The sequence below is a fragment of the Acidaminobacter sp. JC074 genome (assembly GCF_022496765.1).
In the GTDB taxonomy this organism is placed as follows: Bacteria; Bacillota; Clostridia; order Peptostreptococcales; family Acidaminobacteraceae; genus JABXKX01.
This window is the reverse complement of sequence record NZ_VANV01000022.1, coordinates 57,672-105,163: the sequence shown is the minus strand read 5'-3', so window position 1 is coordinate 105,163 and position 47,492 is coordinate 57,672. Positions and strand designations below refer to the sequence as shown.

Genomic DNA, 47,492 nt, shown 5'->3' with positions numbered 1-47,492 from the left:
ATTTAATTTTGATAATAAAACTACTCACCAATGATTAATTGCTTGTCTTTAAACTTAAAATAAAGCTTTTGATAGTTAGTTTCAAACTCAGTCTCTGTAGGATCTAGTTTGTAACTGATAATCGCATCCACATAAGTCTTATTATCCATAAAACCATTACCATAAGTTGTTTCTAAAGCAGCAATTTGATCTTCCACATGGAAAGGTAACTCCATTTTTGCATAACTTGAACTAGCAAGGATTTGATCACTGAATCGATAATCCGTGATTAATCTTACTTCTAACTTACTGTCTTTATCTAGATAATCATCTTCATCATTAGGAAGCCTTACTACGAGTGTATAACCAGCTTCTCCATTCATTTGATCATTTATAACTTGACCTGTAAAAATTTCTGTCGAGTACTCAACAGATTTCTCTGTACCAGATGAATCAATAAGAACCACATCGTCAATCTTTGGATATACAAATGATGCAATAACAGTTCCATCAGAAGCTAATAAACTATCCAAACCAATTTCAACTCTAACATCATATAACTTATTAACATTCAGCTTGATATCAAAGTCCAATACAAAATCAAGTGGCGAACCATAAACTTTTTCTTGTAACGGCGTATCAGTAGAAATAACAACATCATTAGAATTATCTAATATCGTCTTTACATTAGACTTACCAGAATAATATCTCTTGTCATCTTCTTTCATAACTGCACGTACATAAACTGTATCGTTTAAGTTTACACCAGCTAACTTATAAGTGTTTGCTTGTACAAGATTTTCGTCAACATCAGGAATATCAACTAATGAATCATTAATATAGATTTCATAACCATCATTTCTGAATAAATGATTCCATCTTAATGTTGCTGATCCATCTTCAGAATTATATGTCGCAGCAAGATTCTCTACATAATCTTTTGTAAATGTAGGCACTACAAGCGGATTAGATAAAACATAATCCATGTCTTGGTTTAAACCTTGTATAGCGAAATACAATGTGTTAGTATCTTCAATCTTAATATTATATAAGTAACTCAAAGTTGGCACTGTGTCAATCTTTTTCATTGTAGTTGGACTATCACCTACATAAACACCATAATACGATGCACCTTCAAGCTCATCCCATGACAGTAACACTTGAGAACTGTTTGGCTTGTAAGTATATTTAAGCCCTTTTACCATATTGTTTCTGGAAAAATCTATTTCCATGATATCAGTTCTACCTGACTCAGCCTCACCTTTAGTTGCCATCACTTGAATAAACTTATTTTTTGTATCTGACTTAAGAAATTCAATTGACTTCTTCACTAAGTCCTCTTTATTTTCATCTAAAGTAACTGTAAATTTATGTTCAACTTCATCAGTCATATCAGAGTTTTCACTTACAAAAATGCTATAACCTGTTGCTTCGTCAATTGGATTCCAAAAGATATTGATATACCCTTTTTCTTCATCATCATGGCCAGAATCATCAAAATTGTAAATAACATCCTTAACTTTATTTTTTATTGTTAATACATTGGAATAAGTAGATTCGTATGAATCAATATGAGCTTTTACTTTATATTGGATCTCTAAGAACTGCGATGTCAACTCATCCGAATACTCAGCTTCTTTTAGGTCCCCTTTAAGTACTGGAAACAAATCATTACCAATATTTCTTACAACAGTATATGAATCAGCACCTTCAAAATCGTTCCATGTCAAATTGACAGAGTACTTATTCTCATCATCAATCACTTCTTTTACGACAGAGCCAAGCAAGTTTTCCACTGGATCTAACGGTCCATCTGTAGCGTACACTTTGTCTGATTGCGAAATGCTCTTACCATTAAACGAACTTCGCTTACCAAATAAGAATACTTCAGTAGGATCTTCAATTTCAACTCCATGAGCTGTGTATGAAAACTGCTCATCAACACTTATTGATCCATTTACCGACTTTGGATTACCATTAATCACTAGATAGTACGTTGATACAGCTGGATCCTTATCCCATTTAAACTTATATATTTTTTCTTCACCAGTAACATTGAATATAAAATTAGCAGGCTTATCAATATAAACAAACTCAGTCGTATCAATATTACCATATACCCCCTTATACTCACCTACGATACCAAACCAACACCCATTTTTCATGTCATCTCGAATAGATAACGTACTTTGGCCATCAGTTATAAGAATTTTTTCATCTTCTAAATTAACATTACTATCGTCAGAATATATAAGGTATAAGTTATCATAATCCTCATTCTTGATATCATACTCAAAATGAAGTACATCTTCAAAATGGTACATGTTATTAAACTCAACATCAGTAGCTGCATAAGGAGAATTAAAAGCTTCATATGAGTAAAACATATTTGAATTCCATGACATTCCCCACAAAACTGGTATTATGCTATCTAGTTTAACATCTTTATATAACTTTGAGCAAATTAACTTTCTGTCTGTATCAATCTTCCTTGCAGAAACAGTAATATCAAAATCATTATTTCCAATTCTGACCAAAGAATACTCTAAATAAAAATCTCTGACATCACCATTTACTCTTTCTTCAGTGATATCACCGTCTAATACAAACTTGAATAATGTTTTCCCATTCCACCATTCATATCTTTCTCTATACACCTGTAGTCTAGTATTCAAAGAGTTGTTAACAATATCACTTAAAATAAAACCTTCTTCATATGAACCGTCATGATACACTCGCGTCACAAATTTATATTCATCACTTTTAAGTGCATTTGAGTTATAATCATATGGCTGATACAAATATGAGTCCGAAGTAGAAAAACTTCTCCAAATATAATCATCATCAGAAGAATCTTTCCAATTCCAAGTCCCTCCTGTATTATTCCACAAACTCCAATCAATTCCTGATTCGAAGTCATCTGACGCTGCATCACCGTCTGGCAAGACAACCGGGATTAAACTATCAGAAAACACTATCATTGGAACTAGCATAATTGCAAACAAAACAATTACAGAAACTATTTTCCTCATCATTTCACCTCCTCCACATTATTAATAAACTCCATTAATTCTATTTCGTCCAAATTCTTACAAGTCAACTCTATACATTTGGTGCCTACTCTAAGATAGGTAATTGAATAGTCTTCAAATTCCTTATACATGTTAACATTTTTCGATGTTAACACAATAAAATCATCACCGCTCAAATTCAACTCTACCAGTTTTTTATCTATAAAATCATAGAAATCGATATTATGAACATTTATAACAATAGATTTGTGTGTTCTAGAACCTTCCATTTTTCTAAAAGCATAAAAGCTATCATTTGAACCCTCATTTTGAAACTCATTATAAATGAACTTCTTATTTACATTCCAAACTATTTTAATTCCTGAATTACCTAAGACGTACTCACTTGGTTTTAGAGTTACATTTCTGCTTTCTGAGTTCCATGTAACATCGACATCAAACAATGTCGATATTGCAGATAATGGAAGATATAAACGATTATCAATTATTTGAGGGGCAACATCAATCGTCAGCTTTTTTTCGTTTAAGTTTAACTTATTGTTTCCAACTTGTGCCATTATAGTATCATTAGAATTTGTTTTTAAATAAACCGTTTTTGATTCTGCTTCCCACTTTATTTGCTCATTTGATATTCCAAACGCATTCGAAATAGCTCTTAAAGGTATCAATGTTCTATTATTTAATATCAAAGGCTTAACTTCAATATCTTGCTCTTCATCATAAGTATCTAATCCTTGGTTATCAACTATCACATTAACATCATACGATATGATGTCTTCACCATATGTTACGGGTAACATTAATATCATTAGTAATACTACAAATATCGTCTTTCTCAATTTATCACCTCATGCTTAATACCTCCTTACATTAAAGGAGGTATTAACTTAAAATTCATCAGTCACATTTGATGGCGCTTTAAACTTGATATAGCTTGAAGATACACCAACCTTTACATCTCTTACTTCTGGATACTCAACAAGTTTTAAAGTTGTGTTATAAGTATAGTAAACTTTCACTTTAATCAACTCATCTATATTTGCATCATATTCTGCATCTAAAAGAGTCCTAAACTTCTCTGGAATCTGATACTCAGTCAAATCTGTAACATGTGCTTTTAACTCATCAAAAATTGATTGCTCCAAATTTCCATTCTTACCTTCATATGCAACTGCAAAGTCGAAATTCAACTTCAAATTAGTGTTTTCATTCATTATCGTATTCTTGTATTCATTAAGTTGAATGAACACCTTAACATCACCTGTACTTGTGGTCTTAGAAGTGACTGCCATAGAATCATATACTGATTTTGAATCAACAATTATTGGATTACCTTCATCATCTGTACGTTCCTTTTGAACACTGAGTGTTGGATAGGTAAACTCTAGTGGTGTATCTGATGACTCAACAGGTAATAATAATTCTACTACAAGTACAGGATCATATAAGAATACTCCATCTGGGAAGCCGTCTTTATCAGATTGGATATCAACTTCAACTTGCTTGTTTACAGCATACATAAAATCATCCATAGATGAAATAATTGCTGTGGTTACCACTTGCTTGATTGGTAATGGTTTACTAGTTTCAGAATAGACATGAATATCACTATCCGTTTTGTAATCTTTTTTCACTGCATCGACAGTAAACTTAATTACATCATCATAACTTGTATATTTTTCAGGATTATCTAAAGCAAATTCATATATCACTCTATTGTTTACTACCTTAAAAATGTCGTCGTTGTCTTCTAATTCCTCGACCTTCGAAGGTTTATCAACTGACTCAATTGATGGTCCCTCCAAGATTGGTAATAAACTATAGTATATTTCGGCCTTCTTATCTTCTTCACCAGTTATATCAGGATTTATAGTATCATCAATTTTATCCCAAGAAACAATAAAGCTATTATTCTCTCTTTCAACCAACAAGTTTAAAATGCTAGGTTTTCCATCTACTTTAGCATCTGCAAGACCAGTCTTTTTACCATTAGATAGTTTCGCCTCAACTCTGTAAGTAATTTCCTCACCATCTTGACCTTCAATAGAGTCCAAATATGAAGTGTTTTCACTCGACACTGTCTTAATTAATTTATTTTCACCATTAAATACTTTATAGATATTGTATTCACTTGCGCCTGGATATGGATCCCAAGATAATAAAACAGAGTTTTCTTTATTTTGACCTTCTTTTTGAGGTCTTTCTGCTGTGAAACCTTCGACCGGATCCAATAATATACTAAATTTTTGCTCAGCAAGACTAACAGAAGTTCTTTCGTCCCCCTCATCTTCGACATCTCTATAATCAAACTTATTTTTATCGGCAGCAAATACATATTCGCCTGGTTCATCAAATGTAATATAATAACCAAAAGTCTGAGGTTGAGCTACGTATTGATCACCTTCAAGCTTATATGCTATAGTCCCCATATCGAATGTTACTTTTTGTCCATCAGTATCAAATTTATCATGAAGTTCATCACTGGTTGGTAAATCAAATCTTAAACCATCAGGAAGAATTTCTTCAAAAAATGTATCTGCTAGTTTTAAATCTGCCTCAATTTCCTTTGATATTTCATCATAAGCAGTGTTTATATCATCTGCAGTAGATGCAAACCAGTGCTGTGCATCAGACGCAGAACCCGCTCTAGTTGTAACAGTAGGTAATACCCCTGAATTCAACGGTCCAAAAGTTAAGAAATAATTCTTCTTAAATCCTCCCAACCTGTCAGCCATTAAATAGGAATATTCATAAGCCTTGTCGGTATTCTCTTCTGTAGCTGTCCAGCTCAACTCACCATCATGATAGTTATAATACTTACTGGACTTTTTAATCTTTAAAGTTTCTTTGTCATAATTGGAATAGCCAGAAGTACTACTTGTAGGAGTATATTTCCAAGGCTGTCCATCTGTTAAGAAGACTAAATATTTATCTGTAGTATCCGCAGGACCAGATTTCGATGAGTTCGCTATCATTTTCGATGCCAATCTCAACGGATCTCCGATATTTGTATTACCACCATCTACCAAGCCATTAATCGAATTATAAATATAGTCATAACTAGATTGATTTTTGCCAGTTTTGATAAAATTCCCATTGTCATCAATTCTAATAGCTTTCGAAATATTTTTCATAGGATTATTAAAATCATATACATCTCCTACCGAAGCGTATTCTATTAACGATATTTTCATCTTATCATTTGCAGCTAACTTATTAAGAAACAATGTTGCTGCCTCTTTAACAATATATATTCTTGACTTAGGATCAGTCGGACTATAATTACCATGTCCTGCTAAGTTACTCCCCATTGAACCTGAAGTATCTATCACTAAGACAATTTCTTTATTTTTTTGTTCAACCGGGAATTCCACTTTTGGAATAGGTGCAAAATTCATAGTGTATTCTACATAAATCTTATTGTTGTTTGTATGCTCTAAATCTAATACAAAATTCTCGAGTTCTTTACGTCCTTCACCCTTTTTATCATAAAATTTTCTTTCAATTGAAACGCCAGCCTTATAATCCTCTTCAACAGCAAAAACTGGAGAAATAATATTAAAGAACATTAGAAACACCATTAATAAACTAATTGCTTTTTTCATACCTTCCTCCTTATTTCCACATTGTAATAATAAACATATCAGGTTCATCATCATAAAAACATTCAATATTCCCTTCAGCAAGAGAAGAGGTAAAAAATGCATAGTCCTCATCATTCCTATAACCATCTATTATTCCATCAATTTTGGGTAGCATTTTAAATGGATCTGACAATGAGCTTAAAGTTGCTTTGAAATCAGTTATCAATTGACTATTGTTTGGATCCTTCACATCAAGTGCAATTGAATAATTCGCACCATTGTTAAAAACATCAATTCTTGAACCATCTTTATAGTTAATAACATAACTCTTATCACTTACCGTTACAGTTTCAATATCCTCATTTTTAACAATATCTGAAAGACTCTTTACAGCAGGATCTCCTAAGCTGTTAGCCAATTTATTCATTTGACTCTTGTCAGCTATAACTTCATCATTGTGTTTTAAGGGTTCATAATCAAAATTAGCTAATAAAGCATCATCAACACTCACCTTATACAATAAAGTAATCGCTGCTTCTTTCGTTGTCTTACCTTTTGGATTGATTGTGTCTAGGTTATCTTTCTTGCCTGTACCTGACATAATCTTATTTTTGTAGTTAAACTCAACGAATGGCTTTGCCCAGTTACTGATTTCGTTTGTATCAGAAAACTGTGATTCTGTAGTCGGAAGTGATTGGTTCTCATTGATCTCATGTACTAAGTTATACACAAGAGCAGCAACCTCTTCACGTTTAATCTCATTATCTGGTCTAAAAGTCTTGTCTTCATAACCACCAACGATACCAGCATTAAATGCTTTTATAATCTCTGTTTCGTACATGTGACCAGATATATCTGTAAAAGGACTTTCATCCTTTATCACTACTTCTATATCATTTTGTTCTAGAACCTTGAGTGCTAACAAAACATATTCAAAACGCTTGATATTGTTTTGATAGTCACCTTTTAAGTTTTCTGGAATCAACTCATCCTTTGAAGCATTTTCAATGAACTCAGTTGCCCATCCACTCGGTTCAGCAAATACTACTAACTGTGTTAACAACAACATCACAACCAGTAGACTACTTATTATTCTCTTTACCATACTTATCTCCTTTATACATACCTATACATCCTTTATTATACACTTTTTTAATTTTATAATAAAGGTTATCAGGTAAATACTTGTTCATTATTAAAATACTATTTCTAATAATACCCATTCTGTATGATATGATGACAAAAATAAAAAAAACAGCGTATAAAACGCTGTTAATTTAATAATAATTAATCTACAGAGATAACTTCTTTACCATTGTAGAAACCACATGCTGCACATACTCTATGTGGAACATTTGGCTCGTGGCATTGAGGACATTCAATAATGTTTGGAGCCGTCATCTTGATGTTAGCTGCTCTTCTCTTGTCTCTTCTCGCCTTAGATATTTTTCGCTTTGGTACTGCCATTATTACACCTCCTTAATCATGAGTGAACAAATTTTTCAATTTTGCAAATCGTGGATCAATCTTCTCATCTTCACAAGTACATTCACTTGTGTTCAGGTTAGCTCCACAATCCGGACAAAGTCCTTTACAGTTTTCATCGCATAAAACTTGCGAAGGCAAATTTAATACGATATCATTGTAAATCACATCATAAAGGTCAATAACAGCCGATTCCACATAGACATTATCGTCTTCCGCGTCATTTCTTTCCTTCACAATAGATCTTACGATTTCCCCTTCAAGTTCATATTCCAGTTCGTCTAAACAACGATTACAGTAATATGTCCATTTTGATCTATAGTTCAACGTCAACGAGAAATTCTCCCCGTTCCTCTTTACCACCCCCGCTACCATTACGGGCGCTATCTTGAACGATTCACTTTTTGAAAGGTCATCATCTTTAGTAAACTCTAGTATAGAATCAATTTCTACCTCATTTACCTTTTGAGATATCAGTTGAGTCAAATCATATTTCATAAACTCACCTCACAAAATAACATTAATAGTATAATTATTTTGCGAGGCTTTGTCAATAGAAATTCCTATTAAATTGAGTTAATTTTTATTTTACTAGCTCTAAAGTATCTCTAGCAATCATTAATTCCTCATTTGTAGGAATAACCATTACTTTAACTCTAGAATCTGGCTTAGAAACAATTGTCTCTTTACCTCTTACCTTGTTAGCTTCTTCATCTAACTCAACACCCATGAACTCTAAGTTTTCACAGATAGATTTTCTGTTGTCGATTGAGTTTTCACCTAAACCAGCAGTAAAGATGATACCATCTACACCACCCATGATTGAAGCGTAAGCAGCGATGTACTTCTTAACTCTTAAATCAAATACGTCTAAAGCTAATTGAGCTCTTTCGTTACCTTCAGCAGCAGCATCTTCGATGTCTCTGAAGTCACTTGAAACGCCTGAGATACCAAATACACCAGACTTCTTATTTAATAAGTTGTTAGCGCCAGCAGTATCTAAGTTTTCTTTATCCATAATATAAGTAACAATTGCAGGGTCAATATCACCACAACGAGTACCCATTACTAAACCTTCAAGAGGTGTGAAACCCATTGATGTAGCAACAGCCTTACCACCATCGATAGCACATAAAGAAGCACCATTACCTAAGTGACAAGAAATTAACTTAAGATCTTTAGCATCTTTACCTAACATAGCAGCAGCTCTTTGGTATACATATCTGTGAGATGTACCGTGGAAACCGTATCTTCTTACGCCATACTTTTCATATAATTCATATGGAAGTGGGTAAATGTAAGAAGTTGCTGGCATAGTTTGGTGGAATGCTGTATCAAATACTGCAACATTATCAACACTTGGTAATAACTCTTGAATCGCTCTGATACCAGTTAAGTTTGGTGGGTTATGAAGTGGAGCAAGCTCGATACACTCTTCTAACGCCTTGATTACATCATCATTGATGATTACAGATTCAGAGTACTTTTCACCAGCGTGAACAACTCTATGACCAACAGCATTTACTTCTTCTAAAGACTTAATTGCACCATACTCTTCATTAGTTAATGCCTTTAATACATTCTCTAATGCAGCCTTGTGGTCTTTCATTTCTACTTCTACAACCTTCTTACCGAAAGCTGGAGTCTCTTGCTTTAATCTAGAACCTTCGATACCGATTCTCTCAACAAGACCTGAAGCCAATTGGCTCTCATCGTTCATATTTAATAATTGGTATTTTAAAGATGAACTACCGCAGTTAATAACTAAAATATTCATGTTTTCCCCCTAGCAATGTATATAGTATACAAACTTTTTTCATTCATACTCATTATAATAGATTAGATATTTTTTTCAAGTAAATATTCACGATATTACGAAAAAAAACAAGATAATACAAATTTATTCTAAGCCACATCCTACAAAGCTTAGACTGTACAAGCCAATCTATAAATGATACCATTATTGTGTACAAGGAGAACATATGAAAGTAGTAGGATTAGTTACAGAATACAACCCGTTTCACAACGGTCATTTATACCATTTAAATCAATCTAAAGAAGAAACTCAGTCTGATTATGCCATTGCCGTCATGAGCGGTCATTTTCTTCAAAGAGGCGAACCCGCCATCATTGACAAATGGTCTAGAGCAAAAGCTGCAGTAGAATCTGGTGTAGACCTTATCATAGAGATACCTACCCTTTATGCTTGCTCGAGTGCTGAATACTTTGCTTACGGCAGTGTTTATTTACTCAACGCTCTTGGCATTGTTGACCATATCTGTTTCGGCAGTGAAGATGGCAACCTAGAAACCATTGACGAGATTACAGATATGCTTTTAAATCCAACAGAAGACTTCCAAGAGGATTTGAAGAAACATCTAAGCGACGGCCATTCATTTCCTAAGGCAAGATCACTTGCACTAAACAAAGATTTTGAGTTTAAAGCCAACAACATACTAGGCATAGAGTACATCAAGGCACTTAAAACCATTGAATCGAATATTCAACCAGCTACCATAAAACGTGTCCAGGCCGACTATCTAGATGAAAACCTTAAAGGCACCATAGCCAGTGCAACGGCTATTAGAAAACATGCGTCAAATCTAGACCAGATAAGAGCTTTTGTACCTCAGCCAACCTTTGACATGATGAACCATCATCACGTCTATAAGGAGGATTTAACGACACTTTTGCTGTATAAAATCAGAACATCCAGTCTAGAAGAAATCAGAGATATCCATGATGTGTCTGAAGGCTTAGAATACAAGATAAAAAAAGTTGCTGAAAGAGTCTCAAGCTATGAGGACTTGTTATCCGGTATCGTTTCAAAACGCTTTACAAAGACCCGCGTTCAACGTATCTTAGTCAAACTGTTGTTGAATATAAAAAAAGATGATTTTATAGACAATCACCCTAAATACATTCGTATTCTGGCTTTTAACGACAAAGGCAAAGCATTACTGAAGAAAATAAAAAAGACATGTACCTTGCCCCTTATTACCAATATCAACAAAATTCAATTGGACCAAGATGCTAAAGACATGTTAGATTTAGATATTACTGCTACCAATATCTATAAGCTTTTAACACCTGATAAAATTGGTGGCGATGATTATCTAAAAAAACCTTTAAACATAAAATAATCACTGGCCTGAGCCAGTGATTTCTTTTGATATAGATTATTATTCATCTTCTTTTTTAACGAACTTAACAAGTTCTGTTCTATTGTGATTGATGGTTTCTAAGAAGTCTGATAGTTTATACTGTAGTTCTTCTAACATTTCATCTGCATAATGATAAGCACCATTTTTAATCTCTTCAGCAGTACGTTCAGCATCACCTACAAGATTTCTACAGTGGTTTTCTGCAAGAACAGTGATTTCATTTTCACTTACTAAGTTATCAGCTATGTTTCTAGCATCTTCAATAACTCGGTTCTCTTCAAATTTTGCATGATTAATCAAACGCGCCTCTTCCTCTTGAGCTGCACGGATGATCTCTTCCGCTTCTTTTTTAGCTTCAATAAGAATTTGATCTTTCTCTTCCTTTATCCACTTAGCTCTTCTAATTTCCTCAGGAATAGCTACATTAATTTTTCGTAAAACTTCTTCTATGTCATCTTTATCAAGCACAATTCTATTTGAAAAAGGAATCGTAGAAGCCGTATTTATCAGTTCTTCTATTTCTTCTAACAGATCTAGTATTTCCATTCAATCCTCCCTAAGCATTTATCATTATTATTATACATAAGAGTAGTTTGATTTGCTAGAAAAAATTTATTTTGTAATCAATTATTCATGAACAAATATCGAAACCATTGAAATACCATACTTCTTCTGCTTTAAAAGGACAAAGCCTTCATAAGAAACTGGCAGTTTATCATCCTTTGAATGCTCAATCACAATCTTGCCTTTTGCATCTAATAAGTTATGTTCAGATATTTTCTTTAGTACCGGCAAGATAAAATCTTGACTGTATGGTGGATCCATTAAAATTAAGTCCGCTTTTTCTAATCTAGAGAAAGAAGATAATACATCCGACTTAAGAAGTTTTACATTTTCTAAGCCTGTTCTGTCAATGTTGTATTCAATGGCTTCATGGCACTTTCTATAATTCTCTACAAGAGTTACCGCCTTGGCACCTCTCGAAGCGGCTTCTATACCTAAAGCACCTGAACCTGCAAACAAATCAATGACTTTTGCATCAATGACATCAAACTGAATCAAATTAAACAAAGATTCCTTAACCCTGTCTGTAGTTGGTCTTGTATTGTTGCCTTCTATTGTCGCTAGCTTGGTACCTCTAGCCTTCCCACTTATTACTCTCATAAATTCTCCTATATTGTAAATTGATCAAACATCTTATGAATACGCTTCATCAACAAACCCTCTTCTGTAATTTCATCGTTTTTCATCATGTCAATGGCCACTTGTTGAGCGACCTCTAAAATACTTTTATTCTTGATTAAGTCCGCAAGCTTAAACTCAGGAAGACCATGTTGTTTAAGGCCGAAGACTTCACCTGGTCCTCTAATTTCCAAGTCCTTATCTGCAATAACAAAACCATCATTGGTATCACACATGATGCCAAGGCGCTTTTGAGTCACATCAGACTTGCCTTCAGAAACCAAGAAACAGTAAGACTGGTCACCACCACGGCCTACACGACCTCTTAACTGGTGGAGTTGAGCAAGTCCAAATCTCTCAGCATGTTCAATGACCATAATGGTTGCATTAGGCACATTGATGCCGACTTCAATAACTGTAGTGGCAAAAAGAATCTGAATCTCATTTTTTTCAAACTGTTTCATAACAGTATCTTTTTCACTGGCCTTCATCTTGCCATGAATCATACCCGTCTTATAGCCAGAAAACACTTGCTTAGATAAAGTCTCATACATAGTCGTCACAGATTTCAGATCAAGAAGATCCGATTCCTCAACAAGCGGATAAACAAAGTAAGCTTGTTTGCCCTTGTCCACTTCGTCTTTTATGTAATCATACATGCGATGAATCTTATATTCAGGTACCCTACTCGTTTTTATAGGCAATCTATTGGCAGGCATCTCGTCCACTTTTGAAATATCTATATCACCATATAAGATCAACGATAAGGTTCTCGGTATAGGTGTCGCAGTCATAACCAAGACATCTGGCGACTCCCCCTTACTCGATAGGATGGTTCTTTGATTAACACCAAATCGATGTTGTTCATCTGTAACGACTAAACCTAAGTTGTTAAAAACAACATCCTCTTGAATGAGGGCATGGGTACCGATGATAATATTCACCTTGCCAGAGGCAATATCTTCTTTAATGCCTGATTTAGAAGTTGACCGAGTCAACAAACCTATGGAAACATCAATACCAGAAAAAGTTTCTTTAAAGGATTCAAAGTGCTGTTCTGCAAGAATCTCTGTTGGTGCCATCATGGCGCATTGATAACCATTAAGTACGGCAAAGTAAATGGCAAGCATGGAAAGAAGCGTCTTACCAGAACCAACATCACCTTGCACCAAACGATTCATAACTTTTTCATTAATCATGTCAGAATAAATTTCAGATAAAACTCTTTTTTGAGCACCTGTCATTTCATAGGGTAAGTCACCAATCAAACCATCTAAAGAGGATTTAATTTCTTTGGTCATATGATAAGCATGGCCGAGTTTCTCCTTAATATCAGATTTAATTAACATGAGTCCAAGCTGGAGGGTTAAAAACTCCTCAAATACCAATCTGTATTTAGCCGTCTTATATGAATCTCGGTTTTGTGGAAAGTGAATCAAGCCAACACTTTTTTCTCTTGGCATCAACTGGTGGTCATGAATTATTTTATCAGGCAAAGTTTCTTCTAAACTTATATCTGCAAAAACCTGCTGGGCTATCTTTACCATGTCCTTTTGAGACAAACCCTCTGTTAGTGGATAAACAGGCTGAATCTTTGTAAAAAGCTCAGAAGGTTTATCCGCAGGCGTAAAATCCGGATGTGTCATTGTAAAACCACCCGGCCCATAAGTTACCTTGCCATAAAATAGGTATTCCCTGTTAAACTTAAAATTAGACGAAACATATCTTGCATTAAAAAAGACAACATCCATAAAGAAAGAACCATCAGATGTCTTTATCTTAAGAAAATCCTTTTTGCCGTACCTCATAGACGATTGTATGTCTATTACAAAGGCTCTGACTGTACAGGTCATTTCAGCCTGAATTTCAGACAAACCGACGATATGCCTTCTGTCGATGTATCTTCTTGGGTAAAACTCAACAAAATCTTCGACTGTGTAGAGCCCTAGCTTATTTAGCAGTTCATATTTTTTAGGACCAATGCCCTTTATACTTGATAATTTGCTTTTTAAATACATAACACACCTCATCCCTATTATACAGAAAAGATGCATTCTTTTGAATGCATCTTTTATATAAGAATGTTATTCAGCTGAAATAATGTAATAATATAATGGTTGTTTACCATTGTACATTTCTATTTCTGCATCTGGATACTTTTCTTCTAGTCTAGCAACCAAGTCATTTACCATTGGATCATCTACTTCTTCACCATAGTATACCGTAAGAATCTCAGCATCTTCTGATATTTCTTCTACAGTCTCTAAGGCAATTTCGTTGATATCATTACCAACAGCAGAGATATCACCATTGGCAACACCTAAAATGTCACCTTCGCTGATTTCACGGTCATTAAAAACAGTGTCTCTAACCGAGTAAGTGATTTGAGCGGTCTGAACATCAGATAAAACTTCAGTCATAGCTTCTAAGTTGTCCTCAGCAGATGCAGCCTCAGAAAATTCAATCATAGCAGCAATTCCTTGAGGAACTGTTTTAGATGGTACTACATACACATCTTTATCACTTAATTCCTTAGCTTGGTTAGCAGCTAGGATAATATTTGAGTTATTTGGAAGAATGAAAACTTGACGCGCATTAACAGCATTAATGGCCTTAGTAATATCCTCAGTCGATGGATTCATGGTTTGACCACCCTTGATCACATAATCAACATTTAAATCTTTAAATAAAGTTTCAAAACCATCACCCATTGTCACAGTAATAAAGCCAAATTCTTTTTCTTCTACAGGCTCTTCTCTATGAACGATGTTTTCATGTTGAATCTTCATGTTTTCAATCTTAATGGTTTGTAATTCACCAATATTTAAAGCATAACCTAAAGCTTGGTTTGGTTCATTAGTATGGATATGAACTTTAATCAAGTCCTCATCACGAACAAATACCATCGAATCACCAAGTGTTTGGATTTCAGCTTGGAAAGCCGTATGATTTGGTATATCCGTTTTAACGATGAATTCTGTACAGTATTGGAACTTAATATCTGCAGGGTCCATAGTTCTTTCAATGTCTACATGTTCTTCATTATCAAAGAAAGTTTCTTTAGCTTCTTTACCAAGGATGGCATCATTAAAACCTTGTAAGATACACATCAAACCTTTACCACCAGCGTCTACAACGCCAGCTTGTTTTAATACATCTAAATACTCTGGTGTTTTCTCTAGAATTTCATTACCACGATTTAAGATGATTTCAAATAAGTCATGAATCTCTAAAGATTCTGTCTCTAACTCTTCTAAATGCGTTGAGATCTTTCTGATGACTGTTAAGATTGTACCTTCTACAGGCTTTAATACGGCCTTGTATGCAACTTCTCTAGCTTGAGTAAATGCTTCGATAAGGTCTTTTGTTGTCAACACTTCCTTATCTTTGCAGCCATTTGAAAAACCTCTAAAAATTTGTGACAAGATAACACCTGAGTTACCTCTTGCACCCATTAAAAGACCTTTTGCAAAAGCTTTTGATACTTCATCCACAGTCTTAAATTCTTTATCAGTAATGTTCTTAACTGCAGACTGCATTGTTAAGGACATGTTTGTACCAGTATCGCCATCAGGAACAGGAAAAACATTCAAAGCATCAACAAGCGCTTTATTTTGATTTAAAGCATATGTGCCTTGATTAAACATCTTAACCAACAGCGAACTGTCTATTTCATTAATTTTCAAAACGATTCCTCCTAAACCTATGACTGTACCTTAATACCTTCAATATTTAAATTAACTTTTGAAACTTTTAAACCTGTTTGCGTTTCAACATTGTATTTTACTTTATCAATGGTATTTTTAGCAACCACAGAAATTTTTGTTCCGAATTGAATAATAACATACAAGTCTATGATGATTTCATCATTTTCCAAACTCACCTTAACACCTTTTGAAAGATTCTCTATTCTCAAAATACTTGTAATACCATTTTTCGTTGTTTGGGCAGCCATGCCCACAATACCATAGGCTTCATTTGCTGCCGCGCCAGCAATCATAGCTATGACTTCTTCATTGATTGAAATCGAACCAATTTCATTCATTATCTTCGTGTCCATAAGACCTCCTTATAAGAAGTTTATTCTTTTAAATTGTACTTATCTATTTTACAGTATAATTCAATCTTTTTCAAATAATTGAACTTTTATTTAGAGACCTTTAACAGTTTAGAGCCTCTTATGGGCATAATACCCCAAAAGTTAAGGATGTAACAATTACTTTGATATCCATCTAATATTTCTAAAAAAAGACACTTTCTCATAAAACGAAAGAATTCCGGAACTAAGTCCGGAATTTCCCATAAAAAATAGGCCTCAGCCTATTTCACTCTGTTTATACAGCTCTCTCAACTTTGCCTGCTCTTAGGCATCTAGCACATACTCTGATTCTCTTAGGTGAACCATTAACGATAGCCTTAACTCTTCTTAAGTTTGGAGACCAAGTTCTTCTATTGTGATTCATTGCATGTGATACGTTGTTACCAGAAACTTTACCTTTTCCGCATACGAAACATTCTTTTGCCATATATAACACCTCCTTCGAGTGATTAAACATTATCAACAGATTTATTTTAACAGAATCTTTCAGACTAATCAAGATATTTTTTTAATCTTTTGAAAGAATTATAAGGAATTCTCCAGATCCCGTTTCTATCCTTACTTTGGGCTTTGAAAACACGTTACTGACGCCTCTGGATTCATGGAAATACAAAGTTTCATCATTTAACGGATATTCTAATCCATAGGTTTTCACCTTCTGTACTGAGCCCGAAAGCGGTACAATCGATAATAAATCTCCGACATTACCTTCTAACTCAATATCACTATTACAGTAGTAAACTTTATTATGATAGTCGAGTACGTAGGCTAGTATATCATGATTTACAAATCGTTTCAATAGGTGAATGTTGGTTATCATATGATCAATTCTATGACCTGTCATCCCCATAAGAACGACTTCGTCTGGTGACTGATCTATAGCATAATCAATAGCCAATTCTGCGTCTGTAAAATCTTTTCTAGTCGGATGTTTGTAAACATTGACATCCGCATACTTTTCTAATAAAGAAGGTTCTACAGAGTCAAAATCACCTATTAAAACATGGGGTTTAATGCCCAGTTTATCCAGATGATTTAAACCACCATCTACAGCTACAATTATATGATCCTCAAGTAAGGGTTTAAAAAATTGCAAGTGGTCGATAGGACCACTGGCAATTACAATAATTTTATTCATAAGCTTTAAAAATTTCCTTAAAATCTTTTACGCGCTTAGGTACGTCATCTGCTTTAAAGACTGCAGAGCCTGCAACGATGCTTGTCGCACCTGCATCTAAGACAGTTTTAACATTGTCAAGGTTAACACCACCGTCTACCTGGATATCCATTGTAAGCTTTCTAGACTTGATCATGTCATCTAAACGCTTGATTTTATCAAGTGACGAACCAATAAAACTTTGACCGCCGAAACCAGGATTAACCGACATAATCAGTACCATATCAAGTTCTGGTAGAATTTCTTCTATTGTCGCTAAAGATGTCGCTGGGTTTAAAGATACCCCCGCTTTTACACCATATGACTTGATGAGTTGAATGGTTCTGTGAAGATGTGGACATGCTTCTTGATGAACAGTAATGATATCTGCACCTGCATCTACGAAGTCTTTAATGTACTTGTCTGGATCAGAAATCATCAGATGGACATCAAATACCATATCTACTTTACCTTGAATGGCTTTCATCACCATAGGACCAAATGAAATATTCGGCACAAAGTGACCATCCATGATGTCTATATGCAACCACTCAGCGCCTGCATTTTCAACAACCTTAATATCCTTCAGTAAATCAGCAAAATCAGCTGATAATATTGATGGCGAAAGTTTTACCACGACTTATACCTCCTGTGCTCTTCTAGAGCATTCATAAAATATACATATGAGTCATAGCGACTCTGACTAATGTCACCAGCATCAACGGCTTCTTTAATACCACATTTAGGTTCATTTAAATGTTTGCAGTTATTAAACTTACAATTTAAGTGATCCTTAAACTCAATGAAACAATCTGCCAACTCTTCAATTTCAATCTCACTGATATCCATAGAAGTAAAACCAGGCGTGTCTACAACCATGCCACCTGATTCAAGCGGTAAGAGTTCACTGTGTCTAGTGGTATGTTTACCACGGGCAATTTTCTTACTTAAACCACCGACTTCTAATTTAATGCCTTCTTGAATTTCATTTAAAAGCGATGATTTGCCAACACCCGAAGGACCGGCGAATACTGATATTTCATCTTTTAACACTTCTTTTAAAGCTTCAATTTCTATATGGTTGGTTGCAGAGGTAGGGATTACCTTATAACCCGCCTTCATATATGTTTCCTCTAATGATTTAACATACGATGCTTGGTCTAAATCTACCTTGTTAAAACAGAGTACAACACTTAAGCCTCTATGCTCACAAATCGCTAATAGTTTGTCTAATAAATTGATGTTTGGATCTGGTTGAGCAACAGCAAACACAACAATCGCCTGAGTAACATTGGCTACTGGTGGTCTAACTAGCTCAATGGTTCTTGGTAGAATTTCATCAATTCTACCCTTAGTAGGATCAGCTTCATCTTTAGAGATGACAACCTTATCTCCTACAAGTGGTGTAATTTTTCTTTTCTTGAAGATACCACGAGCCTTACACTCAAAGTAATCATCTTCAGTTTTAACGTAATAGAATCCGGCTATCGCCTTAACAATAATGCCCTGCATTAATCCTCCCTGATACAACTTAGCATAACGAAGTCATTGTATAATTTTTAGTTTGAAAAGTCAACTGATATTGAAGTGATTAAAACGTCATTAACAAAGATACTTAAAATACCCGATCCTGACCCTTGAACTTCAATTCGTTTACTTGGTTCTTCTTCTGTCGCAGTATGAACAGCATTGTAAATCATTTCTACATTACCATCTTTTTCATATAAAACTTTAACCGCAGCATCTTGTCCAGCTTCAACACCTAATGGAACAATATAAGCTTTTGTTGTAATAGCATTTTCATCACCTGGTGTTTGATCTGGATCAGTTTCTTCTTCACCCGTTCCTAAAGACACAACCACATTGATTAAAGTATCCAGTTCAACTTCTGTACCTTCAGCAACCGATTGACTGATGATGCCGTCTTTTTCTATAGTTGGATGGTTTTCGTAAGTAATCTCATCGATTTCTAAACCAATATCTAAAATTCTCTTTTGAGCTTCTTCTAATGTTAAAGCTGTTAATCTAGGTACAATCACTTTAGAATACTCAGGCCCCAAAGACACAACAACATGGATAACTTCATCATCTTTAGCTTCCGTACCTGCAGATGGTGTCTGAGAAATGATATAACCCTTGTTTAAGTCATCATTGACATACTCAACATCACCCAGTGCAAATGTCATACCGTTTAGTTTTACTTTTGCATCTTCTAAAGTTGTTTGAACAAGATTTGGAATGACAGCAATATCAGGACCAGCTGATGGGTAAATTGTAATTCTGTAATCAGGTCTTAACTTTGTACCCGGCGCAGGTGCTTGGTCATATATTTGACCTAATTCATATTGATTGTTGTTTTCAGCTTCAGCTATAGAAACCTTATACCCTTCCGCTAACAGTCTATTTTCAGCTTCTTCTGTCGTCATACCTCTAACATCTATCAGTTCCATAGTTGTAGGCTCTGGTACCGTATTGGGTTCTAATCTTGTTACGAAAAATACCACAGCAACTGTCACAAATGCCAGTAATACCACCCCGATAACAGCCAGTAAGTTCTTATCTCTTATAATGCCCTTGTTCTTTTTCTTAGTCTTAGTTTTTTTCATTGTTCTATTTTCACCTTTTTCAGCCTTTAGTGCGTCTAAACTTGGAAGTTTCTGCGTTTTATCTGCTGCAGCAAAGTCATAAAATGCTACGTTCTCTCTTGGATTATTGATGATCTTGTCCAGATCAGAGATAAGCTCTTTGGCATTTTGATATCTTTGATTGACATCTTTTAACAAGCTTCTCATCACAATACTTTCCAAACCCTTGTTGAAAGTAGAATTGATTTCACTTGGCTTTCTGATATCATCTTTCATATGTTTTAGTGCAATTTCTACAGCAGTTTCACCTTCGAAAGGCACTTGGCGTGTTGCCATTTCATACATAAGAACACCCAGAGAATAAAGGTCGGTTCTTTCATCCACATTTCTACCCCTGGCTTGTTCTGGAGATGAATATCTTACAGAGCCAATGGCCTCACTTGAATAAGAACGCGTTGTCTCAGTAATTGCACTTGCAATACCAAAATCGGCTACCTTTAAGGTACCATCCTTTGAAACCATTATATTATGAGGCTTGATGTCTCTATGAATGATCTGATTGGAATGGGCGTGTTCTAAGCCCATAGCAATCTGCTTTGAAAAATTCGCAATTTCTTCATTGGTTAAGAAGCCTTCATACTTGGCAATATACTCTTTTAGAGTTATGCCGTCTATAAACTCCATAACAATATAAGGGTATTCTTCATGAATGCCGACATCATAAATATTAACAATATTTTGATGCGACAAAGAAGCTGCAGCTTGTGCTTCTTTCTTAAACTTTTCTATAAACTCTTGGTCATTGATGTATTCGTCTCTCAGCATTTTTACTGCAACAAAACGATTGAGCAAATGACACTTGGCCTTGTAGACAACTGCCATACCACCAGCGCCTACCTTTTCTAGTAATTCGTAACGACTACCGATTATTTTACCTATCATGTTTCACCTCTTCTAATACTCATTAAGCGCAATTAGGATAACAGATATATTGTCTGTTCCCCCATTGTCATTGGCTTGTTTTACAAGTTCTGTAACGGCGCTCTCAATATCATGAGTATTAACAATACTTAAAATTTCTTGATCTTTTACCATTTCTGATAAACCATCAGAACATATTAAAATCTTATTTAAACCTTTATAATCATACTTATCATAATCTACATCAACAGTTGCATCCGTCCCAATGGCCCTAGTAATAACATGACGTTTAGGATGATTGTCTGCTTCTGCTTTTGTGATTTCTCCTGCTTTTAAAAGATTGTCCACAAGGGTGTGATCTCTCGATACCTGTTTGATATCTTCATCAATAAAATAGATTCTAGAATCTCCAACATGACCGATATGAAGCATATCGTCTTTGAAGTAGACCATAGAACAAGTTGTCCCCATGCCCCTGTAAGATTCCTCTTCCAAAGACTTAAGATAAACTCTTTTATTGGCTTCTTTTATACTTTCCTCAACCCATATCTGTGGCAGTGTATCAGATAAGTTCAAAAAATACTTTTCTAATAAATCAACTGTCGTTTGACTTGCAACTTCTCCTGCCAAATGACCACCCATCCCATCTGCAACGGCAAACAGGTTCAAGTCTAATGACACCAAAAGTGCATCTTGATTATTGGTTCTTTTTTTACCTACATCTGTACAGTAAGCAACCCTCAGCATAAACACCTCTATTTTCTTCTCAACTTACACATGTAAAAACCATCTGTTTCATCGACATTAGGATACATCTGCAAATCATCTGTGTCGTTTATTTGTACACGTTCAAACTCTGGATGAGATTTTAAGAAGTCATCCATCATCAAGCCGTTTTCACTCGGCTCTATGGTACATGTAGAATAAACCAACACGCCCCCCTCTTTTAAATACCTCGCAGCATTTTCTAGCATTTCTCTCTGAATCTTATTGAGCTCTGAAATTGTTTCTTCTGACTTTTGATACTTGATGTCTGGTTTTCTTCTGATGATGCCTAAGCCTGAACACGGTGCATCCAATAAGACATAATCAAACTTATCAACAAATGATTCGTTTAAAACTCTACCGTCATTTTCAATCATACGGACATTGTTAAGTTTTAACCTTTTTACATTCTCTTTAACCAAATCAAGTTTCTTTTTAGATATATCACAAGCATACACCTGACCTGTATTTTTCATCAACTGGGCAATATGTGTCGCCTTTCCACCTGGTGCAGAACATAAGTCAAGCACATGTGATTTTTCTTTTGGGTCTAGGACATGACCAACCATCATAGATGATTCATCTTGAACGGTAAAATAACCTTCTTTAAAAAGCGTCATCTGGTCAATGGATTCAGACCCCAAAGTCTTCAAAATAATTCCTTCTTCTACTATATCACTTTTAACAGCTTCAAGACCATCTAATTCTAGTTTTGTCATTAAATCTTCACGATTTATTAATAAAGTATTGGTTCTTATAACTAGATTAGGTGTTTCATTGTTGCTAGAAAGCAAATCTTCAGTAAAAGACTCTCCATAAAGTGATACCCATCTTTTAACAAGCCATTCTGGATGAGAGTATTTTATTGAAAGTTTTTCAATAGAATCACTTGGAAGGTCTACCTTTTCATAGCCTCTGATTAAAGATCTCAATACCCCGTTTACAAATCCCGAGTGACGTCTGTTGACCTTTTTTGTAAGCTTAACTGCTTCATCAACCACAGCTGGATTTGGCACCTTATCTAAAAACATGATCTGATAAGCACTCATTCTTAGTATATTTAAGATAGAAGGATCAATCTTTTTTAGTCTGATGCTTGTAAATTTTCTAATTACATAGTCCAAATACATCTTTTGCTCAATGACACCGTAAACAATTTTACTGATAAAGCCCTTATCTCTTGTATCTATATCATCTCTAAGCTGCATTTCCCCAATTAAGAGGTTTGAAAACTTATCTTCATCCATTTCATTAAGTATTTCCAACACAACTTTACGTGAATTTACTTTCATACTACCCCATTTCTATACGTACAAAAAGGTAGAAAGCTCTACCTTTTATCTCACCTATTAATCTCTACTTGAACCCCTAATCAACAAGAGTCTTACCAAGGTCATTAATGAAGCCAGCATAGCTGCAACATAAGTTAAAGCTGCTGCATTTAAAACCTTCTTGGTCCCTTCCATATCTTCTTCACTGATCATATTGTAATCTGCCAGCATGGTCATGGCTCTTGAAGAGGCATTAAACTCTACCGGCAAAGTAATGACATGGAAAAGTGTTACTATTACATAAGCTAAAATAGCAATATTTAAAATAGTAATATTGCCTCTATAGGCAAGTACTATACCTAAAAACGTAAGCATTGATGCTGCTCCAGATGCAAACTGTACCACTGGTGCAATTTGAGATCTGATATTTAAAGGACCATAAGCTGTTGCATGTTGAACAGCATGACCACATTCATGAGCTGCTATAGACGCTGCAGAAATTGATGGCTTATCATAAACTTCTGGCGATAAACTTACTGTTTCAGTTCTTGGACTGTAGTGGTCAGAAAGCTTTCTTTGACCCCTAATAACCTGTACATGAGAAAGACCATTTCTCATCAATATTTCTCTAGCTACTTCAGCACCTGTTTTGCCTGAAGTGTTTCTTATTTTTGAAAACTTGGTATAGTTACTGTTTACTTTAGATTGAGCATACATAGATAAGATCAATACAGGAATGATCAACCATATATACGAAAATGAACCCATACCTAAATACATATTATCACTCTCCTAGTCTTGTACCGATTTCAAACGAGTTGCCCAAGATATAAGCCGCTACTGTCATACGTTTTTTATTCGGCATCTGAATTTCCTTAATCAACAATCTTTTATCCAGACAATCAACTACAAGACCGTCAGATGATACTCTGATGATCTTACCAGGCGAAGAGGCTTCTTCATCAAGGACACTTGACTTAAAGACCTTAACCTTACCACCTAGATACTTAGTAGTGGCAATGGGCCATGGGTTAAAACCACGGATCAGGTTATGGATTTCTTGAGCTGGTTTAGACCAGTTTATCACAGCCATTTCCTTGTCCATCTTAGGCGCGTAAGTAGAAAGTTCATGATCTTGAGGCGTCCTATGAATATGACCCGCTTCAATGTCTGAAACTGTCTTCATGATCAAATCGCCACCCTTAAGTGATAAAATATCATGGAGTTCACCAGCCGTCATATCCTCAGTGATCTCTACTTCAATCTTATCAATCATATCACCTTCATCTAGTTTTCTAACCATATACTGAGTTGTAACACCAGATACTTTTTCACCATTTACAATGGCAAAGTTTAAAGGTGCTGCACCACGCAGTCTAGGGAGTAAAGATGCATGGACATTGATACAACCAAACTTTGGTATATCAAGTATCTCCTGACTTAATAGTTGGCCATAGGCAACAACAACAATCACATCAGGTGATAAGTCCTTTAAAACCTGGATATCTTCACTCTTTTTAATCTTTTCTGGTTGGTAAACTGGAATTTGACTTTCAAGCGCTCTTTCTTTTACAGCACTCATAGCCATTTTCTTACCACGACCCTTTGGTCTGTCTGGTTGTGTGAACACAGCCTGTACTTCAAAATTTTTATCTAAAATATCTAAACAGGGTACAGCAAATTCTGGTGTACCCATAAAAACAATCTTCATTAAGCTTCTTCCTCTACTTCTACAACTTTGTCCGTAAACAAAACGCCATCTAAGTGATCTAGTTCATGACAAATGGCTCTAGACAATAAGCCTTCACCTTCTAAGATATACTCTTCACCTTCTAAGTTTAAAGCCTTTACCTTGGTATACTCCGGTCTTTCAACGTAACCTGATTCACCAGGAATACTTAAGCAACCTTCTGCATCTAAGTAATTACCCTTTTGCTCAATGATTTCTGGGTTGATTAAAACCTTAACACCAGTTTCATCATAAATGTCAATCACACAGATTCTCTTAAGAATACCTACCTGTGGTGCAGCAAGACCAACACCATCAGCCGCATACATTGTTTCTATCATATCCTCTACAAGGATTTTAATTCTGTCGTTGATTTCATCAACAACTCTTGATTTTTTTCTAAGTACTGGATCTGAATCCACTCTTATCTCACGTAAAGCCATAAGACCTCCTATAATAAAGACATGGGATTTATATTAATATTAATATAAACATCATGACGAACGACCTTATCTTTATGCTGGATACACACATAGTGTAATATATTTCGCACAAGAACCATATTCATTTTATCAAACTTTAAGATAATTTGCCATCTATATTTGTTGTTTAACTTCTGAAATAATGCTGGATTAGGACCCAGTATTTCTATATGTTCAGGATCAATGCGCTTATGTAGAAAACGCGTCAGCTCCTGACTTAAATTCATAGCAGAATCAATGACATTCTTTTCATTTTCCCCCGACAAAATCAAATTCACAAGAGATGTATGAGGCGGATAATGATAAAATTCCCTGATTTTCATTTCCTCGTCGTAAAAGGCATAATAATCGTGGTTGACTGAAGCTGCTATGGCATAGTGATCAGGTACATATGTCTGAACCACAACTTCACCATGTTTATGACCTCGACCCGCACGACCTGCCACTTGAGTCAGAAGTTGGAAGGTTTTCTCAGGCGCCCTGTAATCCGGCAAATTTAAAGTCATATCAGCAGATAAGGTACCTACTAAGGTAACATTTTTAAAGTCGAGACCTTTGGTGACCATTTGAGTCCCTATCAAAATATCTATTTCATGATTCTCCACTTGCTCAATCAAAGCTTCTAGCGAACCCTTCAAACGTGTGTTTTCTGCATCCAAACGGCCTATTCGCGCTGTAGGAAACAGTTCATGCAACATGAGTTCCACCTTTTCAGTGCCTGCACCAAAATACTTAAAATATTTACTATCACATTCAGGACAATTTTTAGGTACTTTGATCTGATAATCACAGTAAGAACACTTGGCTGAATTATCCCTGTGATGGTAAGTCAGGGCAATATCACACCTAGGACATTTTAAGGCATAGCCACAAGACCGACATGATACAAAGGTAGAAAAACCCTTTCTATTGTAAAAGAGAATGACTTGCTCATTTTTTTCAAGTCTGTCCTCAATTTTTTCAATGAGAAGTTCTGAAAACATGGACTTATTACCAGCTATAAGCTCTTCTCTCATATCCACCAAATGAACCGGCGGCAGAGGTTGCTTGTTGTATCGACCTAGTAGTTCTAAAAGCTCATACTTTTCACCAATCTTCTGATAAGTAGACAGTCTAGGTGTTGCCGAAGCAAGCATGACAGGAAAATGAAGTCTATCAGATAGATATTCTGCCACTTCGCTTGTATGGTATTTAGGATTAGAATCAGACTTATACGTTGTTTCATGTTCTTCATCTAAAATAACAAGACCAAGGTTTGGACATGGGGCAAATATGGCTGATCTTGCTCCAATAACAATGTTAACAAGCCCTTCCTGAATGGACCTGTACTGGTCATATCTTTCACCAGGCGAGACCTTTGAATGCATAATGGCTATGGCAGAACCAAACCTTTTTACAAACTTCGTCACCATTTGCGGTGTTAAGGCAATTTCAGGCACCAAGATAATCACCTGCTGTCCCCTGGAGATTATTTCTTCTGCCAAGGTCAAGTAGACCTCAGTTTTACCAGAACCTGTAACACCATGTAATAGATACTTCTGATTGGTATGTAGGCCTTTTAAAACAGCTTCATAAACCACCTGCTGGTCTTGTGTTAAAGGATGTTTTCTAATCTCATGTTCATGGTTTAAAATATCAGGCTTTCTGAATTTCTCCTGACTGACTAGTAAAATCACATCCAAAGATGCCAATTTCTTTAAAATGGTCATGTTGCAATTGATTTCTTTGTTTAAGAGACTGGCGTCACACTGACCAACTTCATAGATAAACTGAAGGACTTCTAACTGCTTGTGTGCGCGCTTTGAAAGCTTTTGTGCCGCTTGTTCATATGTCATATGAGGATTTGAAAAGACAACCTGCTTGTACTGGGTCTTCATATCATATTTAAAGAGTTCATGCTTCTTTACAAAGCCCTTTTTTATCAGGGTCTTTACCCTATTTTGAAGCTTGTATTTAAAGATATCCGATTCATTTAAAGGGTGTGCCATTAATTTATGAATATCTTCATATCCCTTAAGCTCATCTCCAACCCAAGTATAGGTAACAATCTTTTTCAACTTGGTTTTAGAAGGCACCATGGCGTTTAGAGCTTCACTGTAAGTACATAGGTAGGTTTCTTTCATCCATTCAATAAGAGCCACCTGACTTTCTGTTAAGTAAAAGCCATAAACAATTTGATGGATATCCTTTAATTTATCGAACTCTGTCTCATTTGTAATCTCAACAACAAAGGCCTCTGTTAAGTTATCCCCTTGTCCAAAGGGAACAATAACCTTCTGGCCTACAATCAGCTTGTTATAAAGTTGTTCTGGAACCTTGTATGTAAAAGCCATATCAATGGCTTTTGCATGTTTGGTTAAGATCACTTTTGCGTACATATCTACTCCATTAGCTTGTCTAATATAATATCTGCAATCTCTCTCTTTTTAAGCATATCGTAATGCTTTACTTGTCCATCTGAATCAATAATAGACACGATATTTGTATCTGACTTAAAACCAGCACCCGCTTGTTTAATGTTGTTAGATACAATAAAGTCAAAGTCTTTTTTCTTAATTTTCTTCTTTGCATTTTCAATGACATTTTCAGATTCAGCAGCAAAACCAACCACCTTTTGATGGGTCTTTTTCTTGCTGATTTCATAAGCAATGTCTTTTGTTCTTTCTAAAGGAATACTCATATCCTCATCAGACTTTTTCATCTTCTGATCTGAGTAAGATGCAGGCGTATAATCTGCTGGTGCAGCAGCCTTAATGATGATATCCATATCATCCATCTTATCCATAACGGCTTGATACATATCCTCGGTAGAAACAATATCAACAATTTCTATACCTGCAGGTCGATCTAAATTCACACGACCTGAAATCAATGTTACATCAGCCCCTCTGTCTCTAGCAGCTTCAGCAATGGCATAACCCATTTTGCCAGAGGAATGGTTGGTAATGTATCTTACAGGATCCAAAGCTTCCTGAGTCGGTCCTGCTGTAATTAAAATCTTCTTGCCCTCAAAGTCCTTTTTTACCAAGAAATTTGAGATGGTTTCAACAATTCTTTCTGGAGAAGCCAACTTACCCATGCCGATATCACCACAGGCTAAACGACCAGAATCTGGATCAATAAAGTGATAGCCAAGCGATTTAAGATCCGCCATATTTCTTTGTACCACAGGATTTGTGTACATACCTGTGTTCATAGCAGGTGCTATAAATACTGGCGCTTTAGTTGCCATAACAACCGTTGATACCATATCATCAGCAATACCAGAAACCATTTTACCCATGATGTTGGCAGTTGCTGGTGCCATCAAAAATAAATCCGCTCTTTGAGCGATAGAGATATGTTCAACATTCCATGTTTTTGGCTCTTCAAACATATCTACAACAACGTAGTTTAAAGAAAGTGATCTAAAAGTTAGTGGCGTTACAAACTCAGTCGCATGTTTGGTCATAATGACTGTAATATCTGCACCAAGCTTTTTTAATCTGCTTACAACATCCACAACTTTATAGACAGCAATACCGCCTGTAACACCTATAACAATGTGTTTTCCATTTAACATGTTATTCTCCTTACTAAAAAGAGTATACCCGAAGAGTATACTCACTTTTTTATTCGTGGTCTAATACGATTACTTCTTGGTTTTCGTCTTCGTACTCATCCTCTGATAATTCTCTAGTCACGATTGTGCCGTCATAGATTTCATTGATTGCTTGTGTAACAGCAACTGAAGAGTCAACACTGATGACTTCATCATCTGTTTCAATGATCTCTCTAGCTCTTTTTGCAGCAGCGATGATTAAACCATAACGCGTACCTGCTTTTTTTACTAATTCATTAACTGGTGGATATAACATTAACCTTCCTCCTTAAACATCTTTACAATGTCTTCAATATCTTCGATTACCTTGCATCTCTCAGCATCAATAATGGCTTCCATTAAGTCCGATGCTTTTTTTACTTGATCATTTATAATGTAATAATCATATTGATTTACAAATTCAATTTCTTCAAAAGCACTAGAAAATCTTCTTTCTAAACTTTCAGGTGTCTCAGAACCTCTACCGATGATTCTATTTTTCAGTTCCTCCATTGATGGAGGTAAAATGAAAATAAATACACCTTCTGGATAGCGCTTTTTAACTTGAAGTGCCCCTTGAATATCTATTTCTAAGAGTATGTTTTCACCCTTATTTAACTTTTCTAATACAGTATCCTTTGGTGTGCCGTAAAGGTTTGTATAAACCTCAGCATACTCAATAAATGCCTCTTCTTCAATTTTCTTTTCAAACTCTTCTCTAGAAACAAAGAAATAATTGACGCCATGAACTTCACCATCACGTGGTTCTCTCGTTGTTGCTGAGGTAGAAACGAAAATATCATTTCTTCTAGATAATACTTCTTTACAAATTGTACCCTTTCCAGCACCTGACGGTCCAGAAACAACAATTAATAAACCCTTTTTATTCACACAGCACTCCTATTCTATATTTTGAATCTGTTCTCTGATTTTCTCAAATTCACTCTTTAATTCAATAACATGATTAGAAATGTCTACATCTGGTGACTTTGAACCGATCGTGTTGATCTCTCTGTTGATCTCTTGTAACAAGAAGTCTAATTTTCTACCAATAGATTGGTCTTCATTAAATATGCCAGCCAATTGATCTAAGTGACTGTCTAAACGTACAAGTTCTTCTGTAATATTGGTTTTATCAGAAAAATAAGCAACTTCCTGAGCAAGTTTGGCTTCGTCTAACTCGATTTCGCCTAATAACTCACTGATTCTTTCTCTCATTTTTTCTTTATGAATAACCACGATTTCAGGTGCTCTTTTTTCAAGCTCAACAATGATTGCCTTGATGGTTTGAATACGACCTTGAATATCATCTAATAATTTCTGACCTTCAACTTGTCTCATTTGAGTAAGTGAATCCAATGCATCCTTTGCAGCAGATTCAATTAAAGCCCAAACCTTTTCTTCATCAATTTCTTTATATTCAACTGAAAAAACATCTTGGAATCTTGTTAATAGATTCAGATCAAAGTCTCTAGTAATACCATAACGATCTTTCATCTCATCTAAAGCTGCCTTGTATTGGTCTAAAACAGCGTAATTAGGTTTAACTGTAAAGTCTTCACCCTTTTCTTCTTCAAAAGACATGTAGATTTCTACACGGCCTCTTTTCACATGACTCTTCACCAATTTCTTGATGCGGTCTTCGAACATTGCCATCTTCTTAGGAATCTTTAAAACAATGTCGCAATATCTATGATTAACGGCCTTCATTTCGATGAGTACTTTCTGTAAACCCATCTCCTGTTCTGAACGACCATAACCCGTCATACTGTTTACCATGAAACCTCCTATACGGTTTATATACTATTTATTATTATAACACTTATCATATGTTTTTCATACCTAATTTATTCAAAAACACCACCACTCATTATACTATACTTACACCCTCTTGACTATAGGCATTCTAATATTAATTTCATGTTACACCTCAAATAAACTCGTCAAGATTAGAAAAGTCTGCTATACTACCCTATAGAAAGGGGGCGATCTAATGCCATTCGATGGAATTACGATAAATGCTCTAACAGATGAAATCAAGGACATCATTGTAAATAACCGCATTGACAAGATTCATCAACCAGAAAATGACGAAATTGTATTACACATCAGACACAACAGAAAAAACTATAAATTGCTTTTATCAGCAGACAGTAACTTGCCTTATTTTGGTCTGACTGAACTAAAAAAAGAAAACCCGACCCAAGCACCTATGTTTTGTATGCTACTTAGAAAACATTTGGCTGGCGGTAAAATAATCGATTTTAAACAACTCGAACTTGAAAGAGTTATTATATTAACTGTAGAATCAAGAACCGAACTTGGTGATTTAACCATCAAACATCTTATTTTCGAGATCATGGGCAAACATTCTAACATCACACTAGTTGATGATGACTATAAAATCATCGACTGTATCAAAAGAATAGCCCTTGGCGTTAACAGGTATAGACAGCTCTTTCCTGGCATCACCTATCTCTTTCCACCAAATGAGAAAAAGGATCCTAGGACAGAAAATCATGATGGATTTATGAAAAGCTTCGAAAACGAATCCAGACCAGTCTTTAAACACATCTATATGACCTATCAAGGTATCAGTCCTATTATTTCAAAGGAAATGTGTTTAAGAGCAGAAATAGACTTCTCTATTCATCAGGATCAACTGAGCGATCCTCAGAAAGAAAAGTTAACCCAGGTATTTTTGGACTTCTTTAATAGTAAGCATGACTATTACCAAGTCGTCTATCTACAAAACGACGCACTTAAAGATTTAACCATTGTGGACCTGTCGCCTTATCATTCAGATGAATTCAGGGTAAAAAGATTTGATTCAGTTGTGGAGATCGTCAATGAGTACTATGCAAATAAAAACACAGTCAACAAACTGCTTCAAAGGTCTCACGATCTTAGAAAGTCTATACAAAACAAGATAGATAGACAAAAAAAGAAAATGCAAAACTTAGAAGAAGATCTTCTCTTTGCAGAAAAAGCAGACAACTACAAAATTAAGGGTGAACTGATCCTTGCAAATATCTATAGAATTGAAAAAGGCATGAATAAGGTTACATTAGAAAACTTCTATGACAACAATGTGCCTATTACCATTTCACTTGATATCAGGCAGACGCCTTCAGAAAATGCTCAAAACTTCTTTAAGAGATACAACAAGTTAAAGACTGCACAAGTCAAAGTCTTAGAGCAGATGGAAATTACAGAACATGAAATTCTTTACCTAAACCAAGTCCTTCACAACCTAGAGGTATCTCCAGATCAAGATAACTTTGAAGAAATCAAAGAAGAGCTGATCCAAACAGGTTATTTAAAGAAAAAGCAGGGTCAGAAAAAGAAAAAGGCCATTAAGAGCAGACCTTACCACTATCAGTCATCTGATGGTTACGAAATATATGTAGGAAAAAACAATCTGCAAAACGATTATCTTTCAATGAAGTTTGCAAGCAAGTCTGACATGTGGCTTCATACAAAAGATATACCAGGCTCACATGTTATCATCAAAGCAGACGGAAGAGAAATCCCAGAGACCACTTTAAGAGAAGCAGCAATGATTGCAGCTTACCATTCAAAGGGGCAATCATCTTCACAGGTGCCTGTTGATTATACAGAAGTTAGACACTTAAAGAAACCAAATGGTGCCAAACCTGGTATGGTTATATTCCACACTAATTCAACCTTATACACAACACCAATAGAAGATGAAGTCAAGAAACTTTTAAAGAATGCCTAGTGCATTCTTTTTTGTATAATGAAACTTTACACATGCATAAAAAAGACCATTTAATTAGCATATGCCGTTTATAATCAAACTCTTAGGGTAATACCTTATTGAGCAAGGAGGAGATTCTATGAGAGAGTGCGAAAAACTAAATAACTGTTCTTTTGTCCAGTGTTGTGATGCATACAGCAAGTCAACAGCCGCTAGAGGTTTTGTGAATATGTACTGCAAGGGCAGCCGTATGGAGGCCTGTGTTAGAAAAAAACTCAGTACAAAGTATGGTAGAGAAATTGTGCCTAAAAACATGATGCCAAATGGCTCACCTTTACCACAAACCTCATCAGCTGACTGGGACATCAAAGCAAAGAATTACTTTAAGTACTTGTAAAAATGACTAAGGAATCGCTTGAGCGATTCCTTAACTATTGGAACAGAATTTTTTAGAGAACATATTCATCTTTTAAAATCGACATGATGACTTCATCATGATAAGCACCTGCTTTATAAAGGGCTTGTCGTAAGACCCCTTCTTTTACAAAGCCACACTTTTCATAAGATTTAATGGCTCTTTCATTGAAAGAATAAACATTCAACTCAATCCTATTTAAGTTCATTTCATCAAAAATAAAATTAATTAAAACCTTCATGGCATCAGTACCATAGCCTTTGCCCCAATAGGACTTATCACCAATAAAGATACCAACTACACACGTTCTGTTCTTCCAGTCTACTTTATTAAGACCACAGCCTCCAATATACTTACCTTCTAAAGTATCTATGGCAAATGAGTAGGCATCTTTAAAAGCCGACATACCTTCGATGAACTTCTTTTCGTCCGAGTAAGTCAAAGGAAAAGGGACTGTTGGTGTTAAATAGTGCTTTACTTCTGGATCGTTCACATAAGCCTGTGCTTGTTCTATGTCACCTGTTGTATAGGCTCTAAGCCTTATCTTTTCTCCTGTATACATATCTTCTCCTATTCACATTCTATAATAGTACCTTCAAAACCAACGCCATCGTAACCTAGTAAAACACTAAAAACTTGGCCTTTAGAGTTTTTCCACTCCACCACTTGACTAGGTAGACCTTCAGGTAAAACTGTATGGATGTTGATGCGTTGATTATTAACTTCGTCTACAGCCTTGATTGTTTCTGCTATTTCATACTCTGTAAAAGATTCATTCCACTCGATGTTAGACCATTTAAAACTATAAACACTGCCTTCTACTTGAAAGGAAACAACTTCATACTCATTGTCACCAAATGTTATGGTTTCATTGTTTGCATCAGTCAAATTATTCAATTCAGGCTTGTCACCTAATAAAATATAGAGCTGGGCATGAGGTATAGCCGATGGTTCAAACATAAACCTCACCTGACCATCAAAGGTCTGCATCACCTGAACATCAAAATTATACTGTGCTTCAAAGGCGTTTGTAGATATATCTTCTAAACTCTTTTCTAAAGCATCCTTTTCTAGTATTGAGGCTTGCTTTTCGTCTTCACAAGCTTCCAAGTCCGCTTTTAGTGTTTCATTATCATTATAGTAGACCATTTTCTCTTCAGAGATGGTCTTTATTTGATCCATTAAATCAAGTCGATTTTCCTTAAGCATTTCTACTTCACCCAAAAGCTGATCTCTTTCCTTTTGTAAAGCTTCAAGTTCACCAGACTGACAACCTGTAAGTGACAGTAAGAGAAGTCCAATCACTAATTTTTTCATATAAACCTCCAATAATAACGACTTCCTTCTACACTCTTATTATACATGATAATTAGGTATAGAAAAAGACAACAAAAGTGTTGTCTATTTAAATCCTATGGTAAAATATGAGGTTGTATTGTAGTAAGAACCTAGATAATCTGCAGCATTTTTGTTCTCAAACACCTCCATGGCAAAGTCTTCATAATACTTAAAAATCACATACAAACACATTGGTGAATCAAAGTAAGCATCACTTTTAACAAAAAATTCATCGTAATTTTTCTTTTCCATCATCTCAAGTGTTTTCTCATCATTTTCACATGCTTCTTTATAGGTCAAATAATGAGAAAAATCAACAGATGCTATAATAAACAGATCATCTGGTAGTGCATCCAAAAGTTCATTCAGTTCATGATAATCTGTATTCTTAGAAATCATCAAATTACTCAGATCTGCTTCAGGAAAGTATTTGGCAATCAAAGGAATATGGGTATTAAGTCCATGTTCTATGAAAATTTCCCTGTCATTTTCCTTAACAAAGTCCAAAGCCAGCAGACTAGAAGTCAAGTCTTTGTTATTGAGTATTTTCCCAAATCCACCAGACCAATCCTGCTTAGAAGTTGTAACATGTCTGTCTTCATCTAAAAAATGATCTGGACTGATTAGAAGAATATGTTTCACATCAGGCGCCCTCTTATACATGTCCACGATGATATCCATTGGAACAGTATGATGTGGGACAATCATGCCTTTAATACTCTCTTCTTCTACAGAGGAAAGCAAATCATAAGTTGCCTCATTGTAGACATATTGATGGTCTTCAGGTGAAAAACCAATCATAGAAAGCAGGACCAAAATGATTGGTCCAAGACTATTCATAACCAACCTCTAAAACTTGAGGATCTGTAAAGTAAATATGTCCTTTATACATCATTTGAATAATAGAAGGTTCGAACTGATATTTACCAGCTTGGTTTGCTGAGAAATAAAGGTCAATTGTACCAGAGGTCTGGTCGTAAGGCACATAAATTCTTAAATCTTGATTGTCTGCATAAGCAGGACCACCTACAAACTCAAAGCCTGCCGGCACTCTTGAATAAATCACAGTAGATTCACGAAATGGTTTATTGTATTTATAAGTCACCTTCACCCTATCACCTAGTGTGATTGGACTGTCTACCATTACAGAAACAGTAGCTGTTTGATCTTTATAGTCTGCATAATCTGTGCCGTATAGAGATAACCATTCATCGACAATAATATCATCTGATACATCTGAAAAGCTAATCTCATCCCCTTCTTGAGTCTCGATTATTACAGCTTTTGCATCTGGAAGATCAACCTTTTTTTCTTGACCATTAAGCGTGTAGCTGAAAGCTGATTGATCAAAAGTTATGTCATAATTATCAATATAATAGAGCTTTTCTATAGCAAGCGTGTCATCAGAATCAAACTTGTCTGTATACGTTTCGTTAAAGTCTTCATGATCCAGTCCAAGCCTTAAAGCATAAACACCACAGAGTAGCTTCTGTCCATCAGATAAATTAAGTAAATCTGCATCCAATACCTGATCCATTAATTCTTTGGCACGTGTTTTATCACCTAATTCGCCTAAGGCCATGGCAATATAGAGTTTCTCACCATTATCCATTTCAACACTTTCTTCTAAATACTTGTCGATAGCAAGCAGAACAGGTTTATCATTAGAAGCCAAGGCCCATAATACCTTGGCGCGGTCTAAAGCTAGAAGTTCACCTGAACGAAGTCTAGCCATCAAATAGCCTTCTAAGTTATCCACATTAAAGTGGTCAAGTCCAATACGTGTAGCCATAATCAAACTAGAAGTATCTAAAGATGATTCTCCTGTCGGTAGTTGTTTTAAACCACCATCGTAGTTTTGGTAATTAGAAAGGATCGTGTCTTCTTTAAGTACATCAAAATATCTGGACAATATAGTTAAGGCATATTCCGAACCGATGATTTCTTCTAGTCTGTAAGACGACCTAAAAGTGGCATCATAAACTCTGTCCATAAAATCTCTTGCAGCCTTATTGTATATTGAAAACTTAGTTTTACGATCATATTTCTTTTCATAAGTTTCTGTTAAAGTTGAAGTGATTTTATGTGTCGCTTCAATATAATAATCTTTAACAGTGATAGACTCCTTAATACCATCGTAAAGCCCACCAAACCTACCTTCTAAAACAGTCTCATAGTCTCCTTTTTCAAGTGGACCAAGCGGTATAGAGATTCGACCTTTACCACTGACGTCTACCATTGTTTCAGTCACCTCGTCATCTCTTATGAGTTGACCGGTATAAGAAACCTCACTTTCATCTGTCACATCATCTCCATCACAAGAGGCTGTCAGAGCCAGTTCATCTCCTGTAAGGTATTCATCATTTATAAAAGATCTAACAAAGAAAGGTAATTTAACGTAGATGTTGCCCTTCAACTGTTTGTATTGTAAGTCTTCATTCACAGCATGTAAAGTCAGTCTCCAAGAAGTCAGATTATCAGGTAATTCAAACTCTACTCTAGCCTGGCCATTTATAACTTCTACCGCTTCAAAAAAGGCGGTATCTTTAAAATCATCACGAAGGTATTCACCATCGCCACCTTCACCCATTTCGGCACCAAAAGCAGTTTCTGTTGCTGTTTCAAGTGTAGAACCTTCTGCCAATATACCATCTGTATAGACATAGGTATGTAGGGCTGAATCCAAATCAAAATAATCTTCATACAAGGCAAAGTAAGCTTCATCCACTACAGAAACATTGAGCATGCCATTAAAAGGCCTTCCTTCATATGTAACGTTAAATAGAACTTCAGCCTTCTCACCTGGTTTATAATCAACTTTTTCTAAATCATAAGTCAAATCAGCTTCTAGAGTTTCATAATCATAAGGGATCAGCTGACTGTCCCATTTAGGTAATATAGAAAATACATGGCCATCATAGTAAACTACTTTAAGCAACATATTTGGTCGATAATCTTCTTTGAACTCAAAAGTATTGGCTGCTTTATCAAGGACCTTATAATCCAGTAAGCCATCACGCAGTCTTAACTCCAACATATAGTCATCGTTAGAAGCTTCTATAGGCTCATCAGATAATAAAACCTCATAAGAAACATCATCACCAATATCATATTTCTTGTCTACAAAGCTTGATAATCTATAAAAGTCATCACTTGAATAGAAATAATCATAAGATGAAGTCCCATAATAGAGTTGGTAAGTTGTCTTTCTCCCCTGAGTATCCCTTGTTTGAATGGTAATTTCGTAAGAATGTTCATCTTCAACAGGAAAGTCAAATACACCCTTACCTTCCGATGTACTAGCCTCTATTGGATTAAGATTTTTACTTTTTCTTTCGTAATCATATTTGTCGTAAGAAACCTTATGTATAGGATTTATAAAGGTGCCTAAAAAGGTTTTTTCTGTATAGCGATCAACAATGTTAACTGTGTAATCAACGTCTATGGCCTGGCCTTTAATGTTTTCATAATTTTCGCCGAAGTTGCCATCATAACCACTTAAATCTATGGTATACACATCAAAGGAAACCCTGCATGTATCTTCAAGGCCCTCAGTCTCACCTAAGATCATAATATCTCGAGGAAAAACTTCTACAAACTTTCTTGAGTTGACATAGGTATCTTCAATACCTCTAGCTTCAACATTTATACCTATCATACTTGGATACCAAGACGCTCGGTTAGAAGTCATTTTAATCTCTTCGCCATAATAACCTTGGTCGTCTGTCACTTGTTCACCCTTGTAGGTTCCGTCGTTATAGATGCCAATTTTCATGCCTTCATAAGGCAGTTCATTGAAGTATTTGGCATGGACATCCAGTTTAACCGTCTCTCCAGTAAAAACCACCTCTTTATCAATTGCAGTTTCCAAGTAAACTTCAGGCTTTTCATACTTATTGATTATAAGTTCCTGACTTTCTATGGTTTGACCGTTTACATTCAAGCGAAGTGAATAATATCCAGACTCCAAATCGCCTAAGTCTAATGTTTCACTTATGGTCTGGTAAGGACTCAAGACTACATCTTTTTCTATAAAGACATCCTCGCGCCAATTATGGCCAAGCGTTAAGGTCAGATTTTCTAGATCTGAGTCATCAAAAGCTCTAACAAATCCAAAGACATGAACCTGATCATTTGGTAAATAGGCCGACCTGTCTTTATAGATAAATGACCAGTAGTCACTATTGGTGTTGCCATAGTAATAGTAAGGTTCAAAGTAATTGTTCTTGTGGGTGTTAATCAGGTAAGTTTCGCCATCATACACTACTGTGTAGTCTCTATCAGACTTATAATCCACTAATAGTGTACCATTATCATCTGACTGGCCTACTAATTGACCGTCATCATAAACATCAACGCCTGAAAGCGGCTTCTTGTTTTCATGGTCAATCATCCATAAAAGTTCATCTTCAGCAGTCGCTGTGTAGTAAACCTGTAAGCTGTTTACTTGTAAAAAAGTATACTGCTTAAAGCCATTGGCACTTAACTCTACAATGTACCTACCTTTTTCAAGACCAGGTACTTCAAGGTAATCTCTGTATTGATAAGTTGATGTATTTGCATCTTCATCATAAACAAGGTCATAGTCAAAATCAGGATTGGCCTTGTTGTAATAATCATCATAAGACTGCTTAAATAACTCATAATCACCCACTTGGTAGATCTTCATATTATAAAGATCTCTGTTATTGTAGCCAAGCACAGAAATCGTAGCAGCTTCATTTGGCAGTACGTTGGTAAGCGAGTAATAAGTATTCCTTGAAAAATCATCTCCATAACCAGTTGTAAATGAATAAGAGATATCTTCTGTTAATGTTCTTTCGCCATCAGAAAGACCAGCCGTAATGGTGACCTTATAGTTTTTACCAGCTTCTAGTTTCTTAGGGACAAAAGTAACAATGTTTTCATCAAAAGTAAATGAGCCTTCTACCTCAGGTTCAATCATAAAATGCGATTTAAAATCCTCTATCTTCTTAGAGTTAAAATGCATCTCTAACAACGTCCTTGTTGGGACATCATAAGCTTGATTGCCAGGATACTTCTCTGTTAATCTCAAATCGTCCACTACTTGAAAAGCCTTACCATAATCTAAGGCAACATAAGAAACAACGTAAACCTTATTTTTCAAAAGTTCTGTTTTAGGCTTGATTAAATACTCTTCATCAGTGACCTTAACCACTTCAAAATCTGTTTGAGGTTCAATGCTAATCTCTTTTTTCAGTTCCTCAACAGAAAGACTTTGATTTGTTAAGAGTCTAAAGCCAGTATCCTGACGTATACCATATTCATCAGAATCAAGGGCCTCCACAGACATGGTCATAGGCTCTAGGCTTACATCCTCTTCTTCTACTATTACAGGTTCATTCGCTTCTTCAATCGGCTTGTCTGGCTCTCGTAAGATATACCACAAACCGGCCGATATAACCCCTATGACTAAAATTACAGATATCAGTTTTCTCATTTTACTCTCCCAATCTCATAGTATGTTTCGACGTGTAAAATCCCATCTTATGATAAAATCCAATGACCTCTTCATTACCAGCCGCAACATCGACCACCACACTTTCAGCCCCATTTGACTGGAGCCAAAGGATCATTCTTTTCATTAAATATTCTCCTAAACCTAGACCTCTTAAATCATCATAAATGTAGAAGGAGTCGATTTCTCCAACACCGTCCTTCATACTGGCTAAAATATAGCCCAGAGGTTTTTTGTCCTGGCAAATGATTTCAAGTCTATAGTCATCCACTGCATCAAACTTCTCAATTCTAGCTTCAAAAGTATTTTTTCTATACAGGTGATCAAAATGTCTAGAGTGAACCATATGATGCCTGTTAAGCGCCTGCCAGAGTGGTTTTATAATCAATAAGTCTTTTTCTTCTCTAATATCTAACATATATCCTCATTTCAAAATTATGTCAATCCCTTTTAATTTTATACCTCAAATATGATGAAAACAACAAAAGAATAGGATTTCTCCTATTCTTTTCACATAATGTTTATTTATTTTTAATAAGTACAACAGAAGAATATCTTGGCAGATGCAAAATGTTGTCTTCAATAAAACACTTATCATGGTAATAAAGGGCCCCATCTATTCTGATTTTAAAGCCATCTACATAGAAAGACTTGTCTTTAGAAGAACCATTGTAGGCAATGTAGATCATATCCTCATCCTCATCATATGGACTCTCTATCAAGTACCTGACCACACCTTCTATGTCATCAAACATATGGACCGACTTCTTGATCACTTCAGGATCTTCTAAGGTAAATACCTTTTGAGACTTTCTAAAGGCAATCACTTCCTTGATAAAGTCATAAACATGACGATGAGCGTGTTTATAAGACCAGTGGATTCTGTTTACAAAGGCAGAAGACTTGTATGAGTTGTGGTCGCCATACTTGCTTCTAAGAAACTCTGTACCCGCTTGTATAAAAGGTATACCAAAGGATAACAAGACCATAGCAAGGGCTGTTGTGTTCATGTTTTGCTTTTCTTCAAATGGTCTGTGATGGTCTGATTTTGCAATTTTGTCCATTAAAATCAAATTGTCGTGACTTGAGACATAGTTGATGGAATCACTGGCTATTCTTGAAAAACCAATGATGTCATGGTTAAAGTGTATAGACCCATAACAGCCTGCATAAATGTCTTCTTTTCTGTATATACCCCCACCTACAAAACCCAAGTCTTCGCCGTCATTGCTACCTTTGATGGCATTTCTAAAGTCATCATTAAAAAGAGATATTCTTGTTTCCCTCTGCTTGCCTTTAAGCATCTGTTTGTCATGCAAAAGACCTGAAGGACCACCGGTCCAAGGCTCGCCATATAAAAGGATATCAGGCTCAATCACGCTCAGTTCATCACTGATCATCTTTGAAAACTCAGCATCATAGAGTCCCATCAAGTCAAACCTAAAACCATCGACCTGATAAACCTCTAGCCAAAATTTAAGCGAGTCTAAAATAAACCTTCTAACAAATGGATGTTCCGTATCCAGCTCATTGCCGCAGCCTGATCCATTTTGGAAATGTCCCTTATCATCAAATCGATGAAAAACAAAAGGCATCAAGCGATGAAAATTAGATGTACCACCAAAGTAGGTATGGTTGTAAACAACATCCAAAACAACGAAGATATCCGCCTCATGGAGGGCCTGAATCAAGGTCTTTAACTCAAGGATTCTTGACTTAGGGTCATCTGGATCTGTCGAATAAGAACCTTCAGGGGCATTAAACAAGTAAGGATCATAACCCCAGTTGTATGATTCATCATCATAATCATTGGCTGTGATAAAGTCGTAGATAGGTAGCAAGTGAACATGGGTAATCCCAAGCTCGATCAAGTGATCAATACCTATCTTCTCCCCTTGATAAGTAAGACCTTTTTCAGTAAAGGCCAAGTACTTACCGCCATATTCAAAAGGCATGTGTTCTCCGACTGAAAAATCTTTAACATGAAGTTCATAAATTATAGCTTCAGACTTTTTAATAGGCTTTGGTCTTTTATGGTCTAAAAAACCTTCAGGATTAACATCTTTTGCCGATAGGACTGCACCTTTAGTCGAGTTACCATTAACCGACTGGGCATAGGGATCGACAATTTCAAATCCATCCTTTAAAAAGGTATAAAAATACCCCTCTAAATTTTCATCAAATACAATAGACCAGATATCATCTTCACAGGTCATATCGTATATCTTACGTCTTATGGCTTTAGAAGTCCTGTACAGACACAGCTGCAACTTATTTGCAGAAGGAGACCAAATAGTAAAACTAGTTTGATCTCCCTGAATCTTGACACCATATGACTGATTTAATATTTTATTACTTACTTGCGCTTTAATCATATGTCACTTCCTATTTAGGTACACGGTCCGTTTCCCATATACCCGATGCATATTCTTGAATGGTTTTATCACTTGAGAATACACCTGAATGAGCAATATTGGTGATGGCCATTTTAAGCCAAATATCCTCATCTGTATAATAATGTCCAATTCTTTCTTGAGCTGCTGCATAAGAGTCAAAGTCTTTTAAAACAAAATACTCATCATTGTATACCACAGAATCATAGATTATCTGGAATTCTTCTTTATCCACACCCAAAAATCCATTAATGAGCTGGTCTAGCACTTCTTTGATTCTAGGGTCATTTTCTATAATGTGGTCTGTCTTATACTCATGACGTTCATAAAGTTCATAGACTTCTTCTTCCGTCAAACCAAACAAGACAATATTATCTTCCCCAACTTGTTCATGAATCTCTACATTGGCACCATCTAAAGTCGCAATGGTTACAGCACCGTTCATCATAAACTTCATGTTACCTGTACCTGAAGCTTCTTTAGTGGTTGTAGATATCTGTTCAGAAACATCTGCTGCCGGCATAAGAATTTCAGCAAGAGAAACAGAATAGTTTTCTAAGAAAACAACCTTGATCTTGTCTTTGATTCTTGTGTCGTTGTTCACAAGGTCCGCTACCGTGTTAATGAGCTTGATGGTTTGCTTGGCTATATAATAAGACGGTGCAGCCTTGGCTGCGAATATAAAGGTTCTAGGCACAAAGTCCTCGTCCGGATTCTTTAAAAGACGGTTATACAAGTACATGATATGGAGTATATTTAAGGTCTGACGTTTGTATTCATGAAGTCTCTTTGCATGTACATCAAATATAGAATCTGGATTTACAACAATGTTGTTGTGCTTTAAGATGTAAGCTGCAAGCGCCTCTTTATTCTTTCTCTTAACATCATCTATTTCTTGTCTGAAGTCCTTGTCATCAATGAACTTCATCAACTCTCTAAGGTGCTGAGGATCTCTGATCCAATAATCGCCAATATATTTTGTAATCACCTTTGATAGTTCTGGATTAGAGTTGATCAACCACCTTCTATGAGTAATACCATTGGTCTTATTGTTAAACTTGGCCGGCATGATATTGTAAAAATCTTTTAACTCTTTGTTTTTAAGAATTTCAGTATGCAGTCTAGCCACACCATTGATAGAATGAGACCCGATAATAGCCAAGTGGGCCATTCTGATTTCACCATGACCAATAACCGCCATACGGTTGACTTCTTCTTGGGTCTTATGATAAACCTCAAACAAGTCTAGACAGAAGCGTTTGTTGATTTCTTCAATGATCATATATATTCTCGGCAGCAACTTGGAGAACATCTCTACAGGCCATTTTTCTAAGGCCTCAGATAAAATGGTATGGTTGGTATAGGAACATGTTTTTTCCACTATAGACCAAGATTCATCCCAACCAAAGCCCTCTTCATCCATCAGAATTCTCATAAGCTCAGGAATGGCCATGGAAGGATGGGTATCATTGATATGAATAGAAATATAATCATACAGCTTAGCCATCGGTTTACCCAGCTTCTTAAATGACCGGATAATGCCTTGTATACCTGCAGAAACAAAGAAATACTCCTGCTTTAATCTTAATACTTTACCTTCATCATAAGAATCATTTGGATAAAGCACCTGAGAAATAGACTCTACATCATACTTCTTCTTAAAGGCATCCATGTACTCGCCTCTAGAGAATGTCGAGTAGTCAAACTCTTTATTAATAGCCTGAGCGGACCAAAGTCTCAAAGTATTAACCGTATCATTTTTATAACCTACAACCGGTGTGTCATAAGGCACAGCAAGTACAGGTGTTGTATTTTCTAGAAAATAACGACCATTTTCTAATTTAACATCACCATAAAAATGAACTTCTACAGACTTATCAGCCTTCTTAACTTCCCAAACATTTCTGTTGTTTAGCCACCTGTCTGGAAACTCAACCTGATAGCCATTGATGATCTTTTGCTCAAAGAGACCATAGTTGTAACGAATACCACAACCATGACCAGGAATGGCTAGGGCTGCCATAGAGTCCATAAAACACGCAGCCAATCTACCCAAACCACCATTACCAAGACCTTGATCTTTTTCAATGCTGGCGATATCTTCCAAATCAAGTCCCAGTTCATCCAAAACCTCAGAAGCCGTTTCATCCAAACCTAGATTAATTAAGTTATTCATTAAAAACTTACCTGTTAAGAACTCTATTGAGAAATAGAAAACTTGTTTACAAGCTTTGTCATCATAACGATTATTGGTATCTACCCAGTCCATAGAAGCATACTCTCTGACCATGGACGCCAGTGCGTGATATTGGTCCCACCTTGATGCTTCTTCTATTGTTCGCCCACTTTTTACAGTCAGCTTTTTTAGATAATCTTTTTTAAATTGTGCTTTTGTAACCATTTTACACTCCAATCAAATCTTGATAAAGCGCCTTGTATTTAAGTGCAGATTGCTTCCATGAAGTATCTAACTGCATGATGTTTTTGACAAGTCCTCTCCACTCTTTTTTATTGTCGTAAAGCTCTAATGCTCGTTTGACCGCAAACAAGAGTTCATGAGCATTGTATGATCCAAATGAAAATCCTGAACCTTCCTGTGTATACTTGTTATAATGAATAACCGTATCTCTTAAACCACCTGTTTCACGTACAATTGGCACTGTACCATATCTCTGAGATATCAACTGCGACAAGCCACATGGTTCAAATAAGGAAGGCATTAATAGCATGTCTGCACCTGCATAAATCTCATGTGCAAGTTCCTCATTAAAACCGATACTCGCCGATAAATTTTCATAGTGATATGAAAAATGTTTGAACATGTTTTCATACTTTTCTTCACCTGACCCCAGTACAACCAGTTGGATATCCAGTTCTAAGAGCTCTTCAATAATATGCTCTAAAAGATCCAATCCCTTTTGGTCAGCCAGTCTAGATACCATGGCAATTAGGGGTCTCTTTGACTTTTTTAATCCCATGATATTTTGTAAGTGTTCCTTGTTAATTTGTTTTCTAGATGAATTTTTATATGTGTAGTTCTTTACAATTTTCGGATCAATTTCTGGATTGTATATCTCAAAATCTATACCATTAACAATACCATGGAGTTTCTCTTCATGGTCTCTAATTAAGTCATGTAACTTTTCACCAAAGTAAGGCTCTTTGATTTCCTTGGCATAAGTATCACTAACAGTCGTTACAGCATCTGCAAAAGTAATACCTGACTTCATAAAGTTGATGCCGCCAAAAAACTCAACTGCACCAGATTCAAATTCAGAATAATCTAGGTTTAAGAGTTCGTTTAGAACCTGAGCATCATAGACGCCTTGGTATCTTAAATTATGAATGGTAAAGACAGTTTTAATGTTTGAAAACTTTTCTATATGGCCATAGTGCTTTTTCATCAACAAAGGAATCATAGCTGTATGCCAATCATTAAAATGAATCAGGTCAGGCTCGAAATCCAGATGAATCAAAGCTTCAAGTGCAGCCCTACAGAAGTAAGAATACCTTTCTGCATCATCAAAATGACCATATATGCCTTCTCTTTTAAAATAGTATTCATTGTCTAAAAAGTAAAAAGGAATATCGTTAAACTCAGTCATGGAAATCCCCAAGTACTGCTTTCTCCAACCAACTTCTACTTCTGTGTTTAAAAGATGTCTTTCCTCTACATCTACTTTTCTATTGTGAAAGTTTCTAGAAGTCATAACCCTAACATCCACGCCTTCTTTTATAAGGGCTCTCGGCAGTGAATAAGCCACATCTGCAAGACCTCCGGTCTTTGAAAATGGTACGACTTCAGCAGAAACAAATAAAACTTTCATGTTCTTACCTCTATACTTTCGAATTTTTTGCTATTACAAATGGATGATCGACATCTCCATTAAATACTCTTTTATCACTGATTTCTACATTCTTGTCTAAAATCATATGATTGATGTTAGCCGTCTCGCCAACCTTAGAATTCTGCATGACAATTGAATTTCTTATGATGGCACCCTTTTTAACATGAACCCCTCTAGACAAGATAGAATTTTCTACAATACCTTCTATGATGCAACCCGATGACACCAAAGAGTTGGATACATAAGAATCGTCTGCATAATAGGTTGACGGTTCATCTTTGATTTTTGTATAAATCAAATCATCCGCATGGAAGAGTTCCTTCTGAACTTCTGGCAACAACATATCCATATTGGTTCTGTAGAAATTTTGAATGGTATTGATGCAGGCCAAGTAGCCATCAAAGGCAAAACCTTTCACCTTCAACTCACCAATTTGATTAAAGATACACTGCTTTAAGTAATCCACATTACCCAAGTGAATCGATTCTTCTATAAGCTCAATCAAAAGCTCACGTTTCATAATATACATTTCCATAGAAACATTGTAGTACTTCTTCTTACCTAGATTTTTCCCCATAGAAATGATATCGTCATTTTCATCAATGTTGACAGTATCACAATCTACAAAACGTCTGACATGGTTGTTCATACGCTTGTATAAAATTGTGATATCAGCCTCTTGTTCCTTATGGTAGTCTAGCATATCTTCTAAATCCACATTGCATACCATGTAGGATCTTGATAAAAATACATATTCCTGCTTTGACTTTCTAATGTAAGAAAGCATTGAATTAAAGATTTCGATGTCACCCTTTTTCTGGACAATATCCACTGAAGAGGCTTCTGGATGGAAGTAGAACAAGCCATCTTTCTTCCTGTCTAAATCCCAGTGTTTACCTGACCCCACATGGTCATACAAGGATCTTGCACGTCCCTGGGTGCAGATAGCGATATTGGTAACACCTGAATTAACCATATTGGATAAAGTGAAATCAATAACCCTATAACGACCACCAATAGGAATCGAGCCAATGGTCCTAATTTCCGTTAAGGTCTTGAGTCTTTCTGTTGATGCAGATAAATTTATAATACCCATCATTTCATTCATATTATGCCTCCTTGCCTGTTACAATGATAACATTGTCGTCACTACCTTCAACAATTGTGTTGTCTTTTACAACCGCACCACTCATAACAATGGTCTTGTGAAGTACAACATTTTCTTCAATGATTGCATCCGGCATAATAACCGATTCTGTAATGGTTGAGTTCTTACCTATCTTA

40 protein-coding genes (1 of these 40 only partly in view) are annotated in these 47,492 nt (G+C 35.7%); 3 read left to right on the top strand and 37 right to left on the bottom strand.

Going from position 1 to position 47,492, the window contains the following annotated elements; all coding sequences use genetic code 11:
• Window positions 1-20: 20 nt before the first annotated feature.
• From EZV73_RS22215 to EZV73_RS22185, 7 genes are all read right to left on the bottom strand, one after another.
• Window positions 21-3,014: a hypothetical protein gene (locus tag EZV73_RS22215; protein ID WP_240842642.1), complete on the bottom strand. Its 2,994-nt coding sequence runs from the start codon at window positions 3,012-3,014 to the stop codon at window positions 21-23.
• The gene (locus EZV73_RS22210) at window positions 3,011-3,850 is read right to left on the bottom strand and encodes a stalk domain-containing protein (protein ID WP_240842641.1); all 840 of its coding nucleotides are present in this window, start codon (window positions 3,848-3,850) and stop codon (window positions 3,011-3,013) included. The genes EZV73_RS22215 and EZV73_RS22210 overlap by 4 nt, the downstream gene beginning before the upstream one ends.
• A 48-nt stretch (window positions 3,851-3,898) precedes the next feature.
• Window positions 3,899-6,616: a vWA domain-containing protein gene (locus EZV73_RS22205; protein ID WP_240842640.1), complete on the bottom strand. Its 2,718-nt coding sequence runs from the start codon at window positions 6,614-6,616 to the stop codon at window positions 3,899-3,901.
• Window positions 6,617-6,626: 10 nt separating this feature from the next.
• The gene (locus EZV73_RS22200; RefSeq protein WP_240842639.1) at window positions 6,627-7,700 is read right to left on the bottom strand and encodes an S-layer homology domain-containing protein; all 1,074 of its coding nucleotides are present in this window, start codon (window positions 7,698-7,700) and stop codon (window positions 6,627-6,629) included.
• 182 nt (window positions 7,701-7,882) lie between these two features.
• Window positions 7,883-8,062: a 50S ribosomal protein L32 gene (gene rpmF, locus EZV73_RS22195; protein ID WP_240842638.1), complete on the bottom strand. Its 180-nt coding sequence runs from the start codon at window positions 8,060-8,062 to the stop codon at window positions 7,883-7,885.
• 12 nt (window positions 8,063-8,074) lie between these two features.
• A complete protein-coding gene (locus EZV73_RS22190) occupies window positions 8,075-8,578 on the bottom strand; it encodes a DUF177 domain-containing protein (protein WP_240842637.1) in 504 nt (167 codons plus the stop codon).
• 85 nt (window positions 8,579-8,663) lie between these two features.
• Window positions 8,664-9,857, bottom strand: a complete 1,194-nt coding sequence (locus EZV73_RS22185; protein WP_240842636.1) for an acetate/propionate family kinase — start codon at window positions 9,855-9,857, stop codon at window positions 8,664-8,666.
• Window positions 9,858-10,062: 205 nt separating this feature from the next.
• On the opposite strand from EZV73_RS22185, the gene EZV73_RS22180 reads away from it, so the two are divergent.
• Entirely contained in the window at window positions 10,063-11,223 is a 1,161-nt protein-coding gene (locus EZV73_RS22180; RefSeq protein ID WP_240842635.1) for a nucleotidyltransferase, read from the top strand.
• A 39-nt stretch (window positions 11,224-11,262) separates the two neighbouring features.
• On the opposite strand, the gene EZV73_RS22175 is transcribed toward EZV73_RS22180, so the two are convergent.
• From EZV73_RS22175 to EZV73_RS22080, 20 genes are all read right to left on the bottom strand, one after another.
• Window positions 11,263-11,790, bottom strand: coding sequence for a hypothetical protein (locus EZV73_RS22175; protein ID WP_240842634.1), 528 nt, complete (start codon window positions 11,788-11,790; stop codon window positions 11,263-11,265).
• An 81-nt stretch (window positions 11,791-11,871) separates the two neighbouring features.
• The gene (gene rsmD, locus EZV73_RS22170) at window positions 11,872-12,408 is read right to left on the bottom strand and encodes a 16S rRNA (guanine(966)-N(2))-methyltransferase RsmD (protein WP_240842633.1); all 537 of its coding nucleotides are present in this window, start codon (window positions 12,406-12,408) and stop codon (window positions 11,872-11,874) included.
• A gap of 8 nt (window positions 12,409-12,416) precedes the next feature.
• On the bottom strand, window positions 12,417-14,444 hold the full coding sequence (gene recG, locus EZV73_RS22165; protein WP_240842632.1) for an ATP-dependent DNA helicase RecG: 2,028 nt from the start codon (window positions 14,442-14,444) through the stop codon (window positions 12,417-12,419).
• 66 nt (window positions 14,445-14,510) lie between these two features.
• Window positions 14,511-16,112, bottom strand: a complete 1,602-nt coding sequence (locus EZV73_RS22160) for a DAK2 domain-containing protein (protein ID WP_240842631.1) — start codon at window positions 16,110-16,112, stop codon at window positions 14,511-14,513.
• Window positions 16,113-16,129: 17 nt separating this feature from the next.
• Window positions 16,130-16,486 carry an Asp23/Gls24 family envelope stress response protein gene (locus EZV73_RS22155; protein WP_240842630.1) on the bottom strand — a complete coding sequence of 119 codons (357 nt, stop codon included), beginning with the start codon at window positions 16,484-16,486 and terminating at the stop codon, window positions 16,130-16,132.
• Window positions 16,487-16,760: 274 nt separating this feature from the next.
• Entirely contained in the window at window positions 16,761-16,952 is a 192-nt protein-coding gene (rpmB, locus tag EZV73_RS22150) for a 50S ribosomal protein L28 (RefSeq protein ID WP_240842629.1), read from the bottom strand.
• 81 nt (window positions 16,953-17,033) lie between these two features.
• The gene (locus tag EZV73_RS22145) at window positions 17,034-17,663 is read right to left on the bottom strand and encodes a thiamine diphosphokinase (RefSeq protein WP_240842628.1); all 630 of its coding nucleotides are present in this window, start codon (window positions 17,661-17,663) and stop codon (window positions 17,034-17,036) included.
• Window positions 17,656-18,318 carry a ribulose-phosphate 3-epimerase gene (rpe, locus tag EZV73_RS22140; RefSeq protein ID WP_240842627.1) on the bottom strand — a complete coding sequence of 221 codons (663 nt, stop codon included), beginning with the start codon at window positions 18,316-18,318 and terminating at the stop codon, window positions 17,656-17,658. Before rpe ends, EZV73_RS22145 begins: the two co-directional genes overlap by 8 nt.
• Window positions 18,312-19,193: a ribosome small subunit-dependent GTPase A gene (gene rsgA / locus EZV73_RS22135; RefSeq protein ID WP_240842626.1), complete on the bottom strand. Its 882-nt coding sequence runs from the start codon at window positions 19,191-19,193 to the stop codon at window positions 18,312-18,314. Before rsgA ends, rpe begins: the two co-directional genes overlap by 7 nt.
• 47 nt (window positions 19,194-19,240) lie before the next feature.
• Window positions 19,241-21,208, bottom strand: coding sequence for a Stk1 family PASTA domain-containing Ser/Thr kinase (gene pknB / locus EZV73_RS22130; RefSeq protein ID WP_240842625.1), 1,968 nt, complete (start codon window positions 21,206-21,208; stop codon window positions 19,241-19,243).
• Window positions 21,209-21,220: 12 nt separating this feature from the next.
• Window positions 21,221-21,934, bottom strand: coding sequence for a Stp1/IreP family PP2C-type Ser/Thr phosphatase (locus tag EZV73_RS22125; RefSeq protein ID WP_240842624.1), 714 nt, complete (start codon window positions 21,932-21,934; stop codon window positions 21,221-21,223).
• A gap of 8 nt (window positions 21,935-21,942) precedes the next feature.
• Window positions 21,943-23,244, bottom strand: coding sequence for a 16S rRNA (cytosine(967)-C(5))-methyltransferase RsmB (gene rsmB, locus EZV73_RS22120; protein ID WP_240842623.1), 1,302 nt, complete (start codon window positions 23,242-23,244; stop codon window positions 21,943-21,945).
• A 57-nt stretch (window positions 23,245-23,301) separates the two neighbouring features.
• Entirely contained in the window at window positions 23,302-24,003 is a 702-nt protein-coding gene (locus tag EZV73_RS22115) for a zinc metallopeptidase (protein WP_240842622.1), read from the bottom strand.
• A 4-nt stretch (window positions 24,004-24,007) separates the two neighbouring features.
• Window positions 24,008-24,934 carry a methionyl-tRNA formyltransferase gene (gene fmt / locus EZV73_RS22110; RefSeq protein ID WP_240842621.1) on the bottom strand — a complete coding sequence of 309 codons (927 nt, stop codon included), beginning with the start codon at window positions 24,932-24,934 and terminating at the stop codon, window positions 24,008-24,010.
• A complete protein-coding gene (def, locus tag EZV73_RS22105; protein WP_240842620.1) occupies window positions 24,934-25,395 on the bottom strand; it encodes a peptide deformylase in 462 nt (153 codons plus the stop codon). Before def ends, fmt begins: the two co-directional genes overlap by 1 nt.
• An 8-nt stretch (window positions 25,396-25,403) precedes the next feature.
• Window positions 25,404-27,812, bottom strand: coding sequence for a primosomal protein N' (gene priA, locus EZV73_RS22100; RefSeq protein WP_240842618.1), 2,409 nt, complete (start codon window positions 27,810-27,812; stop codon window positions 25,404-25,406).
• A gap of 2 nt (window positions 27,813-27,814) precedes the next feature.
• Window positions 27,815-28,996, bottom strand: a complete 1,182-nt coding sequence (gene coaBC, locus EZV73_RS22095) for a bifunctional phosphopantothenoylcysteine decarboxylase/phosphopantothenate--cysteine ligase CoaBC (RefSeq protein ID WP_240842617.1) — start codon at window positions 28,994-28,996, stop codon at window positions 27,815-27,817.
• Window positions 28,997-29,045: 49 nt separating this feature from the next.
• Window positions 29,046-29,291, bottom strand: coding sequence for a DNA-directed RNA polymerase subunit omega (rpoZ, locus tag EZV73_RS22090; RefSeq protein WP_240842616.1), 246 nt, complete (start codon window positions 29,289-29,291; stop codon window positions 29,046-29,048).
• Complete coding sequence (gene gmk / locus EZV73_RS22085) at window positions 29,291-29,905, bottom strand: guanylate kinase (protein WP_240842614.1); 615 nt, start codon at window positions 29,903-29,905, stop codon at window positions 29,291-29,293. Before gmk ends, rpoZ begins: the two co-directional genes overlap by 1 nt.
• Before the next feature lie 9 nt (window positions 29,906-29,914).
• Entirely contained in the window at window positions 29,915-30,793 is an 879-nt protein-coding gene (locus EZV73_RS22080) for a YicC/YloC family endoribonuclease (RefSeq protein ID WP_240842613.1), read from the bottom strand.
• 214 nt (window positions 30,794-31,007) lie between these two features.
• On the opposite strand from EZV73_RS22080, the gene EZV73_RS22075 reads away from it, so the two are divergent.
• Complete coding sequence (locus tag EZV73_RS22075; RefSeq protein ID WP_240842612.1) at window positions 31,008-32,756, top strand: NFACT family protein; 1,749 nt, start codon at window positions 31,008-31,010, stop codon at window positions 32,754-32,756.
• Between the two features lie 118 nt (window positions 32,757-32,874).
• Complete coding sequence (locus tag EZV73_RS22070; protein ID WP_240842611.1) at window positions 32,875-33,132, top strand: hypothetical protein; 258 nt, start codon at window positions 32,875-32,877, stop codon at window positions 33,130-33,132.
• Between the two features lie 52 nt (window positions 33,133-33,184).
• On the opposite strand, the gene EZV73_RS22065 is transcribed toward EZV73_RS22070, so the two are convergent.
• From EZV73_RS22065 to EZV73_RS22020, 10 genes are all read right to left on the bottom strand, one after another.
• Complete coding sequence (locus tag EZV73_RS22065; RefSeq protein ID WP_240842610.1) at window positions 33,185-33,712, bottom strand: GNAT family N-acetyltransferase; 528 nt, start codon at window positions 33,710-33,712, stop codon at window positions 33,185-33,187.
• An 8-nt stretch (window positions 33,713-33,720) separates the two neighbouring features.
• Window positions 33,721-34,467, bottom strand: a complete 747-nt coding sequence (locus EZV73_RS22060) for a hypothetical protein (RefSeq protein WP_240842609.1) — start codon at window positions 34,465-34,467, stop codon at window positions 33,721-33,723.
• An 84-nt stretch (window positions 34,468-34,551) separates the two neighbouring features.
• Window positions 34,552-35,328 (bottom strand): AmmeMemoRadiSam system protein B, encoded by a 777-nt coding sequence (gene amrB / locus EZV73_RS22055; protein WP_240842608.1) that lies wholly within the window; start codon window positions 35,326-35,328, stop codon window positions 34,552-34,554.
• Window positions 35,321-39,949: an Ig-like domain-containing alpha-2-macroglobulin family protein gene (locus tag EZV73_RS22050; protein WP_240842607.1), complete on the bottom strand. Its 4,629-nt coding sequence runs from the start codon at window positions 39,947-39,949 to the stop codon at window positions 35,321-35,323. The genes amrB and EZV73_RS22050 overlap by 8 nt, the downstream gene beginning before the upstream one ends.
• Window position 39,950: 1 nt before the next feature.
• Window positions 39,951-40,385, bottom strand: a complete 435-nt coding sequence (locus tag EZV73_RS22045) for a GNAT family N-acetyltransferase (protein ID WP_240842606.1) — start codon at window positions 40,383-40,385, stop codon at window positions 39,951-39,953.
• Between the two features lie 103 nt (window positions 40,386-40,488).
• Window positions 40,489-42,342: a type I pullulanase gene (gene pulA / locus EZV73_RS22040; protein ID WP_240842605.1), complete on the bottom strand. Its 1,854-nt coding sequence runs from the start codon at window positions 42,340-42,342 to the stop codon at window positions 40,489-40,491.
• 10 nt (window positions 42,343-42,352) lie between these two features.
• Window positions 42,353-44,761, bottom strand: coding sequence for a glycogen/starch/alpha-glucan phosphorylase (locus EZV73_RS22035; protein WP_240842604.1), 2,409 nt, complete (start codon window positions 44,759-44,761; stop codon window positions 42,353-42,355).
• 1 nt (window position 44,762) lies between these two features.
• Complete coding sequence (gene glgA / locus EZV73_RS22030) at window positions 44,763-46,187, bottom strand: glycogen synthase GlgA (RefSeq protein WP_240842603.1); 1,425 nt, start codon at window positions 46,185-46,187, stop codon at window positions 44,763-44,765.
• 10 nt (window positions 46,188-46,197) lie between these two features.
• Complete coding sequence (gene glgD, locus EZV73_RS22025) at window positions 46,198-47,316, bottom strand: glucose-1-phosphate adenylyltransferase subunit GlgD (protein ID WP_240842602.1); 1,119 nt, start codon at window positions 47,314-47,316, stop codon at window positions 46,198-46,200.
• Between the two features lies 1 nt (window position 47,317).
• Window positions 47,318-47,492, bottom strand: partial view of a glucose-1-phosphate adenylyltransferase gene (locus tag EZV73_RS22020; protein ID WP_330637186.1) — the 3' end only. It continues 956 nt past the right edge of the window; 175 of the gene's 1,131 nt are visible here — the last part of the coding sequence; its start codon lies off the right edge, out of view; the stop codon is at window positions 47,318-47,320.

Excerpts from the sequence above, each read along its gene's own strand:
- EZV73_RS22215 (WP_240842642.1), bottom strand. The coding sequence starts at position 3,014 with ATGATGAGGAAAATAGTTTCTGTAATTGTTTTGTTTGCAATTATGCTA.
- EZV73_RS22205 (WP_240842640.1), bottom strand. The coding sequence starts at position 6,616 with ATGAAAAAAGCAATTAGTTTATTAATGGTGTTTCTAATGTTCTTTAAT.
- EZV73_RS22200 (WP_240842639.1), bottom strand. The coding sequence starts at position 7,700 with ATGGTAAAGAGAATAATAAGTAGTCTACTGGTTGTGATGTTGTTGTTA.
- rpmF (WP_240842638.1), bottom strand. The coding sequence starts at position 8,062 with ATGGCAGTACCAAAGCGAAAAATATCTAAGGCGAGAAGAGACAAGAGA.
- EZV73_RS22190 (WP_240842637.1), bottom strand. The coding sequence starts at position 8,578 with ATGAAATATGATTTGACTCAACTGATATCTCAAAAGGTAAATGAGGTA.
- EZV73_RS22185 (WP_240842636.1), bottom strand. The coding sequence starts at position 9,857 with ATGAATATTTTAGTTATTAACTGCGGTAGTTCATCTTTAAAATACCAA.
- EZV73_RS22180 (WP_240842635.1), top strand. The coding sequence starts at position 10,063 with ATGAAAGTAGTAGGATTAGTTACAGAATACAACCCGTTTCACAACGGT.
- EZV73_RS22175 (WP_240842634.1), bottom strand. The coding sequence starts at position 11,790 with ATGGAAATACTAGATCTGTTAGAAGAAATAGAAGAACTGATAAATACG.
- rsmD (WP_240842633.1), bottom strand. The coding sequence starts at position 12,408 with ATGAGAGTAATAAGTGGGAAGGCTAGAGGTACCAAGCTAGCGACAATA.
- recG (WP_240842632.1), bottom strand. The coding sequence starts at position 14,444 with ATGTATTTAAAAAGCAAATTATCAAGTATAAAGGGCATTGGTCCTAAA.
- EZV73_RS22155 (WP_240842630.1), bottom strand. The coding sequence starts at position 16,486 with ATGGACACGAAGATAATGAATGAAATTGGTTCGATTTCAATCAATGAA.
- rpmB (WP_240842629.1), bottom strand. The coding sequence starts at position 16,952 with ATGGCAAAAGAATGTTTCGTATGCGGAAAAGGTAAAGTTTCTGGTAAC.
- EZV73_RS22145 (WP_240842628.1), bottom strand. The coding sequence starts at position 17,663 with ATGAATAAAATTATTGTAATTGCCAGTGGTCCTATCGACCACTTGCAA.
- rsgA (WP_240842626.1), bottom strand. The coding sequence starts at position 19,193 with ATGCAGGGCATTATTGTTAAGGCGATAGCCGGATTCTATTACGTTAAA.
- pknB (WP_240842625.1), bottom strand. The coding sequence starts at position 21,208 with ATGATAGGTAAAATAATCGGTAGTCGTTACGAATTACTAGAAAAGGTA.
- EZV73_RS22125 (WP_240842624.1), bottom strand. The coding sequence starts at position 21,934 with ATGCTGAGGGTTGCTTACTGTACAGATGTAGGTAAAAAAAGAACCAAT.
- rsmB (WP_240842623.1), bottom strand. The coding sequence starts at position 23,244 with ATGAAAGTAAATTCACGTAAAGTTGTGTTGGAAATACTTAATGAAATG.
- EZV73_RS22115 (WP_240842622.1), bottom strand. The coding sequence starts at position 24,003 with ATGTATTTAGGTATGGGTTCATTTTCGTATATATGGTTGATCATTCCT.
- fmt (WP_240842621.1), bottom strand. The coding sequence starts at position 24,934 with ATGAAGATTGTTTTTATGGGTACACCAGAATTTGCTGTACCCTGTTTA.
- def (WP_240842620.1), bottom strand. The coding sequence starts at position 25,395 with ATGGCTTTACGTGAGATAAGAGTGGATTCAGATCCAGTACTTAGAAAA.
- priA (WP_240842618.1), bottom strand. The coding sequence starts at position 27,812 with ATGTACGCAAAAGTGATCTTAACCAAACATGCAAAAGCCATTGATATG.
- coaBC (WP_240842617.1), bottom strand. The coding sequence starts at position 28,996 with ATGTTAAATGGAAAACACATTGTTATAGGTGTTACAGGCGGTATTGCT.
- rpoZ (WP_240842616.1), bottom strand. The coding sequence starts at position 29,291 with ATGTTATATCCACCAGTTAATGAATTAGTAAAAAAAGCAGGTACGCGT.
- EZV73_RS22080 (WP_240842613.1), bottom strand. The coding sequence starts at position 30,793 with ATGGTAAACAGTATGACGGGTTATGGTCGTTCAGAACAGGAGATGGGT.
- EZV73_RS22075 (WP_240842612.1), top strand. The coding sequence starts at position 31,008 with ATGCCATTCGATGGAATTACGATAAATGCTCTAACAGATGAAATCAAG.
- EZV73_RS22070 (WP_240842611.1), top strand. The coding sequence starts at position 32,875 with ATGAGAGAGTGCGAAAAACTAAATAACTGTTCTTTTGTCCAGTGTTGT.
- EZV73_RS22065 (WP_240842610.1), bottom strand. The coding sequence starts at position 33,712 with ATGTATACAGGAGAAAAGATAAGGCTTAGAGCCTATACAACAGGTGAC.
- EZV73_RS22060 (WP_240842609.1), bottom strand. The coding sequence starts at position 34,467 with ATGAAAAAATTAGTGATTGGACTTCTCTTACTGTCACTTACAGGTTGT.
- amrB (WP_240842608.1), bottom strand. The coding sequence starts at position 35,328 with ATGAATAGTCTTGGACCAATCATTTTGGTCCTGCTTTCTATGATTGGT.
- EZV73_RS22050 (WP_240842607.1), bottom strand. The coding sequence starts at position 39,949 with ATGAGAAAACTGATATCTGTAATTTTAGTCATAGGGGTTATATCGGCC.
- EZV73_RS22045 (WP_240842606.1), bottom strand. The coding sequence starts at position 40,385 with ATGTTAGATATTAGAGAAGAAAAAGACTTATTGATTATAAAACCACTC.
- pulA (WP_240842605.1), bottom strand. The coding sequence starts at position 42,342 with ATGATTAAAGCGCAAGTAAGTAATAAAATATTAAATCAGTCATATGGT.
- EZV73_RS22035 (WP_240842604.1), bottom strand. The coding sequence starts at position 44,761 with ATGGTTACAAAAGCACAATTTAAAAAAGATTATCTAAAAAAGCTGACT.
- glgA (WP_240842603.1), bottom strand. The coding sequence starts at position 46,187 with ATGAAAGTTTTATTTGTTTCTGCTGAAGTCGTACCATTTTCAAAGACC.
- glgD (WP_240842602.1), bottom strand. The coding sequence starts at position 47,316 with ATGAATGAAATGATGGGTATTATAAATTTATCTGCATCAACAGAAAGA.